Annotated in this window: 57 protein-coding genes and 1 tRNA gene (1 of these 58 cut by a window edge); 10 read left to right on the forward strand and 48 right to left on the reverse strand. The window is 69.1% G+C overall.

Going from position 1 to position 55,569, the window contains the following annotated elements; all coding sequences use genetic code 11:
* Positions 1-6, reverse strand: partial view of a 3-hydroxyacyl-CoA dehydrogenase family protein gene (locus ACIF8T_RS30935; RefSeq protein ID WP_400039521.1) — the start only. Its footprint begins 843 nt before the window's first position; the window shows 6 of its 849 coding nt (coding positions 1-6); it begins with the start codon at positions 4-6; its stop codon lies off the left edge, out of view.
* A gap of 123 nt (positions 7-129) precedes the next feature.
* The gene (locus ACIF8T_RS30940; protein WP_400039523.1) at positions 130-771 is read right to left on the reverse strand and encodes a TetR/AcrR family transcriptional regulator; all 642 of its coding nucleotides are present in this window, start codon (positions 769-771) and stop codon (positions 130-132) included.
* A 79-nt stretch (positions 772-850) separates the two neighbouring features.
* On the opposite strand from ACIF8T_RS30940, the gene ACIF8T_RS30945 reads away from it, so the two are divergent.
* From ACIF8T_RS30945 to ACIF8T_RS30955, 3 genes are read left to right on the forward strand one after another with little or no spacing between them, the layout of a single operon-like run.
* Positions 851-1,642 (forward strand): ABC transporter ATP-binding protein, encoded by a 792-nt coding sequence (locus tag ACIF8T_RS30945; RefSeq protein WP_400039524.1) that lies wholly within the window; start codon positions 851-853, stop codon positions 1,640-1,642.
* A complete protein-coding gene (locus tag ACIF8T_RS30950) occupies positions 1,642-2,391 on the forward strand; it encodes an ABC transporter permease (RefSeq protein ID WP_400039526.1) in 750 nt (249 codons plus the stop codon). The genes ACIF8T_RS30945 and ACIF8T_RS30950 overlap by 1 nt, the downstream gene beginning before the upstream one ends.
* Positions 2,392-2,404: 13 nt before the next feature.
* Positions 2,405-2,977, forward strand: coding sequence for a cob(I)yrinic acid a,c-diamide adenosyltransferase (locus tag ACIF8T_RS30955; protein WP_400039528.1), 573 nt, complete (start codon positions 2,405-2,407; stop codon positions 2,975-2,977).
* 22 nt (positions 2,978-2,999) lie between these two features.
* Here the strand turns inward: ACIF8T_RS30955 and ACIF8T_RS30960 are convergent, their stop codons facing one another.
* Positions 3,000-3,578: a hypothetical protein gene (locus ACIF8T_RS30960; protein ID WP_400039529.1), complete on the reverse strand. Its 579-nt coding sequence runs from the start codon at positions 3,576-3,578 to the stop codon at positions 3,000-3,002.
* A gap of 152 nt (positions 3,579-3,730) precedes the next feature.
* Here ACIF8T_RS30960 and ACIF8T_RS30965 point away from each other — a divergent pair, with 152 nt between their 5' ends.
* The 3 genes from ACIF8T_RS30965 (at position 3,731) to ACIF8T_RS30975 (ending at position 7,506) form a co-directional block, all read left to right on the forward strand.
* Positions 3,731-4,918 carry a sensor histidine kinase gene (locus tag ACIF8T_RS30965; RefSeq protein ID WP_400039531.1) on the forward strand — a complete coding sequence of 396 codons (1,188 nt, stop codon included), beginning with the start codon at positions 3,731-3,733 and terminating at the stop codon, positions 4,916-4,918.
* Entirely contained in the window at positions 4,915-5,556 is a 642-nt protein-coding gene (locus ACIF8T_RS30970; RefSeq protein WP_400039533.1) for a response regulator, read from the forward strand. The genes ACIF8T_RS30965 and ACIF8T_RS30970 overlap by 4 nt, the downstream gene beginning before the upstream one ends.
* A gap of 120 nt (positions 5,557-5,676) precedes the next feature.
* Complete coding sequence (locus tag ACIF8T_RS30975) at positions 5,677-7,506, forward strand: glycosyl hydrolase family 18 protein (protein ID WP_400039535.1); 1,830 nt, start codon at positions 5,677-5,679, stop codon at positions 7,504-7,506.
* Between the two features lie 196 nt (positions 7,507-7,702).
* Here the strand turns inward: ACIF8T_RS30975 and ACIF8T_RS30980 are convergent, their stop codons facing one another.
* From ACIF8T_RS30980 to ACIF8T_RS31105, 26 genes are all read right to left on the reverse strand, one after another.
* Positions 7,703-8,149 carry a DUF2550 domain-containing protein gene (locus ACIF8T_RS30980; RefSeq protein WP_400039536.1) on the reverse strand — a complete coding sequence of 149 codons (447 nt, stop codon included), beginning with the start codon at positions 8,147-8,149 and terminating at the stop codon, positions 7,703-7,705.
* Between the two features lie 129 nt (positions 8,150-8,278).
* Entirely contained in the window at positions 8,279-8,656 is a 378-nt protein-coding gene (locus tag ACIF8T_RS30985; RefSeq protein WP_400039537.1) for a F0F1 ATP synthase subunit epsilon, read from the reverse strand.
* Positions 8,657-8,787: 131 nt separating this feature from the next.
* The gene (atpD, locus tag ACIF8T_RS30990) at positions 8,788-10,224 is read right to left on the reverse strand and encodes a F0F1 ATP synthase subunit beta (protein WP_400039538.1); all 1,437 of its coding nucleotides are present in this window, start codon (positions 10,222-10,224) and stop codon (positions 8,788-8,790) included.
* Positions 10,224-11,141, reverse strand: coding sequence for a F0F1 ATP synthase subunit gamma (locus ACIF8T_RS30995; protein WP_400039540.1), 918 nt, complete (start codon positions 11,139-11,141; stop codon positions 10,224-10,226). Before ACIF8T_RS30995 ends, atpD begins: the two co-directional genes overlap by 1 nt.
* 21 nt (positions 11,142-11,162) lie before the next feature.
* A complete protein-coding gene (gene atpA, locus ACIF8T_RS31000) occupies positions 11,163-12,752 on the reverse strand; it encodes a F0F1 ATP synthase subunit alpha (RefSeq protein WP_400039541.1) in 1,590 nt (529 codons plus the stop codon).
* A gap of 130 nt (positions 12,753-12,882) precedes the next feature.
* The gene (locus tag ACIF8T_RS31005) at positions 12,883-13,698 is read right to left on the reverse strand and encodes a F0F1 ATP synthase subunit delta (protein ID WP_400039543.1); all 816 of its coding nucleotides are present in this window, start codon (positions 13,696-13,698) and stop codon (positions 12,883-12,885) included.
* Positions 13,695-14,243 (reverse strand): F0F1 ATP synthase subunit B, encoded by a 549-nt coding sequence (locus ACIF8T_RS31010; protein WP_400039545.1) that lies wholly within the window; start codon positions 14,241-14,243, stop codon positions 13,695-13,697. Before ACIF8T_RS31010 ends, ACIF8T_RS31005 begins: the two co-directional genes overlap by 4 nt.
* 40 nt (positions 14,244-14,283) lie before the next feature.
* Positions 14,284-14,520, reverse strand: a complete 237-nt coding sequence (atpE, locus tag ACIF8T_RS31015) for an ATP synthase F0 subunit C (protein ID WP_159535807.1) — start codon at positions 14,518-14,520, stop codon at positions 14,284-14,286.
* Positions 14,521-14,598: 78 nt separating this feature from the next.
* Complete coding sequence (gene atpB, locus ACIF8T_RS31020; protein ID WP_400039663.1) at positions 14,599-15,369, reverse strand: F0F1 ATP synthase subunit A; 771 nt, start codon at positions 15,367-15,369, stop codon at positions 14,599-14,601.
* Between the two features lie 273 nt (positions 15,370-15,642).
* Complete coding sequence (locus tag ACIF8T_RS31025; protein WP_400039547.1) at positions 15,643-16,080, reverse strand: hypothetical protein; 438 nt, start codon at positions 16,078-16,080, stop codon at positions 15,643-15,645.
* Between the two features lie 312 nt (positions 16,081-16,392).
* A complete protein-coding gene (locus ACIF8T_RS31030) occupies positions 16,393-17,721 on the reverse strand; it encodes an MraY family glycosyltransferase (protein WP_400039549.1) in 1,329 nt (442 codons plus the stop codon).
* Between the two features lie 128 nt (positions 17,722-17,849).
* Positions 17,850-19,088, reverse strand: coding sequence for a serine hydroxymethyltransferase (gene glyA / locus ACIF8T_RS31035; protein WP_400039551.1), 1,239 nt, complete (start codon positions 19,086-19,088; stop codon positions 17,850-17,852).
* Between the two features lie 71 nt (positions 19,089-19,159).
* Positions 19,160-19,819: a protein-tyrosine-phosphatase gene (locus tag ACIF8T_RS31040; protein ID WP_400039553.1), complete on the reverse strand. Its 660-nt coding sequence runs from the start codon at positions 19,817-19,819 to the stop codon at positions 19,160-19,162.
* Positions 19,820-19,871: 52 nt separating this feature from the next.
* On the reverse strand, positions 19,872-20,519 hold the full coding sequence (locus ACIF8T_RS31045; protein ID WP_400039555.1) for an L-threonylcarbamoyladenylate synthase: 648 nt from the start codon (positions 20,517-20,519) through the stop codon (positions 19,872-19,874).
* A gap of 52 nt (positions 20,520-20,571) precedes the next feature.
* Positions 20,572-21,411, reverse strand: a complete 840-nt coding sequence (gene prmC, locus ACIF8T_RS31050; protein ID WP_400039557.1) for a peptide chain release factor N(5)-glutamine methyltransferase — start codon at positions 21,409-21,411, stop codon at positions 20,572-20,574.
* A 96-nt stretch (positions 21,412-21,507) separates the two neighbouring features.
* The gene (gene prfA, locus ACIF8T_RS31055; RefSeq protein ID WP_400039559.1) at positions 21,508-22,575 is read right to left on the reverse strand and encodes a peptide chain release factor 1; all 1,068 of its coding nucleotides are present in this window, start codon (positions 22,573-22,575) and stop codon (positions 21,508-21,510) included.
* Positions 22,576-22,686: 111 nt separating this feature from the next.
* A complete protein-coding gene (rpmE, locus tag ACIF8T_RS31060) occupies positions 22,687-22,911 on the reverse strand; it encodes a 50S ribosomal protein L31 (RefSeq protein ID WP_019326867.1) in 225 nt (74 codons plus the stop codon).
* A gap of 158 nt (positions 22,912-23,069) precedes the next feature.
* Positions 23,070-24,182, reverse strand: a complete 1,113-nt coding sequence (locus ACIF8T_RS31065) for an LCP family protein (protein WP_400039560.1) — start codon at positions 24,180-24,182, stop codon at positions 23,070-23,072.
* Between the two features lie 194 nt (positions 24,183-24,376).
* Positions 24,377-26,182, reverse strand: coding sequence for a trypsin-like serine protease (locus ACIF8T_RS31070; RefSeq protein ID WP_400039665.1), 1,806 nt, complete (start codon positions 26,180-26,182; stop codon positions 24,377-24,379).
* Positions 26,183-26,333: 151 nt separating this feature from the next.
* On the reverse strand, positions 26,334-28,349 hold the full coding sequence (gene rho / locus ACIF8T_RS31075) for a transcription termination factor Rho (RefSeq protein ID WP_400039562.1): 2,016 nt from the start codon (positions 28,347-28,349) through the stop codon (positions 26,334-26,336).
* A gap of 414 nt (positions 28,350-28,763) precedes the next feature.
* Positions 28,764-29,681, reverse strand: coding sequence for a homoserine kinase (gene thrB, locus ACIF8T_RS31080; protein ID WP_400039563.1), 918 nt, complete (start codon positions 29,679-29,681; stop codon positions 28,764-28,766).
* A 453-nt stretch (positions 29,682-30,134) separates the two neighbouring features.
* Positions 30,135-31,193 (reverse strand): threonine synthase, encoded by a 1,059-nt coding sequence (gene thrC / locus ACIF8T_RS31085; protein ID WP_400039565.1) that lies wholly within the window; start codon positions 31,191-31,193, stop codon positions 30,135-30,137.
* A 6-nt stretch (positions 31,194-31,199) separates the two neighbouring features.
* Positions 31,200-32,492, reverse strand: coding sequence for a homoserine dehydrogenase (locus ACIF8T_RS31090; RefSeq protein WP_400039567.1), 1,293 nt, complete (start codon positions 32,490-32,492; stop codon positions 31,200-31,202).
* A gap of 150 nt (positions 32,493-32,642) precedes the next feature.
* Positions 32,643-34,034, reverse strand: coding sequence for a diaminopimelate decarboxylase (gene lysA / locus ACIF8T_RS31095; protein ID WP_400039569.1), 1,392 nt, complete (start codon positions 34,032-34,034; stop codon positions 32,643-32,645).
* 18 nt (positions 34,035-34,052) lie between these two features.
* Complete coding sequence (gene nrtL / locus ACIF8T_RS31100; RefSeq protein WP_400039571.1) at positions 34,053-35,108, reverse strand: ArgS-related anticodon-binding protein NrtL; 1,056 nt, start codon at positions 35,106-35,108, stop codon at positions 34,053-34,055.
* Between the two features lie 97 nt (positions 35,109-35,205).
* Positions 35,206-35,688: a response regulator gene (locus ACIF8T_RS31105; protein WP_400039573.1), complete on the reverse strand. Its 483-nt coding sequence runs from the start codon at positions 35,686-35,688 to the stop codon at positions 35,206-35,208.
* Between the two features lie 419 nt (positions 35,689-36,107).
* On the opposite strand from ACIF8T_RS31105, the gene ACIF8T_RS31110 reads away from it, so the two are divergent.
* Positions 36,108-36,179 (forward strand) — tRNA-Arg (locus tag ACIF8T_RS31110).
* Between the two features lie 213 nt (positions 36,180-36,392).
* On the opposite strand, the gene ACIF8T_RS31115 is transcribed toward ACIF8T_RS31110, so the two are convergent.
* From ACIF8T_RS31115 to ACIF8T_RS31185, 15 genes are all read right to left on the reverse strand, one after another.
* Positions 36,393-37,766, reverse strand: coding sequence for a tyrosine-type recombinase/integrase (locus ACIF8T_RS31115; protein WP_400039574.1), 1,374 nt, complete (start codon positions 37,764-37,766; stop codon positions 36,393-36,395).
* Complete coding sequence (locus ACIF8T_RS31120) at positions 37,763-37,933, reverse strand: helix-turn-helix transcriptional regulator (protein ID WP_400039666.1); 171 nt, start codon at positions 37,931-37,933, stop codon at positions 37,763-37,765. The genes ACIF8T_RS31115 and ACIF8T_RS31120 overlap by 4 nt, the downstream gene beginning before the upstream one ends.
* 16 nt (positions 37,934-37,949) lie before the next feature.
* On the reverse strand, positions 37,950-39,326 hold the full coding sequence (gene repSA, locus ACIF8T_RS31125; protein ID WP_400039576.1) for a replication initiator protein RepSA: 1,377 nt from the start codon (positions 39,324-39,326) through the stop codon (positions 37,950-37,952).
* Positions 39,323-39,964 (reverse strand): DNA methylase, encoded by a 642-nt coding sequence (locus ACIF8T_RS31130; RefSeq protein ID WP_400039668.1) that lies wholly within the window; start codon positions 39,962-39,964, stop codon positions 39,323-39,325. Before ACIF8T_RS31130 ends, repSA begins: the two co-directional genes overlap by 4 nt.
* A 56-nt stretch (positions 39,965-40,020) precedes the next feature.
* Positions 40,021-40,191 (reverse strand): hypothetical protein, encoded by a 171-nt coding sequence (locus ACIF8T_RS31135; RefSeq protein ID WP_400039578.1) that lies wholly within the window; start codon positions 40,189-40,191, stop codon positions 40,021-40,023.
* 5 nt (positions 40,192-40,196) lie between these two features.
* Entirely contained in the window at positions 40,197-40,379 is a 183-nt protein-coding gene (locus tag ACIF8T_RS31140) for a hypothetical protein (protein ID WP_400039580.1), read from the reverse strand.
* Between the two features lie 94 nt (positions 40,380-40,473).
* Positions 40,474-41,019, reverse strand: coding sequence for a GGDEF domain-containing protein (locus ACIF8T_RS31145; RefSeq protein WP_400039582.1), 546 nt, complete (start codon positions 41,017-41,019; stop codon positions 40,474-40,476).
* A gap of 3 nt (positions 41,020-41,022) precedes the next feature.
* Positions 41,023-41,328 (reverse strand): SpdD protein, encoded by a 306-nt coding sequence (locus ACIF8T_RS31150; RefSeq protein ID WP_400039583.1) that lies wholly within the window; start codon positions 41,326-41,328, stop codon positions 41,023-41,025.
* 23 nt (positions 41,329-41,351) lie between these two features.
* Positions 41,352-41,507, reverse strand: a complete 156-nt coding sequence (locus ACIF8T_RS31155) for a hypothetical protein (protein ID WP_400039585.1) — start codon at positions 41,505-41,507, stop codon at positions 41,352-41,354.
* A 13-nt stretch (positions 41,508-41,520) separates the two neighbouring features.
* A complete protein-coding gene (locus tag ACIF8T_RS31160) occupies positions 41,521-41,709 on the reverse strand; it encodes a mobile element transfer protein (RefSeq protein ID WP_400039586.1) in 189 nt (62 codons plus the stop codon).
* 4 nt (positions 41,710-41,713) lie between these two features.
* Positions 41,714-41,896 (reverse strand): hypothetical protein, encoded by a 183-nt coding sequence (locus ACIF8T_RS31165; protein ID WP_400039588.1) that lies wholly within the window; start codon positions 41,894-41,896, stop codon positions 41,714-41,716.
* 19 nt (positions 41,897-41,915) lie between these two features.
* The gene (locus tag ACIF8T_RS31170; protein WP_400039589.1) at positions 41,916-42,584 is read right to left on the reverse strand and encodes a DUF2637 domain-containing protein; all 669 of its coding nucleotides are present in this window, start codon (positions 42,582-42,584) and stop codon (positions 41,916-41,918) included.
* A 77-nt stretch (positions 42,585-42,661) separates the two neighbouring features.
* Positions 42,662-42,841: a hypothetical protein gene (locus ACIF8T_RS31175; protein ID WP_400039591.1), complete on the reverse strand. Its 180-nt coding sequence runs from the start codon at positions 42,839-42,841 to the stop codon at positions 42,662-42,664.
* Between the two features lie 76 nt (positions 42,842-42,917).
* The gene (locus ACIF8T_RS31180) at positions 42,918-44,258 is read right to left on the reverse strand and encodes an FtsK/SpoIIIE domain-containing protein (RefSeq protein ID WP_400039592.1); all 1,341 of its coding nucleotides are present in this window, start codon (positions 44,256-44,258) and stop codon (positions 42,918-42,920) included.
* A gap of 2 nt (positions 44,259-44,260) precedes the next feature.
* Positions 44,261-44,590, reverse strand: a complete 330-nt coding sequence (locus ACIF8T_RS31185) for a hypothetical protein (protein WP_400039594.1) — start codon at positions 44,588-44,590, stop codon at positions 44,261-44,263.
* Positions 44,591-44,749: 159 nt separating this feature from the next.
* On the opposite strand from ACIF8T_RS31185, the gene ACIF8T_RS31190 reads away from it, so the two are divergent.
* Positions 44,750-45,544: a GntR family transcriptional regulator gene (locus ACIF8T_RS31190; protein WP_381231846.1), complete on the forward strand. Its 795-nt coding sequence runs from the start codon at positions 44,750-44,752 to the stop codon at positions 45,542-45,544.
* Positions 45,541-46,206: a YdcF family protein gene (locus tag ACIF8T_RS31195; protein WP_400039596.1), complete on the forward strand. Its 666-nt coding sequence runs from the start codon at positions 45,541-45,543 to the stop codon at positions 46,204-46,206. The genes ACIF8T_RS31190 and ACIF8T_RS31195 overlap by 4 nt, the downstream gene beginning before the upstream one ends.
* Positions 46,207-47,022: 816 nt before the next feature.
* Here ACIF8T_RS31195 and ACIF8T_RS31200 read toward each other — a convergent pair.
* The 4 genes from ACIF8T_RS31200 to ACIF8T_RS31215 all read right to left on the reverse strand — a co-directional run bounded on the left by ACIF8T_RS31200 (position 47,023) and on the right by ACIF8T_RS31215 (position 54,115).
* Entirely contained in the window at positions 47,023-48,720 is a 1,698-nt protein-coding gene (locus tag ACIF8T_RS31200) for a response regulator receiver domain (RefSeq protein WP_400039597.1), read from the reverse strand.
* A gap of 53 nt (positions 48,721-48,773) precedes the next feature.
* Positions 48,774-51,803, reverse strand: coding sequence for an ATP-binding protein (locus ACIF8T_RS31205; RefSeq protein WP_400039599.1), 3,030 nt, complete (start codon positions 51,801-51,803; stop codon positions 48,774-48,776).
* Positions 51,804-52,043: 240 nt separating this feature from the next.
* Positions 52,044-52,502, reverse strand: coding sequence for a very short patch repair endonuclease (locus ACIF8T_RS31210; protein WP_400039670.1), 459 nt, complete (start codon positions 52,500-52,502; stop codon positions 52,044-52,046).
* Positions 52,503-52,819: 317 nt separating this feature from the next.
* Positions 52,820-54,115 (reverse strand): DNA cytosine methyltransferase, encoded by a 1,296-nt coding sequence (locus ACIF8T_RS31215; RefSeq protein WP_400039601.1) that lies wholly within the window; start codon positions 54,113-54,115, stop codon positions 52,820-52,822.
* Positions 54,116-54,234: 119 nt separating this feature from the next.
* Between ACIF8T_RS31215 and ACIF8T_RS31220 the strand changes: the two genes are divergently transcribed.
* Positions 54,235-54,963, forward strand: coding sequence for an Eco29kI family restriction endonuclease (locus ACIF8T_RS31220; RefSeq protein ID WP_400039602.1), 729 nt, complete (start codon positions 54,235-54,237; stop codon positions 54,961-54,963).
* Positions 54,964-55,569 lie beyond the last annotated feature (606 nt).

The following is a 55,569-nucleotide window of genomic DNA, read 5'->3' on the forward strand; positions in this document are numbered from 1 at the left end:
TGCCACTGTGCGACTCCCCTGATACGCGCTGTCGTTTCTCTCCGGCGGACATTAGCGGGCGTGAGGGCCCGTGTGACCGGGAAGTAATGCGCGTCACGTCTCACATGACGGACATCACACCGGGGTGGGTCACGGCGCGCCCCGTACGGCGTAGTTGAGGACCTTCTCGCCGAGCAGCTCCTCCATCTCGTCGAGCAGCGCGAGCACCGTGCGGGACACCTCGGCGGGTGTGCCGCCGGCCATCATGTGCCGGCCGACGGCGGACATGACCGTCTGGTGCAGCCAGTTGACCTGGCCGGCGATCAGGCCCGGCACCGGGTCGTCGGGGCCGGCGCCGGTCTCCTCGCGCAGGGTGCGCTCCAGGTCGTCGACGACCTCCTGGCCGATGGCCCAGAGCCGCGAACGCAGGGCGGGCGACTCGTGAATCACCGTCATGAAACGGGCGTATCCCTCCATCAGGCCCATCCGCGGCGAGACCGACTCGACCTCGTCGCGCAGTTCCCGCAGGACCGCCTCGGCGGCGGACTCGCCGTCGCGCCGGCCGCGCACCCACCGGGAGAGCCGGTCGACGACCTCCCTGGACCGGTCGAGGAACAGGTCCTCCTTGGCCGGGAAGTAGTTGTAGACCGTGTTGACCGAGACGTTCGCGGCCTCGGCGACCTCCGCGACGGTCACCGCGTCGAAGCCGCGCTCGACGAACAGCCCCGTGGCGACATCGGAGATGTGCTGCCGGGTCTGCCGCTTCTTCCGTTCCCTGAGTCCCTCGGCCATGCCCGCATCCTAACTTCGCTGGGGTTCCTCGAATCTTGGGGACATTGCAAAATTTAAGTGACTCTGTTTTTCTGGGGTCATGACCCTCATCAGTACGGCCGGTCTGGCCCGTACCTTCCTGACGAAGAGCGGCCCCGTGGAGGCCGTGCGCGGCATCGACCTCACCGTCCGCGCGGGCGAGATCCTCGGCTTCCTCGGCCCGAACGGCGCCGGCAAGACGACCACGCTCCGCATGCTCACCACGCTGCTGGCGCCCACCGGCGGCACGGCCACCGTCGCCGGCCACGACCTGGCGGCCGACCCCGCGGCGGTCCGGCGGGCCTGCGGCTACGTGGCGCAGTCCGGCGGCGTCGACCCGCAGCTCACCGTGCGGGAGGAACTGGTCACCCAAGGGCGCCTGTACCGCCTGACGAAGACGCGAGCGGTCGAGCGCGCCGGGGAGCTGGCGCGCGACCTCGGCCTGCACGGCCTGCTGGAGCGCAGGTGCGCCGCGCTCTCCGGCGGCCAGCGCCGCCGCCTCGACATCGCCATGGCCCTCACCCACCGCCCGAAGGTGCTCTTCCTCGACGAACCGACCACCGGCCTCGACCCCGGCAGCCGCGCCGACCTGTGGGACCTGGTGCGCCGGCTGCGCGACGAGCACGGCACCACCGTCTTCCTGACCACCCACTACCTCGACGAGGCAGACGCCCTCTCCGACCGCCTGGTGATCGTCGACCGGGGCGTGGTGGCGGCCGAGGGCACGCCGAGCGCGCTGAAACTGCGGTACGGCGGCTCGCTCGACGCCTCGCTGCAGGACACGTTCCTCGCCGTCACCGGCCGCAGCACCACTCCCGCCGACGCCGCCCCCACAGCCGTACAGGACTTCTGATGCTGTTGCACGACACCGCGCTCATCTACGGCCGCTACCTGCGCCAGTCCCTCCGTTCCCGGTTCGCCCTGCTCTTCGGCGTCCTGATGCCGCTGCTCTACCTGGTGTTCTTCGGGCCGCTGCTCACCGAGCTGCCGCTCGGCGGCCAGGGCAGCTCCTGGCAGGTGCTCGTCCCCGGGCTGCTGCTCCAACTGGGTCTCTTCGGAGCCTCGTTCGCCGGCTTCGCGATCATCATCGAGAAGGGGCACGGGGTGGTGGAACGCATGCTGGTCACACCCGTCAGCCGTCTCGCCCTGCTGCTCGGCCGGGCCCTGCGGGAGGCCACCGTCCTCGTCTTCCAGGCGGTGCTGCTGGTGCTGGCGGCGGTCGCCATGGGCCTGCGCGCCCCCCTGCCCGGCGTGCTGATCGGCTTCGCGTTCGTCGCCCTGCTCACGCTCTCGCTGGCGTCGCTGTCGTACGCGCTCGCGATGCGGATGAGCACCCCGCAGGGGTTCGGCCCGGCGGTCAACGCGCTGACCCTGCCGGCCATGCTGCTGTCGGGCCTGATGCTCCCGATGAGCCTCGGCCCGGCCTGGCTGGACGTCCTCTCCCGCCTGATGCCGTTCCGCCATCTGGTCGACGCGGTGCGGGACGCCTACCTCGGCTCCTACACGACGGCGCACATGCTGTACGGCACCCTGGTGGCCGTCGGCCTCACGGTGGTCGCCGTGACAGTGGGCACACGAGTGTTCCGGAGGGCCGGAGCGTAACTACGCTGGCCGCATGGTCAATCTGACGCGCATCTACACGAGGACCGGCGACCGGGGCACCACCGCCCTCGGCGACATGAGCCGGGTCCCGAAGACCGACCTGCGCATCGCCGCGTACGCCGACGCCAACGAGGCCAACGCGGTGATCGGCACGGCGATCGCGCTGGGCGGTCTGGAGGAGGAGATCGTCACGGTCCTCACCCGCGTCCAGAACGACCTGTTCGACGTGGGCGCGGACCTGTCGACGCCGGTGGTGGAGAACCCGGAGTTCCCGCCGCTGCGGGTGGAGCAGTTCTACGTCGACAAGCTGGAGGCGGACTGCGACCGCTTCCTCGAACGGCTGGAGAAGCTGCGCTCCTTCATCCTGCCGGGCGGCACCCCGGGCGCGGCCCTGCTGCACCAGGCGTGCACGGTCGTGCGCCGGGCCGAGCGCTCGACGTGGGCCGCGCTGGAGGCGCACGGCGAGACGATGAACCCGCTGACGGCGACCTACCTCAACCGTCTGTCGGACCTGCTGTTCATCCTGGCGCGCACGGCCAACAAGGAGAACGGCGACGTGCTGTGGGTGCCGGGCGGCGAGCGCTGAGGGGCCGGGCGCCCGGCCCCGTTCACCGGCCCGCCCGCTCCTTCTCCCGGAGCGCCCCGGCGCCGTCCGCCGGGGCCTTCTTCGGCCAGACCGCGTACGACAGCGCGATCAGGCCGTGGATGCCGGCCGCGCGCCAGGCGAGGTGCATCCAGTCGGTCAGGGAGCCCGTGCGGCCCGGGTCGTCGACGTACCAGACGGCGATCTGGAGCAGCGCGGTCGCCACCGCGGCGGCCGTCAGCGTGCCCAGCCACACCCTGCCCTCGTGCCGGGCGCGGGCCGTGCCGTGGCGCGGCGGCCGGGGCGGGGGCGGGCCGCCCCCGAGGCGGTGGGCGGCGTGGCCGTCGAGCCACCGGACCGTGCGGTGGCCGTGGCCGACCGTGTACCCGATGTAGAGCGCGGCCAGGCCGTGCGCCCAGTCCGGCTCGGCGCCGTGCTTCAGGTCGAGCGCGGTGACGACCAGCAGGACGACCTCCAGCAGCGGCTCGCACAGCAGCAGCGCCAGGCCCGTACGCGGCATCCGCAGCAGGTAGCGGAAGGCCAGGCCGGCCACCAGCAGCACCCAGAAGCCGATCTCGCAGGCGGCGATCAAGGCGACGATCACGGTTCGCTCCTCTCGGTCACCCCTCCAGGCTCCCGGCGGGATCCGCCGCACGCGTCGTCGCCGGTGACGAAACGCCGCTACATCGAAGGATGCAGTCCCGGACCCTCCGCACGGACCAGGCGGACGGCGGGACGGCCGTGTTGGATGGTGCCATGGCCGTACCGCTCCCCCGCCCGCACCGCTTCGACGTGTACGTCGCGGCGGGCGGGCTGCTCGGCGGGCTGCTGCTGTGGGGCATCGGCCTGGGCACCCGGCCCCGCGACGAGCCGATCGTGCTCCTCCCCGGGCCGTGGCCGCTCCTCGTGCCGCTCGCCGTGACGGCCGGCTGCGAACTGCTGCGCCGGACCGCCCCGCGCACCGCCCTGGCCACCGGCACGGCCGCCCTGGTGCTGGACACCGTGACGCAGGGCAACCTGGTCACGCTGCTGATGTACACCGACCTCATGTACGCGGCCGTCCTGTACGGCACGCCCGCCTCGGCGCGCCGCATCCCCTGGATCACCGGCCTGCTCAGCGTGGCCGCGTCGGTGGTGCCGTACGCGGTGTGGCGGGTGCCGGAGGCGCTGCTGATCGGGGTGGCCGTCGGCATCCTGGCGTTCGCGCCCGCCTCCACCGGCCTGATCGTGCGCTACCACCGCGACGCCGCCGAGACGGCCCGGCTGCGCGCCGAGCAGACCGCGCTGCTCGCCGAGATGGACCGCACCCAGGCGGTCACCGCCGAGCGCGCCCGGATGGCCCGCGAGCTGCACGACATGGTCGCCAACCACCTCTCCGCGATCGCCATCCACTCCACCGCCGCGCTCTCCCTGGACGATCCGGCGACCTCCCGGGAGGCGCTCGGCGTCATCCGGGAGAACAGCGTCGAGGGGCTGGCCGAGATGCGGCGGCTGATCGGGATCCTGCGGGACTCCAGCGGGGACAGCGCGCCCGCCGCCGCCCCCACCCTCGACGGCCTCGGCAGCCTCGTGGACAGCGCCCGCGCCAACGGGCTGGACGTCGATCTGACGGCCGACCACGGCGGCTCCCTGCCGGCGCCGGTGGAGCTGGCGGCGTACCGCATCGTGCAGGAGTCCCTGACCAACGCCCTCAAGCACGCCGGCCCCGGCCGGGTCGCGGTCGCGCTCGGCCGCCGGGACGGCTGCCTGCGCATCACCGTCACCAGCCCGTACGGCGACCGCGACGGCCCGCGCGCCCCGGGCTCCGGCGCGGGGCTGGTCGGCATGCGGGAGCGGGCCGCGCTGCTGGACGGCAGCTTCACGGCGGGCCCGGAGACCTCGCCGCGCGGCACCGTCTGGGCCGTGCGCGCCACCCTCCCCGTCACCGAAGGAGAACCCGAATGATCCGCGTCCTGGTCGCCGAGGACCAGTCCGCCGTCCGCGCGGGGCTGGTGCTGATCCTGCGCAGCGCGCCCGACATCGAGGTGGTCGGCGAGGCGGCGGACGGGGAGCGGGCGGTGGCGCTGGCCCGCGAGCTGCGGCCCGACCTGGTGCTCATGGACGTGCAGATGCCGCGCCTGGACGGGGTGTCGGCGACCCGGCAGGTGGTCGCCGAGGGCCTCTCCGACGTCCTGGTGCTGACCACCTTCGACCTGGACGCGTACGTCTTCGGGGCGCTGCGCGCGGGCGCGTCCGGCTTCCTGCTGAAGGACGCCGACGCCAGGGACCTGCTGGAGGCGGTCCGGACGGTGGCGCGCGGCGAGGGGCTGATCGCGCCGGCCGTGACCCGGCGGCTGATCGCGGAGTTCGCGGCGAGGCCGGTCCGGGAACCGGCGGCCGACCCGGCGGTCCTCGACCAGCTCACCCGGCGTGAGCGCGAGGTGCTGTCCTGCCTCGGCGAGGGCCTGTCCAACGCGGGGATCGCGGCCCGGCTGGACATGGCCGAGGCGACGGTGAAGACGCACGTCAGCCGTCTGTTGGGGAAGCTGGGGCTGCGCAGCCGGGTGCAAGCGGCCGTCCTCGCCCAGGAGTTGGGGGTCTGACCACCCCGTGCGACGAGTGGTCCAGACCTATTGACCTATGGTCCAGACCTTTCTATTCTCGCCGCACTGTGGGCATGAGGCTCAGTCATGCCCCCGACACCCCCGACGAGGAGGCGCACCATGCGCTTCAGACACAGAGCCGCGGCAGGGTTCGCGACCCTGTTGCTCCCCTTCGCCGGCCTGGTCGGCCTGGCGAGCCCCGCCCAGGCCGCCACGTCCGCCACCGCGACCTACGCCAAGACCCAGGACTGGGGCTCCGGCTTCGAGGGCAAGTGGACGGTGAAGAACACCGGCACCACGACCCTCAGCTCCTGGACCGTCGAGTGGGACTTCCCCTCCGGCACCTCCGTCACCTCCTCCTGGGACGCCGACGTCACCTCCTCCGGCACCCACTGGACCGCCAAGAACAAGGCCTGGAACGGCACCCTCGCCCCCGGCGCCTCCGTCACCTTCGGCTTCAACGGCTCCGGCACCGGCTCCCCCGCCAACTGCAAGCTCAACGGCGGCAGCTGTGACGGCGGCGGCACCGTCCCCGGCGACGCGGCCCCCTCGGCGCCCGGCACCCCCACCGCCTCCGGCGTCACCGACACCTCGGTGAAGCTCTCCTGGCCGGCCGCCACCGACGACAAGGGCGTCAAGAACTACGACGTCCTGCGCGACGGCGCCAAGGTCGCCACCGTGACGGCCACCTCGTACACGGACACCGGCCTGAAGGCCGGCACCGACTACTCCTACAGCGTCCAGGCCCGCGACACCGCCGACCAGACCGGTCCGGTCAGCGGCTCGGTGAAGGTGCGCACCACGGGCGGCACCGAGGAGCCGCCGCCCACCGGCGGCGACAAGGTCAAGCTCGGCTACTTCACCGAGTGGGGCGTCTACGGCCGCAACTACCACGTCAAGAACCTGGTGACGTCCGGCTCGGCCGCCAAGATCACCCACATCAACTACGCGTTCGGCAACGTCAAGAACGGTCAGTGCACCGTCGACGACACCTTCGCCGCGTACGAGAAGGCCTACACCGCCGACCAGTCCGTCAGCGGCACCGCCGACACCTGGGACCAGCCGCTGCGCGGCAACTTCAACCAGCTGCGCCAGCTCAAGGCGAAGTACCCGCACATCAAGGTGCTGTACTCCTTCGGCGGCTGGACCTACTCCGGCGGCTTCGGCCAGGCCGCGCAGAACGCCGCCGCGTTCGCCAAGTCCTGCAAGGCCGTCGTGGAGGACCCGCGCTGGGCCGACGTCTTCGACGGCATCGACATCGACTGGGAGTACCCGAACGCCTGCGGCCTGACCTGCGACACCTCCGGTCCCGCCGCGTTCAGGACCCTCTCCCAGGCGCTGCGCGCCGAGTTCGGCAAGGACTACCTGATCACCGCCGCCATCACCGCGGACGGCACGGACGGCGGCAAGATCGACGCGGCCGACTACGGCGGCGCCGCGCAGTACCTCGACTGGTACAACGTGATGACGTACGACTACTTCGGCGCCTGGGACAAGACCGGCCCGACCGCCCCGCACTCGCCGCTCACGTCGTACAGCGGCATCCCGAAGGAGGGCTTCACCTCCGCCGCCGCCATCGCCAAGCTGAAGGCCAAGGGCGTCCCGGCGAGCAAGCTGCTGCTCGGCATCGGCTTCTACGGCCGCGGCTGGACCGGCGTCACCCAGTCCGCCCCCGGCGGCACGGCGACCGGCCCGGCGGCCGGCACCTACGAGGCGGGCATCGAGGACTACAAGGTCCTCAAGACCTCCTGCCCCGCCACCGGCACGATCGCCGGCACGGCCTACGCCCACTGCGGCAGCAACTGGTGGTCCTACGACACCCCCGCCACCATCGGCACCAAGATGACCTGGGCCAAGAACCAGGGCCTGGGCGGCGCCTTCTTCTGGGAGTTCAGCGGCGACACCGGCAACGGTGAGCTCGTCTCCGCGATCGACTCCGGCCTGAAGTAGGCACCCGGACCGTCGCATGACGGAAGGGGCGGCACCGTACGGTGCCGCCCCTTTCGACGTGCGGGAGGGTGTCCCGCGGCCGGGCCACGTTCGCCGTCCCCCGGCGGGACCCCGCGAACGCCGCTACGCGACGTTCACCCTCCCCCAGCAGCTCCGCTGCCGGGGGCACCCCCATCCAGCGGGATCCCGAACGCCGCTACGCGACGTTCACCCGCTGGCCGGGCGGCGCCGCCTCCAGCCAGGCGAGGAAACCGGTCAGCGCGTCCTCGCTCATCGCCAGTTCCAGGCGCGTGCCCCGGTGCAGGCAGGCCAGGATCACCGAGTCGGACAGCAGCGCCAGCTCCTCCTCGCCCTCGGGGACCCGGCGGCCGGCCACCTCGATGGCGGAGCGCTCCAGGACGCGGCGCGGGCGCGGGGCGTAGGAGAAGACGCGGTACCACTCCACGCGGTCGCCGTTGTACCGGGCCACCCCGTAGGCCCAGCCCTTGCCGCCGGCGTCGCCCTGTTCGGGGGCGTCCCAGCGCAGGCTGCAGTCGAAGGTGCCGCCCGAGCGCTGGATCAGCCGGCGGCGCAGTCCGAAGACGAACAGGCCCACGATCACGAGGGCCACGACGATTCCGCACACAGTCAGAGCGAGGACCATCGGCACCGACCTCCTCGTCTCCTAGGTAACGGAACGGAAAAAACACCCAGATCTGCCTCAGCCGCGGTCGGCTCCGGATTGTTCCGGTGCCGACCGCGGCTGAGTGACGTCATAACACGACGGGCAGGGTCAACGCGCCGCCGTGGCCGCTCGCAGGCGAACGTCCGCGCGACGCTGGGCGGCGGTGTCGTCCTCCGCCTTCGCGCGCTCCAGCTCCCGCTCCGCGCTCTGGACGTCGATCTCGTCCGCGAGCTCGGCGGTCTCCGCCAGCAGCGAGAGCTTGTTGTCCGCGAACGAGATGAAACCGCCGTGCACCGCGGCGACGACCGTCCCGCCCTCACGCGTACGGATGGTCACCGGGCCCGACTCCAGCACACCGAGCAGCGGCTGGTGACCGGGCATGACGCCGATGTCGCCGGACGTGGTGCGCGCGACGACCAGGGTGGCCTCGCCGGACCAGACCTCTCGGTCGGCCGCGACCAGCGCGACGTGCAGCTCAGCAGCCAAGGTGGCTCCTCGGGTCACCACCCGGCGGGACTGCCGGGTGTTGGTTACAAGTCTAGTGGGCGTGACCGAGGGGGCGGGACGGGCCCGCCCCCTCGGGTGTGAGCCCCCGGGGGCTCACGGTGAGCTCGGGGTCAGGAGACGCCCAGCTCCTTCGCGTTCTTCTTCAGGTCCTCGATACCACCGCACATGAAGAACGCCTGCTCAGGGAAGTGGTCGTACTCGCCGTCGCAGATCGCGTTGAAGGCCGCGATCGACTCGTCCAGCGGGACGTCCGACCCGTCGACGCCGGTGAACTGCTTGGCGACGTGGGTGTTCTGGGACAGGAAGCGCTCCACGCGACGGGCACGGTGGACGACGAGCTTGTCCTCCTCGCCGAGCTCGTCGATACCGAGGATCGCGATGATGTCCTGCAGGTCCTTGTACTTCTGCAGGATGTTCTTCACGCGCATGGCCGCGTCGTAGTGGTCCTGCGCGATGTAGCGCGGGTCCAGGATGCGGGACGTGGAGTCCAGCGGGTCGACGGCCGGGTAGATGCCCTTCTCCGAGATCGGACGGGACAGCACCGTCGTCGCGTCGAGGTGGGCGAAGGTGGTGGCCGGGGCCGGGTCGGTCAGGTCGTCCGCGGGGACGTAGATCGCCTGCATCGAGGTGATCGAGTGACCGCGGGTCGAGGTGATGCGCTCCTGGAGGAGACCCATCTCGTCGGCCAGGTTCGGCTGGTAGCCCACCGCGGAGGGCATGCGGCCGAGCAGGGTCGACACCTCGGAACCGGCCTGGGTGAAGCGGAAGATGTTGTCGATGAAGAACAGCACGTCCTGCTTCTGGACGTCGCGGAAGTACTCCGCCATCGTCAGACCGGCCAGCGCCACGCGCAGACGGGTGCCCGGGGGCTCGTCCATCTGACCGAAGACCAGTGCGGTCTTGTCGATGACGCCCGACTCGCTCATCTCGTCGATGAGGTCGTTGCCCTCACGGGTGCGCTCACCGACACCGGCGAACACCGACACACCGTCGTGGTTGTTGGCGACGCGGTAGATCATCTCCTGGATGAGCACCGTCTTGCCGACGCCGGCGCCGCCGAACAGACCGATCTTGCCGCCCTTGACGTACGGGGTCAGCAGGTCGATGACCTTGACGCCGGTCTCGAACATCTCGGTCTTCGACTCGAGCTCGTCGAAGTTCGGCGCCTTGCGGTGGATCGGCCAGCGCTCACCGTCGTAGGACTCGTTGACGTTCAGCACCTCACCGAGGGTGTTGAACACCTTGCCCTTGGTGAAGTCGCCGACCGGCACCGAGATGGAGGCGCCCGTGTCGGTCACCGGGGCCTGGCGGACCAGACCGTCGGTGGGCTGCATGGAGATGGTGCGGACCAGGCCGTCACCCAGGTGCTGGGCGACCTCCAGGGTCAGCGTCTTGAGTTCGCCCTCGTTCGCCGGGTCGGCGACCTGGACGTGCAGGGCGTTGTAGATCTCCGGCATCGCGTCGACGGGGAACTCCACGTCGACGACCGGGCCGATGACCCGGGCGACGCGGCCCGTAGCCGTCGCGGTCTCAACAGTGGTGGTCATTAGCTGTCACTCCCCGCGGTCGCGTCGGCCAGGGCGCTGGCGCCACCGACGATCTCGCTGATTTCCTGGGTGATTTCGGCCTGGCGGGCCGCGTTGGCAAGACGGGAGAGCGTGTTGATCAGCTCGCCCGCGTTGTCGGTGGCCGACTTCATCGCGCGCCGCGTGGCGGCGTGCTTCGAAGCGGCCGACTGGAGCAGCGCGTTGTAGATGCGGCTCTCCACGTAGCGCGGCAGCAGGGCGTCGAGGACGTCCTCCGCCGAGGGCTCGAAGTCGTACAGCGGAAGGATCTCGCCCTTGGCGGACGTCTCCTCCGCGACCTCTTCGAGGCGCAGCGGAAGCAGCCGGGAGTCGACCGCCGTCTGCGTCATCATCGACACGAACTCGGTGTAGACGATGTGGAGTTCGTCCACGCCGCCGTCCGCCGTCTCCTTCTCGATGGCCTCGATCAGCGGGGCCGCGACCTTCTTGGCGTCCGCGTACGAGGGCTCGTCGGTGAAGCCGGTGAACGTCGCCGCGATGGTGCGCTCACGGAAGTTGTAGTGCGCGACACCACGACGGCCGACGATGTACGTCTCGACCTGCTTGCCCTCGCGCTCCAGGCGCTCGGTCAGCTGCTCCGCCGTCTTGATGGCGTTGGAGTTGAAGGCGCCGGCCAGACCGCGGTCGCTCGTCAGGAGCAGGACCGCGGCACGGGTCGGGTTCTCCGCCTCCGTGGTCAGCGGGTGCTTGGTGTTCGAACCGGTACCGACCGCCGTGACCGCGCGGGTCAGTTCCCGCGCGTACGGCGTGGAGGCCGCCACCTTGCGCTGCGCCTTGACGACGCGCGAGGCGGCGATCATCTCCATCGCCTTGGTGATCTTCTTGGTCGCGGTGACGGATCGGATGCGACGCTTGTAGACCCGGAGCTGAGCTCCCATGAGTCAGGTCCCTTCCTTACGTCACTTGGCGGCGGACGGGGCGTCCTCGCCGAGCAGCTTGCCGTCGCTCGTCTCGAACTGCTTCTTGAAGGCCGTGATCGCCTCGGCCACCGCCTGCAGGGTGTCGTCGGACATCTTGCCGCCCTCGCGGATGGAGGTCATGAGGCCCTGCTCCTTGCGGTGCAGGTACTCCAGGAGCTCCCTCTCGAAGCGGCGGATGTCGGCGACGGGCACGTCGTCCATCTTGCCGGTGGTGCCGGCCCAGACGGAGACGACCTGGTCCTCGGTGGACATCGGCTGGTACTGGTCCTGCTTCAGCAGCTCGACCATGCGCTGACCGCGCTCCAGCTGCGCCTTCGACGCGGCGTCCAGGTCGGAACCGAAGGCGGCGAACGCCTCCAGCTCACGGAACTGGGCGAGGTCCACGCGCAGACGGCCGGAGACCTGCTTCATCGCCTTGTGCTGGGCGGAGCCACCGACGCGGGAGACCGAGATACCGACGTTCAGGGCCGGGCGCTGGCCGGCGTTGAACAGGTCGGACTCCAGGAAGCACTGGCCGTCGGTGATGGAGATGACGTTGGTCGGGATGAACGCCGAGACGTCGTTGGCCTTGGTCTCGACGATCGGCAGACCGGTCATCGAACCCGCGCCCATGTCGTCGGAGAGCTTGGCGCAGCGCTCCAGCAGGCGGGAGTGCAGGTAGAAGACGTCACCCGGGTAGGCCTCGCGGCCCGGCGGGCGGCGCAGCAGCAGCGACACGGCGCGGTAGGCGTCGGCCTGCTTCGACAGGTCGTCGAAGATGATCAGGACGTGCTTGCCCTGGTACATCCAGTGCTGGCCGATGGCCGAGCCGGTGTACGGCGCCAGGTACTTGAAGCCGGCCGGGTCGGACGCCGGGGCGGCGACGATGGTCGTGTACTCCAGCGCGCCGTTCTCCTCCAGCGCGCGGCGGACCGACGCGATGGTCGAGCCCTTCTGGCCGATGGCGACGTAGATGCAGCGGACCTGCTTCTTCGGGTCGCCGGAGCGCCAGTTGTCGCGCTGGTTGATGATCGTGTCGACGGCCAGGGCGGTCTTGCCGGTCTGCCGGTCGCCGATGATCAGCTGGCGCTGACCGCGGCCGATCGGGGTCATGGCGTCGACGGCCTTGTAGCCGGTCTCCATGGGCTCGTGCACCGACTTGCGCTGCATGACCGTGGGGGCCTGCAGTTCGAGGGCGCGGCGGCCCTCGGTCTCGATCTCGCCGAGGCCGTCGATCGGGTTGCCGAGGGGGTCGACCACACGGCCGAGGTAGCCCTCGCCCACGGCGACGGACAGCACCTCGCCGGTACGGGTGACCGGCTGGCCCTCCTCGATGCCGCTGAACTCACCGAGGACGATGGCACCGATCTCGCGCTCCTCGAGGTTGAGGGCGAGGCCGAGGGTGCCGTCCTCGAACTTCAGCAGCTCGTTGGCCATGGCCGAGGGCAGGCCCTCGACCTTCGCGATGCCGTCGCCGGCAAGGGTGACCGTACCGACTTCCTCGCGCGAGGCCGCGTCCGGCTTGTACGACTGGACGAAGTTCTCCAGCGCGTCCCGGATCTCCTCCGGCCGGATCGTGAGCTCCGCCATCTGAGTTCCCTGCTCTCCTTGTTGGGCCCGAAGTTTCACTTTGGGGGGATGGGGACTCCCCCCAACAGGAGGTGAATCCTCTGCACGGCCCAACCAGGGCCGTAAGTACGTACTGCGTGTTGTGTTGCTGCTAGCCCGCCAGCCGGCGGCTTGCGTCTTCCAGGCGGTCCGCGAGGGAGCCGTTGATGACCTCGTCGCCGACCTGCACGCGGATGCCACCGAGGACCTCGGGGTCGACGTCCAGGTTGAGGTGCATCTTCCGGCCGTAGAGCTTCGCGAGGGCGGCGCCCAGGCGCTGCTTCTGCGCGTCGCTCAGCGGCACCGCGGAGGTGACCGTGGCCACCATGCGGTCCCGGCGGTCGGCGGCCAGCTTGGACAGGGACTCCAGTCCCGACTCCAGGCTACGTCCCCGCGGCGCGGTCACGAGACGCGTCACCAGACGCTCCGTGGTCGCGCGGGCCCGTCCGCCGAGCAGGCTGCGCAGCAGCTCGCCCTTGGCCGAGGTGGTGGCCGAGCGGTTGGTCAGCGCGGCGCGCAGCTCGGTGCTGGAGGACACGATCCGGCCGAACCGGAACAGCTCGTCCTCGACGTCGTCGAGCGTGCCCGTCCGCTGGGCGGCGGTGAGGTCGGCGGTGTTCGCCAGTTCCTCCAGCGCGTCCACCAGGTCGCGCGACTGCGACCAGCGGGCGCGCACCAGGCCGGACACCAGGTCGGCGGTGGTCCCGCTGACCTGCGCGCCGAGCAGTCGCTGGACCAGGTCGGCCTTGGCCTCACCGGCCTGCGCCGGGTCGGTGAGGACCCGACGCAGCGACACCTCGCGGTCGAGCAGCGCGGTGACGGCGGCCAGCTCGTCGGCGAGCCGCGCCGCGTCCACGGACGTGGAGTCCGTCAGCGCGTCGAGACGCTCGCGTGCGGCTGCCAGGGCCTCGCGGCTCGCTCCGTTCATCGGCCGGCCTCGGCCTTCTCCTCGAGCTCGTCGAGGAAGCGGTCGATGACGCGGCTCTGCCGGGCGTGGTCCTGGAGGGACTCGCCGACGAGCTTGCCGGCCAGGTCGGTGGCGAGCTTGCCGACGTCCTGGCGCAGCGCGGACGCGGCGACCTTGCGGTCGGCCTCGATCTGCGCGTGGCCGGCGGCGATGATCTCCTCGCGCTGGCGCTGGCCCTCGGCCCGCATCTCGGCGATGAGCGCGGCACCCTGCTCCTGCGCCTCCTGGCGCAGACGCGCGGCCTCGTGCCGGGCCTCGGCGAGCTGGGCCTTGTACTGCTCCAGGACGCTCTGGGCCTCGACCTTCATGGCCTCGGCCTCTTCGATACCGCCTTCGATCGCCGTGCGGCGCTCCTCCAGAACCTTGTTGATGTTCGGAAGCAGCTTCTTCCAGAAGAAGAAGAACACGATGGCGAAGGCGATGGTGCCGACGAGCAGCTCGGGGCCCGGAGGCAGGAGCGGGTTCTGCTCCTCCTCGGCCGCCAGCTGTACCAGGTTGGCGATCACATCAGTGCCTTTCGTCGAAACGTGTCGGTGACCAGCGTGATTACTGACCGAACACGAACGGCATAACGATGCCGATGAGGGCGAGCGCCTCACAGAAGGCGAAGCCGAGGATCTGGTTGGCGCGGATCAGGCCGGCCGCCTCGGGCTGGCGGGCGAGGGCCTGGGTGCCGTTGCCGAAGATGATGCCGATGCCGATGCCAGGGCCGATGGCGGCGAGGCCGTAGCCGATGGAGCCGAGGGAGCCGGAGACAGCGGCGAGGGTCTCAGTGGCAGCCATGCTGGATCTTCCTTCTCTTTACATGGACCGGTGGGGGTTGGCCACCGGACGATCGGAGGTGCGGGGCGGTGGAGTGGCTCAGTGGTGCTCGGCGAGAGCGCCCTGAACGTAGGAGCAGGCCAGCAGTACGAAGACGTACGCCTGGACGGCCTGGACGAAGAGCTCGAAGAGGATCATGACGACGGTCATGAGGAACGAGACGCCGGCGGCCGGGATCATGTAGCTGTTCAGCAGGTACCAGCTGGCGACGGTGAACATCACGAGCAGCAGGTGGCCGGCGAACATGTTGGCGAAGAGCCGGACCGCGTGGGTGAAGGGCCGGACGAGGACGTTCGAGAAGAACTCGATGACCACGACCAGCGGCAGCACCGGGCCGAGCGACTTGTCGTAGCCGGTGAGGTTCTTGAACCCGCCGACGAAGCCGTGCCTCTTGAACGTGAGACCGAGCCAGACCACGTAGACGATCGCGGCGAGCACCGCCGGGAAGGCGATGATCGAGGCCACCGGGAACTGGGCCAGCGGGATCACGGACCAGATGTTCATGATCCAGATGAAGAAGAACAGCGAGACCATGAGCGGGACGTACTTCTCGCCCTCACGCTTGCCGAGGGTCTCGTAGACGATGCCGCGGCGCACGAAGTCGTAGCCGGCCTCGCCGACCATCTGCAGCTTGCCCGGCACCACCTTGGCCTTGCCGAAGGCCGCCCAGAAGAAGCCGATGACGAGGACGGTGGTGATGAGGGAGAGCAGCATCACCTTGTTGAACTCGAACCCGCCGAAATCAGCGATCGGCTTGAAGAGGAACGAGTGCAGGCCCGGAGCCGGGAAGCCACAGCCGTTGTCGGACATGATCCGACAGCTCCAGTCAAAGGCGAGCTGGGTCTGGTCAGCACTCACCGCGGGCTCCTTCGGCGTGACGCATGGGTTCGGCAACCTCGTTGTGTCGGCGCGGCGCGCAGCCGCGGGTCGGCACCGGACTGGTGTTACGAATGTGGGGGCGGCTGGGGGGCATCGAGCCTCGCGATTGAGCAGGCGTCAGCTCAGATGCCCGCGCCCGCGATGCCGCAGTTGGCACCGGACGATAGCAGGAGTTCACACTGGCCTTTATCCCGCCCCTACTCCTCACGACGGAGGCCCTGTCTTCTCGGGCTTCTCGCTCTTCGCGGAGTCGGGGTCGACGTAGAAGATCTTGGCCTTCATATGCGCACGCGCCTGCGCCGCCATCCACACGACGGTGGCCACGACGAGCGAGATCGCGAACGCCTTCGCATTGAAGAGAGAGGTGTCCCTGAAGAGAGCCACGAAGATCATGAGCAGCAGGAGCTGAGCCACGTAGAGCATCAGCCCCATGGCCTGGAACAGCTGCGGGAGCGTTTTTGCCGTCCACTGCAGGACGTAGAGACCGATCCCCATGAACAGGATCGCCAGCACCGCGCCGACGGCGGCTCCCAGCGCACCCTTGCCACCGGCCACCCCACCGCTGACGGCGACGGCGACCACACCGGCAACGGCCGTGGGCACGGCACACTGCACAAGGATCCGGACGTCGTTGGACGGCATGGCGGCAACTCCGCTTTTCACAGGGGGCAAGGGGTGTCGTCATGGACGAGCGTAGTCCCCGGCCGAGAGTGGAGACCTCACACCAATGGACCGTCGCACTGCGGTCCTTCGGCTCTATCCGGGGTTCTCGTGAACCGTATCACAAACTATTTGATGCAGTCTTTACCTGAGAGTGTGCTTGCTGTCACACCTGAGAGTGAATCTGCGCGTCTGAGCGAAATCAAGACCGGCTTGCCTGGTATTGGGGCGCTTTGTACCCCCATCCAACTGCCACGCTTTGGCAATGCTCTAGTCAGATTCTTACCTTGCGCGTCAGCGCGACGTTCCGGCCTTCCGCCGGTCCGGGAGACCGGAACGGTGGCCCACGGCGGTCGCGCCGTTGGCCCCGGAGACGCCGCTGACGACGGGGGTGCGGGGTTCCGCCTCCCGCAGGGCGGGCTCCTGGAGCACGGGCGCGGGCCCGGCCACGGTCCGGCGCCGCCGGTAGCGCGGCGGCACGAAGCGCTCGGCCCAACGCGGGGCGCGCGGCGTGAAGCGCGGCAGCAGGAGCAGGACCAGCCCGATCGCGCTGAGCGCGACCACGCTCAGGACGATCCACATCGACGCCGAGTTCACCGAGTAGGCGAGCGCCCCGAACGCGATCAGCGCGGACCAGAAGTACATGATCAGCACCGCGCGGCTGTGCGAGTGGCCGATCTCCAGCAGCCGGTGGTGCAGGTGCCCGCGGTCCGCGGCGAACGGCGACTGGCCGCGCCAGGTGCGCCGCACGATGGCCAGGATCAGGTCGGCGGCCGGCACCGCGATGATGGTCAGCGGCAGCAGCAGCGGGATGTAGACCGGCACCGTCTGGTGCACGGCCTCCTTCTCGGAGCCGACGTACAGGTTCAGCGCGTCCGGGTCGACCTGGCCGGTGACGGAGATGGCGCCCGCGGCCAGCACCAGGCCGATGAGCATGGAGCCCGAGTCGCCCATGAAGATCCGCGCCGGGTGCATGTTGTGCGGCAGGAAGCCCACGCACATGCCCATCAGGATCGCCGAGAACAGCGTGGCGGGGGCGGCGGCCTCGATGCCGTACGAGTACCAGATCCGGTAGGCGTACAGGAAGAACGCGGTCGAGGCGATGCACACCATGCCCGCCGCGAGGCCGTCGAGGCCGTCGACGAAGTTGACCGCGTTGATGGTGATGACGACCAGCGCGACCGTCAGCAGGGTGCCCTGCCACTGGGTGAGCGCGACCGAGCCGACGCCCGGGACGGGCAGCCACAGGATCGTCAGGCCCTGCACGACCATCACGCCGGCGGCGATCATCTGGGCGCCCAGCTTGATCAGGGCGTCGATCTCGAACTTGTCGTCCAGGACGCCGATCAGCCAGATCAGGGCCGCTCCAGACAGCAGCGCCCGCGGCTCGTTGGACCGCTCGAAGACCTGGGTGAGGTTGGTCAGGTGGTCGGCGGTCAGCAGGCCGGCGCACAGACCGAAGAACATCGCGATGCCGCCGAGGCGCGGGGTGGGCTCCCGGTGCACGTCACGCGCCCGGATCTCCGGCATCGCCCCGGCCACGATCGCGAACTTCCGTACCGGCCCTGTCAGCAGATACGTCACCGCGGCCGTGACGCAGAGCGTCAGCAGGTATTCACGCACGGGCTTCCCCACAGATCTCGCTGGCCATCTCAGCCCCACACCCTAGCGAGGCGTGCATAGGGGTAGGGACTTCCGGGTAGCGACGATGGTTGCACGGACGGCTGTGCACCCGGGTGCGCCTACCCCGCTCAGCGCGGATACGGCGGAAAGGAACCGGCCAGTTCCCGGACGTCCTCCCGGGCCTGCGCGGGCTCGGTGCCGCCCCGCAGCACCCCCGCGAGCAGCGCGGCGATCTTCCGCATCTCGCCCTCCCCCATGCCCTGCGTGGTCACCGCGGCCGTGCCCAGCCGCAGTCCGCGCACGTCGGCGTGCGGCAGCGCGCAGCAGTCCAGCACCAGTCCCGCGGCGGCCAGCCGGCCGCGCGCGGTGCGGCCGTCGACGCCGAGCGGGGCCGGGTCGGCGGTGATCAGGTGGGTGTCCGTGCCGCCCGTCGTGACGACCAGCCCCTCCGTGGCCAGCGCGGCCGCCAGGACCCTCGCGTTGGCGACCACCTGATGGGCGTACGCGGCGAACGCCGGTGTTGCCGCCTCGCCGAACGCGACGGCCTTCGCGGCGATGGTGTGCATCTGCGCCCCGCCCTGCGTGAACGGGAACACCGCCCGGTCCACCCGCTCGGCCAGCTCCGCCGCGCACAGGATCATCCCGCCGCGCGGGCCGCGCAGCACCTTGTGGGTGGTGGCGCAGACGACGTCCGCGTACGGCACCGGCGAGGGCGCCGCTCCCCCGGCCACCAGCCCCATGGGGTGCGCGGCGTCCGCGATCAGGTAGGCGCCCACCTCGTCGGCGACCTCGCGGAAGAACGCGTAGTCGATGTGCCGGGGGTAGGCGATCGAGCCGCACACGATCGCCTTGGGGCGGCGGGCGCGGGCCAGGGCGCGGACCTGGTCGTGGTCGATGAGCCCGGACTCGGCGTCCACCCCGTACCCGACGAAGTCGAACCAGCGGCCGGAGAAGTTGGCGGGCGAGCCGTGCGTGAGGTGGCCGCCGTGCGGCAGGCCGAGGGCGAGGACGGTGTCGCCGGGGCGCAGCAGGGCGGCGTACGCGGCCAGCACCGCCGAGGAGCCCGAGTGGGACTGGACGTTGGCGTGGTCGGCGCCGAACAGCGCCCGGGCGCGGTCCACCGCGACGCGCTCGGCGACGTCGACGATCTCGCAGCCGCCGTGGTGCCGTGCGCCCGGGTAGCCCTCGGCGTACTTGTTGGCGAGCGGCGAGCCGAGGGCCTCCAGCACGGCCGGCGAGCAGAAGTTCTCGGCGGCGATCAGCTGGAGCGTGGTCGACTGCCGCTCCCGCTCGCCGAGCAGGATGCCGGCGAGCTCGGGGTCCTGGCGGCGCAGGACATCGGCATCCAGGGCAGGGCTGACCGTCATGGTGGACTCCGGGCCTCGTCGACGGTGGCGTACGTCCAATGTAGGCCCGGGACGGCGGGGACGCGCGGTCGCTACGTCCGGGCGGGGACGCCCGTCAGGGCGGTGACGACCGGGTCCAGCGCCTGGTGTATCTCGTCGCCGATGGAGCGGAAGAACGTCAGCGGCGCCCCGTACGGGTCGTACACCTCGTCCGCCTCCGCCGTCGGGGCGAGCAGCCACCCGCGGAGCGCGGCGGCCGCCCGGACCAGGGCGCGCGCCCGCATGACCACGCCCTCCTCCAGCGGCGGCAGCGTCGCGGGGTCGATCGCCTTGACCAGGCGGGTGAACTCCTTGAGCGTGAAGGTGCGCAGGCCCGCCGAGTGGCCCATGGAGATGACCTGGGCGCGGTGGTCGCGGGTCGCCGTCAGCACCAGGTCGGCGCGGATGACGTGCTCGTCGAGGAGCTCCCGGCCGGTGAAGCCGGAGGCGTCGGCGCCGAAGTCGGCCAGCACGGTCTCCGCGTGGGCCTCCATGGGCGCCCCCTCGTGCCCCCAGGTGCCCGCGCTCTCCACGATCAGCCCGCCGCCCAGGATGCCGAGCCGCTCCTGCACGAAGTGACGGGTCAGCCGCTCGGTGATGGGCGAGCGGCACACGTTGCCGGTGCTGACGTGGAGGATGCGGAAGGTGTCGCGCGGAAAGCCGAAGGTGGTCGTCTCCTCGGCGACGCGCCCCCCGTTGCCTATGCCACGCATGGGGGTCCCCCCTGCTCGAACGCGGCCGAGAGCCCGGGGGAGGTCGGGGCCGTCAATTCGCCACCTCGAGGTCGGGTACGACCTTGCGCAGCTCGTCCGGGGAGAGCGCTCCCTGGCGCAGCAGCACGGGCACCGGTCCGGTGACGTCAACGATCGACGACGGGACGTTGCCGGGGGTCGGGCCGCCGTCCAGGTACACGGAGACGGAGTCGCCGAGCATCTGCTGCGCGGCGTCGCAGTTCTCCGGCGCCGGGTGGCCGGTGAGGTTGGCGGAGGAGACGGCCATGGGGCCGACCTCGGTGAGCAGCTCGATGGCGACCGGGTGCAGCGGCATGCGCACGGCGACCGTGCCGCGGGTGTCCCCGAGGTCCCACTGCAGGGACGGCTGGTGCTTGGCGACCAGCGTCAGGGCGCCCGGCCAGAAGGCGTCGACCAGCTCCCAGGCCAGCTCGGAGAAGTCCGTGACGAGGCCGTGCAGGGTGTTCGGGGAGCCGATGAGCACGGGGGTGGGCATGGTGCGGCCCCGGCCCTTGGCCTGGAGCAGGTCGGCGACGGCCTCCGGGGAGAACGCGTCGGCGCCGATGCCGTACACCGTGTCCGTCGGCAGCACCACGAGCTCGCCACGGCGGACGGCGGACGCGGCCTCGCGCAGACCGGTCACGCGGTCGGTCACGTCGTTGGTGTCGTATCGCCGTGCCATGTCTAGCGGGCCTCCTCGTACACGTGCTGCGAAGTCGAAGTCGTCGGGGTGCTCACGGCAGGGCCTTGCGGGCCGTGGCGAACCGCGGGCGGTTGTTGAGGTCGGGGTGGTCGGCGGCGTCGGTCCAGCCGCGGTCCTCGGCGAAGATCCACGGCACCTGGCCGCCCTGGGTGTCGGCGTGCTCCACGACGACGACGCCGCCGGGGCGCAGCAGCCGGTGCGCGGTGCGCTCCAGGCCGCGGATCAGGTCGAGGCCGTCCTCGCCGGAGAAGAGTGCCATCTCCGGGTCGTGGTCGCGCGCCTCGGGGGCGACGTACTCCCACTCGGTGAGCGGGATGTACGGCGGGTTGGAGATGACCAGGTCGACCTGGCCGTCGAGGTCCGGGAAGGCGGTCAGGGCGTCGCCCTGGCGCAGTTCGACCCGGGACCCCTCCATGTTCTTGCGGGTCCACCGCAGGGCGTCCTCGGACAGCTCCACGGCGTACACCCGCGAGCGCGGCACCTCCTGGGCGAGGGCGAGCGCGATGGCGCCCGACCCGGTGCACAGGTCGACGATGCACGGCTCGACGACGTCCATGGCCCGTACGGCGTCTATCGCCCAGCCGACCACGGACTCGGTCTCGGGCCGGGGGACGAACACCCCGGGCCCGACCTGGAGTTCCAGGTACCGGAAGTAGGCGCGCCCGGTGATGTGCTGGAGCGGCTCGCGGGCCTCGCGGCGGGCGATGACCTCCCAGTAGCGGGCGTCGAAGTCGGAGTCCTTCACGGTGTGCAGCTGGCCCCGCTTCACCCCGTGCACGAACGCGGCGAGCTCCTCCGCGTCGGTGCGCGGCGAGGGCACGCCGGCGTCGGCCAGCCGCTGGGTGGCCTGGGCCACCTCCGCGAGCAGCACGCTGCGGGGGCTCGGGGGTCGCCCCCCGGGATCTTGCTGCACGCTCGTCCTCCGGTGCTGAGTGCTCTGTCCTACGTACCGCGCCGCGGCGGCGCCTTACGCGGCGGCGAGCTTGGCCGCCGAGTCCGCGTCGACGCAGGCCTGGATCACCGCGTCCAGGTCGCCGTCCAGGACCTGGTCCAGGTTGTACGCCTTGAAGCCGACGCGGTGGTCCGAGATCCGGTTCTCCGGGTAGTTGTAGGTGCGGATCTTCTCGGAGCGGTCGACCGTGCGGACCTGGCTGCGGCGGGCGTCGGCGGCCTCCCTCTCCGCCTCCTCCTGCGCCATGGCGAGCAGCCTGGAGCGCAGGATACGCAGTGCCTGCTCCTTGTTCTGCAGCTGGCTCTTCTCGTTCTGGCAGGAGGCGACGACTCCGGTCGGGATGTGCGTGATGCGCACGGCGGAGTCGGTGGTGTTGACCGACTGGCCGCCCGGGCCGGAGGAGCGGTAGACGTCGATGCGCAGGTCGTTGGGGTTGATCTCCACGTCGACCTCCTCGGCCTCCGGGGTGACCAGCACACCGGCGGCGGAGGTGTGGATGCGGCCCTGCGACTCGGTGGCCGGCACGCGCTGCACGCGGTGCACGCCGCCCTCGTACTTCAGGCGCGCCCACACGCCCTGGCCGGGCTCGATCTGCCCGCGGGCCTTCACGGCGACCTGGACGTCCTTGTAGCCGCCCAGCTCGGACTCGGTGGCGTCGATGATCTCGGTCTTCCAGCCGACGCGCTCGGCGTAGCGCAGGTACATGCGCAGCAGGTCGCCGGCGAACAGGGCCGACTCGTCGCCGCCCGCGCCCGCCTTGATCTCCAGGATGACGTCCTTGTCGTCGCTGGGGTCGCGCGGGACGAGCAGCAGGCGCAGCTTCTCGGTGAGCTCCTCGCGCTGCTTCTCCAGCTCCTTGACCTCGGCGGCGAAGTCGGGGTCGTCGGCGCCCAGCTCGCGCGCGGTCTCGATGTCGTCGCCGGTCTGCTTCCAGGAGCGGTACGTGGCGACGATCGGGGTGAGCTCGGCGTAGCGCTTGTTCAGCTTGCGCGCGTTGGCCTGGTCGGCGTGGACCGACGGGTCGGCGAGCTTGGTCTCCAGGTCGGCGTGCTCGCTGACGAGTTCCTCGACGGCCTCGAACATCTTGGGCTCCTGATACTGCGGGGGAGAGGGAAGGGCGGGCGACCAAAAACGCCGGTCCCGGCGCACGCCTCGTACGGGGCGTGCGGCCGTGGACCGGCGATTGGGGGCTCGCTACTTCTTGGAGCCGGCGGCAGCCTTGCCGAAGCGGGCCTCGAAGCGGGCCACACGGCCACCGGTGTCGAGGATCTTCTGCTTGCCCGTGTAGAACGGGTGGCACTCGGAGCAGACCTCGGCCCGGATGGTGCCGGACTCGATGGTGCTGCGGGTGGTGAACGACGCGCCACAGGTGCAGCTGACCTGCGTCTCGACGTACTCGGGGTGGATGTCGCGCTTCAAGGTGTCTCCTAGGTTTCGGGAGGGCGCCGGGTCGCCGCCACGGGATGCGGGAGCGTGAACCGGAGCCGACGTACCAGTCTGCCAGGACTGGTGCCATCACCCCAAACCGGGGGCCGCCGTCGTTTGTTCCCGCGGGCCGCCCGGGGCCGCCGGCGCCCCTACGGGGCGCTCACCACGCCGTCGGCCTCGCCCGCCGCCGTGCCGTGCGTGGCGGCGGCGGGGATCGGCCGGTCCTCGCGCAGGGCGTCCCAGACCAGCTCCGCCTTGGCCTCCTGCACGACCACGCGGTTGTGGTCGGCCGGGTCGTACCGCACCGGCACGGTCACCAGGTGCAGGTTCGAGGCGCCGATGTCCTTCAGGCCGCTCGCGAACGAGACCAGCTTGTTCACCGAGCCCAGGCCGGAGTCGGTGGTCACGGCCCTGGTCGCGGTGTCGGCAAGGTCGTAGAGCTTCTTCGGGCTGGTGAAGACGCCGATCTCCTCGACCCGCTCGGCCAGGGCCCGGACGAAGGCCTGCTGGAGCTGGATGCGGCCGAGGTCGGAGCCGTCGCCGACGCCGTGCCGGGTGCGGACCAGGCCGAGGGCCCGCTCGCCGTCGAGCCGGTGCGTGCCGGCCTCCAGCTCCAGGTGGCTGTCCGGGTCGTCGATGTCCTCGGTGGTGGTGACCTCGACGCCGCCGAGTGCGTCGACGAGCCGGCGGAAGCCGCTGAAGTCGACCTCCAGGTAGTGGTCCATGCGGACGCCGGTGAGGGACTCGACGGTCTTGACGGCGCAGGCGGCGCCCCCGGTGGCGTAGGCCGAGTTGAACATCACGCCGTCCGCGGCGGGGTGCTCACGGCCCCGGGGGTCGGTGCAGGCGGGGCGGTCGACGACGGTGTCGCGCGGCAGGGAGACGACGCTGGCCTTCTCGCGGCCCCGGTGGACGTGCACGATCATCGCCGTGTCGGAGCGGGCGGGGCCGTCGTCGGCGCCGCCGCCGAGCTTCCGGTTGCCGCCGGAGCGGGTGTCGGAGCCGAGGACCAGGATGTTCTCGGAGCCGTCGTCGGTCTTCTCGGGCCGGTCGCTGCCGAGGACGTGGTCGATGTCGATGCTGCGCAGGTTGCCGTTGAGCTTGAAGTACAGGCAGCCGGCCCCGGCGCCGCCCAGGACGACGATGCCCGCGGCGGTCCAGGCCATGACCCGCAGGCCCCTGTGGCGCGGGCCACGGACCTTGCGGCGGCTGGTCCCGGACTCCCCCGGTGTGCCGGGTCCCGGTGTGCTCTCGGCGGACATGTGCTCCTCGGCTCGTCGGAGGTCGTCTACCCCCTGCGCTCGGTGCCAGGCCTGGTCCGTACCACACCATGGTCCCTCCGCCCGGCCGGACGGGACAACCGGCGGCGGGGTGCGCGACGCGGTGTGCCCACCGCGCGGGGCGGTGGGCACACGACGTGTTCGTTCAACGGGCAAGCACGTGGTCCTCCGCGGCGTCAGCCCCAGAGGTCGTACTGCTGGTAGCCCGTGCCGAGCGAGACCCGGGCGGCGAAGATCTCGGTCGTCGCCTTGCCGGTGCCCTTGTACAGGTACAGCGTGCCGCCGGGCGTGCGGGCCAGGAAGTCGGCCTTGCCGTCGCCGCTGATGTCGCCGACCGCGTCGAAGGCGTTGTAGCCGGTCCAGGCGCTGCGCACCTTGATCCGGGAGGAGAAGGCCTCGGAGCCGGTCCTGCCGGTGCCCTTGTACAGGTACAGGTCCCCGGTGCTCTTGCTGCGGGCGAGCAGGTCGGTCTTGCCGTCGCCGGTGAAGTCGCCGTGGCCGCGCACGGAGTTGTACTGGTTCCAGCCGGTGCGGACCGAGAAGCGGGAGCCGAAGGTGCCGTTGCCCTTGCCCGGGTAGACCCACAGGGTTCCGCCGGAGTCCACCGACAGCAGGTCGGGCAGGTAGTCGCCGGTGACGTCGCCCGGGGTGACGATCCGGGTGCGGGTCTTCCAGTTGTCGGCGAGCTGCTTGGTGGCCCAGGTGCCGCTCGCGGGCACGTAGTGCGTCCAGTAGAGGTCGCCGGTGGCGCTGACCCGGTAGACCAGGTCCTCGTAGCCGTCCCGGTCCAGGTCGGTCTGCAGGACGACGTTCACGCCGTCCCAGTCGCCCCAGGACTCGCGGGTGGCCAGCGAGGTGCCCGTGGAGTTCTTGGAGTAGCCGGTCTTCGTGGAGGCGTTGCGCACCCACAGGTCGGCCCGGTGGTCGCCGTTGATGTTGGTGTCGTCGATGCGCGGGTAGGCGGCGCCGACGTACGTGCTCGCCTTGGCGAAGACGCTGTAGGCGCCCTTCTCGACGCAGTCCCGCACGCCCCAGGACACCACGCCGCCGATCCGGTTGCCGACGACCAGCGGGCCGCCGGAGTCGCCGTTGCAGGCCGAGGTGGTGCCGGTGTCGCTGCCGCTGGCGGGCTTGCCCGCGCAGACCATGTGGCCCTTGACGAAGTCCGCGCCGTAGTAGCCCGCGCAGGTCGCGTCGGACTGGACGGGCAGCGTGGCGGTCTTCAGCGTCTCGGAGATGTCCTGGCTGGTGGAGCTGGTCCGGCCCCAGCCGTAGACCTTGGCGCTGGTGCCGGGCGCGTACGAGGCGGTGTCGCCGGACGTCGTCATCCGGATCGGCGTGACCCTGACGGGGTTCGGCAGGGTCAGGACCGCGATGTCGTTGTCGATGGTCGTCGCGTTGTACGACGGGTGGTTCCACTGGCGCCAGACGCCGGAGACGGTGCCGCCGTGCAGGTCGGTGTCGCCCGCCTCGTCGGTGGTGGGCAGCTGGGCGGTGCCGGTGAGCACGGCGCCGTTGGCGTGCCAGTCGTAGCCCTTGAGGCAGTGCGCGGCGGTGAGGATCTTCGTCGGCGCGACGACGGCGCCGCCGCAGAAGAAGCCGATGTCGTCGGTCTCCGCGGCCGTGCCCCGGTCGTCGTAGTACCAGAGCTGGGCCATCCACGGCGCGGAGGTGATGGTGGTGGTCGTACCGCCGATGACCTTGGCGTCGACCGTGCCGTCGCCGGTGGCCGTGCTCGCGCTCAGCGACGACTTGTCCGTCCGGCCCGCGGTGTCGTCGCCGGCGAGGGCGCCCGCGACGCGCTGCTCCAGCTCGGCGAGGGACGGCGAGCTGGTGGCCGGCTTGACGGCCGGCTGCGGGAGCGGGGTGGCGGCGTCCGCGGACGACGTCAGCAGGACGGCGGTCAGGGCGGCGGCGACACCGGCGGCGGAGGCGGGCAGGACGAGGCGTATCCGGCGTCTGTGACGGCCGGCACCGGACATGGACGTGGGCAAGGAGGTCCCCCCAGAGATGCACGAGATGGAAGGGGCGTGTGAGAACACCCCTCTCCTCTCTGCGCCGAAGGGCCGTTTCCCGTCACCGTGGTGAGGGAAACGGCCCTTCGGGGGCGCGGGGGCGTGCCGCCCCGGACTGCTAGTCGCCGTTGCCGGGCGCCGGCGTCGTCTTCTGGATCTGCAGCAGGAACTCGGCGTTCGACTTCGTCTGCTTCATCTTGTCCAGGAGCAGCTCGATCGCCTGCTGGGAGTCGAGCGCGTGCAGCACCCGGCGCAGCTTCCAGACGATGCCCAGCTCCTCGCTCCCGAGCAGGATCTCCTCCTTGCGGGTGCCGGACGCGTCGACGTCCACCGCCGGGAAGATGCGCTTGTCGGCGAGCTTCCGGTCGAGCTTGAGCTCCATGTTGCCGGTGCCCTTGAACTCCTCGAAGATCACCTCGTCCATGCGGGACCCGGTGTCCACCAGGGCGGTGGCGAGGATGGTCAGCGAGCCGCCGTCCTCGATGTTGCGGGCCGCGCCGAAGAAGCGCTTCGGCGGGTACAGGGCGGTCGAGTCGACACCACCGGACAGGATGCGGCCGGAGGCCGGGGCCGCGAGGTTGTACGCACGGCCCAGACGCGTGATCGAGTCGAGCAGCACGACGACGTCGTGGCCCAGCTCCACCAGGCGCTTGGCGCGCTCGATGGCGAGCTCGGCGACCGTGGTGTGGTCCTCGGCGGGGCGGTCGAAGGTCGAGGAGATGACCTCGCCCTTGACCGACCGCTGCATGTCGGTGACCTCTTCCGGACGCTCGTCGACGAGGACGACCATCAGGTGGCACTCGGGGTTGTTGTGCGTGATCGCGTTGGCGACCGCCTGCATGATCATGGTCTTGCCGGTCTTCGGCGGGGCCACGATCAGACCGCGCTGGCCCTTGCCGATGGGCGAGACGAGGTCGATGATGCGGGTCGTCAGCACGCCCGGGTCCGTCTCCAGGCGGAGGCGGTCCTGCGGGTACAGCGGCGTCAGCTTGTTGAACTCCGGCCGCCCGCGGCCGTGTTCGGGCGCCATGCCGTTGACGGAGTCCAGGCGCACCAGCGCGTTGAACTTCTCGCGGCGCTCGCCCTCCTTGGGCTGGCGCACGGCACCGGTGATGTGGTCGCCCTTGCGCAGGCCGTTCTTGCGGACCTGGGCGAGGGAGACGTACACGTCGTTCGGACCGGGCAGGTAGCCCGAGGTGCGGATGAACGCGTAGTTGTCGAGGATGTCGAGGATGCCCGCGACGGGGATCAGGACGTCGTCCTCGGCGAGCTGCGGCTCGGAGGCGATCTCGTCGCGGCCCCGGCGGCCACGGCGGTCGCGGTAGCGGCCGCGACGGCCCCGGCGGCCGCCCTCGAAGTCGTCGTCGTCCTGCGGACCGGCGTTGCGGTCCTGGCGGCCGCCGCCCTGCTGCTGGCTCTGCTGCTGGCGCTGGCCGCCCTGGCCCTGCTGGTCGTCCTTGCCCCGGCGGTCGCGGTCGCGGTCCCGGTCGCGGTCGCGGTCCCGGCCGCGCTCGCGGCGGTCGCGGTCGCGGCGGCGGCCCTCGCCGCCCTCACCGGCGTCGGAGCGGGCGTCGCCCTGCTGCGCCTGCTGCGGGGCCGGCGTCTCGGCCTTCGGCTCGTTCTTCGCCTCGGCGGCGACCGTCTCGGGGGCCGCGGCGGGGGCGCCGGCCTCGGCGGTGACGCGACGGCGGCGGCGCTCCGCGGGGGCGTCGTCGCTCGCGGCGGGCTGGCCCGGGATCTCGATCTGCTGCTGGGCGACGGCCTTCTCGGCCGGGGCCTCCGTCTTGGCGTCCGCCTGCTTCTCGGCCTTGTCGGCGCTGTCACCCGTGCGGGTCCGCGAGGTGGCGCGGCGCTTGGGCTTGGTCTCGGCGGGGGCCTCGGCCTTCGCCGAGGCACCGCCTCCCGCCTGCGCCTCCTTGATGACCTCGATCAGCTGGCTCTTGCGCATGCGCGCGGTGCCCCTGATGCCGAGGCCGGATGCGACCTGCTGCAGCTCGGCCAGCACCATGCCCTCGAGGCCGGTACCGCGGCGCCGCCGGGAGCCGGCACCGGTGGCAGGCGCGGAGGCGTCCGTGGCGGGCGCGGCAGCGGTCTCCTCGACACGTGCGCCCATCAGATCGGTGGTGTCGCTCACGAAGGGTCCTTCCCTGGAGCGGACGTCGGCCTGTCTGGCTCGGCGACCGGTTGTGCTGTCCGGCTTCGGTCCTTGCTGTGTGGACCGTGCCGGGGCGGTGGTCCGCCTAAGCGGCGGAGGAATCTGGTGATGGCGCTTCCTTGAGCCGTGGCACCCAGTGTCTGTGTCACGCGGCGTGGTCGCACCGGTTCCGGAGCGTGCCCGTCGTACCGCTCAGTGCCCGTGTACGACGTACGGTCCGTCGACGACGTACGGAACACAGTGCGGCTTGGGGGGCTCCCGGAAGAATGTCTGTCCCGGACGGGGACACGAGGCACCTCGCCATGGTGGGGTCGGGTGCAGACTTGAGATTAACACTACCGGATCCAACAAACATTCCCCCTCTCCAAATCCGGCAACCGTGTCAGGCGGTGTCTAGGTGGCGAGCGGCAGCACGCTCGCGCCGTGCGCGTCGAGACTGAGGCGGTTCGCGGCCCAGTCCTCGCCGGCCAGCGCCTCGACCTTGTCGGCGGTGCCCGCGTCGGCCAGCGCCATGACGGTGGGTCCGGCGCCGGAGATCACCGCGGGGATGCCGTCGCCCCGCAGCCGCTCCACCAGTGCCGCGCTCTCGGGCATGGCGGGGGCCCGGTACTCCTGGTGGAGCCGGTCCTCGGTGGCGGGCAGCAGCAGCTCGGGCCGCCTGGTCAGGGCCTCCACGAGCAGGGCGGCCCGGCCCGCGTTGGCGGCGGCGTCGACGTGCGGCACGGTGCGCGGCAGCAGGCCGCGCGCGGTCTCGGTCAGGACCGGCTTCCCGGGCACGAAAACCACCGGAACGATGGAATCGGAGGGCTCCATCCTGATCGCACGGGCCGCGCCGCCCTCCATCCAGGACAGGGTGAAGCCGCCCAGCAGGCACGCCGCGACGTTGTCGGGGTGGCCCTCGATCTCGGTGGCGAGCTCCAGCAGCGCGGTGTCGTCGAGCTTGGCCTCGGCGCCTATGGTCACGGCGCGGGCGGCGACGATGCCGGCGCAGATGGCGGCCGAGGAGGAGCCGAGGCCCCGGCCGTGCGGGATGCGGTTGGCGCAGACGATCTCCAGGCCGCGCGGCTGTCCGCCCAGCAGGTCGAAGGCGGTGCGCAGGGAACGCACCAGCAGGTGGCGCTCGTCGCGCGGCAGCGTCTCGCTGCCCTCCCCCGCGATGTCGATGTGCAGCCCGGAGTCGGCCACCCGGACGACGACGTCGTCGTACAGCCCCAGCGCGAGGCCGAGGGCGTCGAAGCCCGGGCCGAGGTTGGCGCTGGTGGCGGGGACGCGCACCCGGACGGCGGCGGCGCGGAACGCTGGACCGGCCATCGCTCGATGACTCTCCTTGAGCTGCGTGACTGTCGAATGACATTCGATGACGTACGAGAACCCTGGGGCCGCTGCCGGCCGGGGCCGGCCGCTGCCGGGCCGCGGGGACGGCGCGGCACCGGGCATATGCCGGGGCATATGCGGCGGGCGGGTTCGGTACAGCCTATCGAAGGAAGGTTCTGTGGCGACATAGGGCGCACAGGAGGCGCACGATGCGTGTCGCAAGCCCCCTATGCACCCGCCTTAGGGAACTTCCCCAGGTGAGCGCCGTCTTACTCCCGGCCGTGGCACTCGTTGCTCCGGCGCGGGAGGCCCCCTGTGCCGGGCGCACCCGCGCCGGGGCCGATCACCCGGCCCGGGCGGCCCCGGCCCGGCCCCCGGACCGGAACCGCGCGCCCGGCCCGGGCCGACGGCTCGGCCCGGGCCCGCGTCGCCCGCGGGGAAGGCGCTCGCTTACGCCAGGCCGAGCCGCTCGGCCGCCGTGGCCGCGTCGACGGGCACGGTGACCGGCTGCGGGGCACCGGCGACGGCCCAGTCGGGGTCCTTCAGGCCGTTGCCGGTGACGGTGCACACGATGCGCTGGCCCGGGTCGACCTTGCCCTGCTCGGCGGCCTTCAGCAGACCGGCGACGGAGGCGGCGGACGCCGGCTCGACGAAGACGCCCTCCTGGGCGGCCAACAGGCGGTAGGCGCGCAGGATCTCACGGTCCGTCACCTCGTCGATGAGGCCGCCGGACTCGTCCCGGGCGGCCAGCGCGTACTGCCACGAGGCCGGGTTGCCGATGCGGATCGCGGTGGCGACGGTGGAGGGGTCCTTGACGACCTCGCCGCGCACGATCGGGGCGCTGCCGGAGGCCTGGAAGCCCCACATGCGCGGGGTGCGGGTGGCCGGCCCGTCGGCGGCGTACTCGCGGTAGCCCTTCCAATAGGCCGTGATGTTGCCCGCGTTGCCGACCGGCAGGACGTGGATGTCGGGCGCGTCGCCGAGCATGTCGACGATCTCGAACGCGGCCGTCTTCTGGCCCTCGATGCGCACCGGGTTGACCGAATTGACCAGCGCCACGGGGTAGTTCTCGCTCAGGCCGCGCGCCAGGGTGAGGCAGTCGTCGAAGTTGCCGTCGACCTGGAGGATCTTCGCGCCGTGCACGAGGGCCTGGCCCATCTTGCCGAGCGCGATCTTGCCCTGCGGCACGAGGACCGCGGACACCATGCCCGCGCGCACCGCGTAGGCGGCGGCGGAGGCGGAGGTGTTGCCGGTGGAGGCGCAGATGACCGCCTGGGCCCCCTCCTCCTTGGCCCTGGTGATGGCCATGGTCATGCCGCGGTCCTTGAAGGACCCCGTCGGGTTCGCGCCCTCGACCTTGAGGTGGACCTCGCAGCCCGTGCGCTCGGAGAGCACCTGCGCGGGCACGAGCGGCGTACCGCCCTCGCGGAGCGTCACGACCGGCGTGGTGTCGGATACCGGCAGCCGGTCCCGGTACTCCTCGATGATTCCGCGCCACTGGTGGGTCATTGCTGGTTACTCTCCTTCAACCCGCATGATGCTGGCGACACCGCGCACGGTGTCGAGCTTGCGCAACGCCTCGACGGTCCCGCCGAGGGCCGCGTCGGACGCACGGTGAGTGACGACGACGAGGGAGGCCTCGCCGTCCTTGCCCTGCTGGCGGACGGTGTCGATCGAGACACCGTGCTCGGCGAAGACGGTCGCGACCTGGGCGAGCACGCCCGGCTTGTCGGCCACGTCGAGGCTGATGTGGTAGCGCGTGACGACCTCGCCCATCGGCGAGACGGGCAGCGCGGCGTACGCGGACTCGCCCGGTCCGGTCGTGCCGTCGAGCCGGTTGCGGCAGACGGCGACGAGGTCGCCGAGCACGGCGGAGGCGGTCGGGGCGCCGCCCGCGCCGGGGCCGTAGAACATGAGCTGTCCGGAGGCGTCGGACTCGACGAACACGGCGTTGTACGCGCCCCGCACGGAGGCCAGCGGGTGGCTCAGCGGGATCATCGCCGGGTGCACGCGCGCGGTGACGGAACCGCCGTCCTGGGCCCGCTCGCAGATGGCGAGCAGCTTGATGGTGCAGCCCATCTCCTTCGCCGAGGCGAAGTCGGCGGCGGTGACCTCGGTCATGCCCTCGCGGTAGACGTCGTCGAGGCGCACGCGCGTGTGGAAGGCGATCCCGGCGAGGATGGCGGCCTTGGCGGCGGCGTCGAAGCCCTCCACGTCGGCGGTCGGGTCGGCCTCGGCGTACCCGAGGGCGGTGGCCTCGTCGAGGGCCTCCTGGTAGCCCGCGCCCGTGGAGTCCATCTTGTCGAGGATGAAGTTGGTGGTGCCGTTGACGATGCCGAGCACGCGGTTGACCTTGTCGCCGGCGAGGGACTCGCGCAGCGGCCGGATCAGCGGGATGGCGCCGGCGACGGCGGCCTCGTAGTAGAGGTCCCGGCCCTGCTCCTCGGCGGCGGCGTGCAGGGCCGCGCCGTCCTGGGCGAGCAGCGCCTTGTTGGCGGAGACCACGGACGCCCCGTGCTCGAAGGCGGTGGTGATGAGGGTCCGGGCGGGCTCGATGCCGCCGATGACCTCGACCACGACGTCGATGTCGCCGCGTTTGACGAGGGCGGTGGCGTCGGTGGTGACGAGGTCGGGGTCGATGCCCTCGCGGACCCGGTCGGGCCGCCGCACGGCGACTCCCGCGAGCTCCACCGGGGCGCCGATCCGCGCGGCGAGGTCGTCGGCGTGCGTCGTCATGATGCGCGCCACCTCTGAGCCGACCACTCCACAGCCCAGCAGCGCCACCTTCAGCGGACGCGTACGCATCATCCGACCTCGTTTCCTCAATACCTTCTACGGTGCAACCAGTCTCACGCACCGGACCGGAGTTTCTGTCCTTCGTCCGGATCGTGAGACATTTATTTCATTTGTACCGGGGCGGAAGACAGAAGATCTTCCGCCCCGGTGACCAGCGGCCGGTCAGCCGACGTCGAGGCGCAGCAGGTCCTCCTCGGTCTCCCGCCGCACGATGACCCGGGCCTCGCCGTCCCTGACGGCGACGACCGGCGGGCGGAGCACGTGGTTGTAGTTGCTGGCCATGGACCGGCAGTACGCCCCGGTCGCCGGTACGGCGATCAGGTCGCCGGGGGCGAGGTCGCCGGGCAGGAACGCGTCCCGCACCACGATGTCGCCGCTCTCGCAGTGCTTGCCGACGACGCGGCAGAGCATCGGCTCGGCGTCGGAGGCGCGGGAGACCAGGGAGACGCTGTACTCGGCGTCGTACAGCGCGGTGCGGATGTTGTCCGACATGCCGCCGTCGACGGAGACGTAGGTCCGCAGCCCGTCGAGGGGCTTGATGGTGCCCACCTCGTACAGCGTGAACGCGGTCGGCCCGACGATGGCCCGCCCCGGCTCGACGGAGATCCGCGGGGTGCGCAGCTTCGCCGCCTCGCACTCGCGGCTCACGATCTCGCCGAGCGCCTTCGCGATCTCGTGCGGCTCGCGCGGGTCGTCGTCGGCGGTGTACGCGATGCCGAGCCCGCCGCCGAGGTCGATCTCGGGGAGCTCGACGCCGTGCTCGTCGCGGATGTCCTTCAGCAGCCCGACCACCCGGTGCGCGGCGACCTCGAACCCGGACATGTCGAAGATCTGCGACCCGATGTGGCTGTGGATGCCGACGAGTTCGAGGCTGTCGAGCTGGAGCGCCCGCCGCACGGCCTCGGCGGCCTGCCCGCCGGCGAGCGGGATGCCGAACTTCTGGTCCTCGTGGGCGGTGGCGATGAACTCGTGCGTATGCGCCTCGACGCCGACCGTGATCCGGATGAGGACCTTCTGCCGCCTGCCGAGCTCCCGCGCGATGTGGGCGACGCGGACGATCTCCTGGAAGGAGTCCAGGACGATGTGCCCGACGCCGGCCCGCACGGCCCGGGTGATCTCCGCTTCGGACTTGTTGTTGCCGTGGAAGGCGATGCGGTCGGCCGGCATCCCGGCGGACAGCGCGGTGGCGAGCTCGCCGCCGGAGCAGACGTCGAGGTTCAGCCCCTCCTCGTGCAGCCACCGCACGACGGCGCGGGACAGGAAGGCCTTGCCGGCGTAGAACACGTCGGCGCCGGTCCCGAACGCGGTGCGCCAGGCGCGCGCACGGGCCCGGAAGTCGGCCTCGTCCAGGATGTAGGCGGGCGTGCCGAACTCCTCGGCGAGCTGCTTGACGTCGATCCCGCCGACGGTGAGGACGCCGTCGGCGTCACGGGTGACGGTCTGCGCCCAGACCTTGTCGTCGAGGGCGTTGAGGTCGGTGGGCGGAGCGGTGTAGTGCCCCTCGGGGAGGACGTCGGCGTGACGGGGCCCGGCGGGGTGCGCGGAACGGCTCATGATCGGTTCGCTGCTCTCTCAGAGGTGGTCGGGTGCGTCGATGCCGAGCAGGGACAGGCCGCCGGCCAGCACCGTCCCGGCGGCTTCGGCGAGGGCGAGCCGGGCACGGTGGGCGGCCGAGGGTTTCTCCTCGCCGAGCGGCAGCACGGCGGGCAGCAGCGGGAGCGCGGCGTCGGCGACGGCGACGAGGTGCCGGGCGAGCCGGTCGGGGGCCCGGTGGGCGGCGGCCGCGGCGAGGACACGCGGGTGGTCGCCGAGCACGGGGAGGAGCGCGGCCGTGCCGCCCGGGGTGTCCGGGGAGCCGGGCTCGGAGTGGAACCCGAGGTCGGCGGCGTTGCGCACGAGGGCCCGGACCCGGGCGTGGGCGTACCGCACCCGGAAGAGCGGGTTGCCCTCGCGCTGCACCAGGTGCTCGCCGGTGATCCGCGGCCGGTCGTGCGCGGCGGGCCGGAGCAGGGCCCAGCGGCCGGCGTCACGTCCGAGGGGCAGGGGGTCGGCGGGCGCCGGGACGGGCCGTACGAGCGTGTCGGCCGGCTCGTCGGCACCCGGCCGGCCGAAGGCGTCGACGCCCACCCCGAGCACCCTCTCCCACTCCGGCTCGGGCCGGGCGTCACAGCTCGTCCGCACGACGGCGCCCTGGGAGCGGAGGATGCGGGCGAGGGCGTCGGTGAGGACGAGGGCGCGGACGTCGTGAGGGCTGTGCAGCCGGACGGGGTGGCCGGCCGGGGCGGCGAGGTGCCCGTACCGGACCCCTTCCGCCAGGATCCGCCGGACGAGTGCGGCGGCCCCGGCGTCCCGCAGCCTGATGTTCAGGAACCCCGGGCCGGTGACGACGACGTCGGCGATGCCGTCGACGTCCACGAGCCGCGGCCGGAGGATCTCGGCGACGCACCGGGGCGGCCGTCCGGCGGGCCGGGAGAGCTGGAGGGCGATGTTGGTCGCGTAGTCCCCGCACCCCCCGGGCCCCGGCGGACCGACCACGGCCCGCTCCGGGACGACGACGCTCAGCTCCCCGTCATCGACAGCACGACGCACGGCGTGCAGCACGGTGCGCGAGAGCTCGACGGGGGTCACGGGACAAGCGTAGGGGAGGAGGGGGGTGGGTGGGCGAGCCCGTTTCGGCGTGGTCCCGGGATGTGGACGGACGGCCGGCGAACGGCTCCCCTACCCCTCAGCCACCGGCCCGCCCGGCCCGCTCGGCCTCCCCGACACCGAGCGCGGACGCACCGCCCTCAGCACCGGAAGCAAGCCCGCGCTCCCGCTCCTTCTCCCTGTCCTTCTCCCTCCCGAGCAACTGCCGTACGAGCGTCACGAGCTCCCCGGGCTCGAAGGGCTTGGCGAGGAACGCGTCGACGCCGACATCCAGCCCGGCCTCGACCTCGTACTGCGTACACGCACTGATGACGGCGAGGGGCAGGTCCCGGGTACGGGGATCCGCACGCAGCCGGGCGGCGGTCCGCAGCCCGTCCAGCCGGGGCATGACGACGTCGAGCGTCACGAGGTCGGGCCGCACCTGATGCACGACTTCCAGACACTCGGCACCATCGGCCGCGGTCACGACCTCGATGCCCTCAAGCTCGAGGTTGACCCTGATCAACTGCCGGATGACCTTGTTGTCGTCCACAACAAGCACCCGGCCCGACGCGCCTGGCACAACTCGAGAGTAGGTCCGGACCGGCCACCGCGTCCGGGTTTTGACTACTTCCGCCTCGGGTGGGGGTGGGGGTGGGGCCGTCCGGGTGGGGCGCGAGGGCGCTGGGGCTGTCCGATGCGGGTGGGTGACGGGGATCGCGCCTGGCGCAGGTCGGGAGGGGCCGAGGAGTGCCCGGCGCGGCCCACAAGGGGGCCGGGAGCCGCCCGGCGCGGGCCGCGAGGGCGCTGGGACCGTCCGATGCGGGTGGATGCCGGGAGCCGCCCGGCGCGGGCGGGGGACGGCGCATCGGACCACCCGGGCCGGGCGGAGGACGCCCGGCCCGGCCCGCGGACCGAGCCGACCTGCCGGAAACCCGTTCATGACCACCCCGCCGGAGCTGGTAGTGTTCTACCCGTCGCCGCGAGCAACGCGACCGACACGCCCCCGTAGCTCAGGGGATAGAGCAACGGCCTCCGGAGCCGTGTGCGCAGGTTCGAATCCTGCCGGGGGCACCTTGGATTAGGTGCCCAAAGACCCCGTCACCAGCGGAAACGCTGAGGTCGGGGTCTTCGCGTATGTGCAGGCGTGTGCCGCCCGCAGCGGGCGTATGTCGGGGTCTGTGGACGAGGCGTGGACGGGATCTTGGAGCGTTGTCCCAGGTGAGCCTCTGAAAACGACGAGGCCCCTGGACAGATGCCAGGGGCCTCGGATGCGGTCAGGCGATGTCAGTCGTACTCGCGGAGCAGATCCTCGATGCGCCGGTTGGCGACGTCCTGTCGCCCATCGAGGCACTTCGCGTAGCAGGTCAGTAGGACCTCAACGCTGTTGCCGGCGCGCTCGGCTACCTCGGTCGGGTCGACACCGGCGTTAAGCCACGTCGACAGCGCCGAGTGCCGGAGGTCGTACGGCCGACTCGCGAGCGGCGAGGCCGCGACGGCCGGTGGAAGCGCGAGGAGCCGGGCCTCCTGCCACACGCGGTAGTAGGTCGAGGACGGGACGACCGAGCCCTTCTCACTGAAGAACAGCCGCCCGTCGTCCGCCGTGCCGAAGGTGGCTAGGTGCTCACGGAGCACGGCAACGAGGTGTGGCGGGATGGGCACCCGCCTCACATCCTCGGTCGGCCGGTTCTTCAGCCCGCGGTCGTCATGGGTCTCCCCCGAGTCGGTCCACTGCTTGCCGACGGACGGACGAGTCCGGTGGAGCAGCGCCAAGCCCCAGCCCTGCCCGGGAAGGCTCAGGTCCGTCTCGACGAGGCCGACCGCCTCCGCCGGCCGGAGACCGCCGAAGTACATGGCAGCGAACAGACCCACGAGGCGACGACCACGAGCACGCCGGTACCCGCCCACGTAGGAGACCGCCGCCAGGAGGTTCCGCGCCTGCTCCGGGTTGGCGACGACCCGCGGATCGACCTGGTTGGACACCTTCGGCTTCTGCCAGCGGACAGCCGTGATGGGGTTCTCACGCAGCTCCCCCAGGTCGACAGCGTAGTTCGCGGCGTTGACGAGCGTCCGACGCTTACGCCGCACCGTTTCCGCCGCTGCTGCCCTGCCGTCGAGCTTGAGCTTCAGCGAGTCGAGGACCGCGCGGGCCGTGGCCGGTTCATCGAGGTCGGCGAGCGGCCGAGACGCCTTGGACACCCAATGAAGAACGTTCCGCATATCGTCCGGGACTTCCCGATCATCGGGCGTCGGCAATACGAAAGCCCAGTTGCGCAGTGCTTTGCGAATCGTATCGTCAGACGGCCGCCCAGGGCGCTCACCGAGTAGCTCCATGGTCACGCTCGTGAGCGATTCATTGATGCCGTCTCGTGTATTCGGTGCGGCATGGGGCCACTTCATCGCAAGATACCTAAGCGCGAAATCGTACCAAGAGAGGGCTGATTTCGCCTCCTCCATCGAGGTCGGAAGACCTGTCCCTGTATCGAACTCCTCGCCGTCACGCATGGCACGCATGAGCTTCGTGCGATAGTGGTCGGCGAGCGCCTTGGCGCGAAAGGTTTCAGAGAACACGTGACCTGCTACGGACCAACGCACACCGTAGGAGGGCGTCTTGGTGTCGCGCTTACGAACACCCCAGACCTTGATGTCGAGGGACTTCATGCTGCAGCCTCCAACTCTCGCAACCACGTGGTGAAGTCACTTCGCCAAACACGTAGTTCTCCATTCGGCAGCTTGAAAGCCACAGGACCCACACCAAGTTCACGCCAGCGGTAGAACGTACGGCGAGAGATTCCACCCAGCTCATCGAGGATCTGCGGGACGGTCATCAACTCATCTTTCACGTCAATTTCCTTCCATGGCAGCAAGCTTTTCGCGGGCGATCTCGCGGTTGTGCTGGATGTCGCGGCGGGTGTTGGCGGCGAGCCAGGATTCACCGGGTGTGTAGCCGTGGCCGGCGTAGGCCCAATGGGCGAGGGTCAGCGTGGTTGCCTCCTCATCGTCGGGGTCGGGCAGACCGAGGGCGGCGCGTTGCTGTGCGGCGCGGTAGTCGGCGCGGACCTGGCGCAGGACGCCGAGGGTGGTGGAGTAGTGGCGGGATTTGGTGGAGAAGTGGCCGCGGAAACCGAGCATGTGGGCCCAGTCGCGCAGCTTGCGGTCCGGGTAGAGCGCGTGGAGGTCGAGGCATGCGGCTATGAGCCGGGCCGGGTGGTCGGGGACGCCGAGCAGGGCCAGGGCTTCTTTGCTGCCGATGCGGCGGTCGACGGTGCCGGTGGTCTCAGCGGCTTTGGTGGCGTACTTGGCGACGTAGGAGGCGACGGCCTGTTCGGTGATCTCCTCGCCGTCGCCGAAGGCCCGGATGGTGCGGACGTCGAGCTGGGTGCCCCAGCGCAGGGTGCGGGCGGGTTGGTCGCCGGCGGCGGGCACGTCAACTTCCACGCGGGCGGCGGCGGACCGGATGGCGTCGGTGAGCAGGTCGACGGTGGCCCAGGCCGGGGGCGGATCGTCGGGCCCACCGGGGCCGTCGAAGCGGATCACGGCATGGAAGTGCACCGCCCCGCGCTTCTGGTACTCGGCGACCTTACCGAAGGAAACGCGGGAGGCTTCGCGGGCAGCCTTCTGGGTAAGTCCGGCCCGCTTGGCGATCTCGCGGCGGAGGTAGATCGTGAAGTAGCGCCACAGCTCAGAGGCGTGGTTGTTCCACAGCACCGCGCCCGCGTAGTTGTACGTCTCCGGGTCGAGCGGGGTGCCCAGCTCCGGGGCATCCTCGGGGTGGTGGATGCCGCAGCGGCAGGGCCGGTTGCCGGGCCGGTTGTGGACCGGGCCGAACGAAGGCGCGGTGAGGGTGGCGAACACCCGCGGGTGATCCCGGATCGTCTCGGGGGTGCCCTTGGCGGGGTCGCCGACGAGGCCGGCGCGGATGAGGTGGTAGGTGTCGCCGGCGTAGGTCCAGGCGCAGGCCGGGCAGCGGGAGGCCCGGCGGTTGCCGCAGGCCACGCGCAGGACGCCGCCGGGCTCGGTGTCCGTCGAGTACGAGTGCAGCACCTGCCCTGTAGCGGCGTCACGGGTGACGGTCGAGCCCGTCAGGCGGATCGGGTCGGAGCAGCCGCCGGTGCGCTTGATCTGTTCCTGGATGCGGTCGAAGCCGGGAGACCCGGCCAGCCTCAGCACGTCGGCGAGGGTGGCCGGGTTCAGGCCCGCCATGGTGGCGGCGTCGGTCACGCGAACACCTCCTGGCGGGCGGTCAGGAAGGCACGGCCGATGAAGTGGGTGTAGGCAGGCGGGATCGCCTCGGTGAGTTCCTCACGCACGTCGGTCCAGGTGATGCCCATGGCGCGCTGTATCTCGAGCACGGTGGCCTTGCCGCCGCCCTTGCCGTACGCGGCGACATACGGGCCGTCGCGGCGGACGCCGTGGCGGTGGCCTCGCACGTAGCCTCGGTGCTTCGGGTGGGCCGGCGACGGGGTGGCCCACCGGCCGAGTTCAAAGTTGCGGTGCCGCAGCACCCCAAGGCCGAACATTTCCCCGCACAGGGTGAGGTCTTTGCGGATCTCCGCCCGTCCGTTGGGTTGCTCGATCACGTACGGCAGCCCGGAGGCGTCGAGGAGTTCACGAACTGGTGCCACGAGGTCGGTGTGCGAGCCGCCCCAACCCTGGGAGTGATTGGTGCCCACGGTGAGGGCGCAGCCAGCCTGGCAGGGCGGGGAGGTGTGCACCAGGGCGTACCGCTCGATGGCGCCCGAGTCGATCAGGTGGGCGAGGTAGGTGAGGGCGTCGCCGCGGTGGTATGCGAAGGGATAGCGGGGGCGGTCGGCGATGTCGCAGCCGTCGACCGCGAACCCCGCCCGGTGGTAGCCCATGGCGGCCCCACCGGCGCAGCAGAACAGGTCGAGCACGCGGGGCCGGCGTGCGGTGGTCACTGGTCGTCCTCCTTGAGGGTGTGGCGGTCGGTCCAGTCCTCCGCGCAGACCTTGTGCACGGGCTTGCCGCGGTCGGAGCGCAGCGGAGTGGGCTTGGTGCAGATCACGCACGGCTCGTCGCCGGTCGGGTCGAAGTGGTCCGACGAGCGCCAGTCGAGGAGCGCCACGGCGATCACTCCCCCGCGCGGGCCAGGTCGGCGACGAGGGTGGCATAGCCGGTGCCCTGGCAGGCCGGGCAGGTGACGCGGAGGGTGGCGCGGGTGCCGTCGCGGTGGCGGGTGCCGGTGGTGATGGCGACGACGGGGAAGCCGTCACAGTCGCGGCAGACGCGCGCGCTCAGGGCGTGCTGGGGCATGATGAGTTCTCCCTTTCGGGTCCGTTGGATCTGGAATGGGTCCAGGCGCCCGGAGCGGCGGAAGTTTGGCGACCGAGGCCGCTCCGGGGGCCGTTCAGTTGTGGACGTTGCGCCTTCCGTGGCCCTTGGCCGCGTACATGCCGGCGTCGGCGTGAGACAGGGCGTCGGTGAGGGTCGTCACCGGCAGGTCGGTGCGGTGGCAGAAGCCGACCGAGGCGGAGACCGGAAGCAGGTGCCCGTCATGGGAGACGGGCCGGGCGAGGGCCGTTTGCAGCGCGGCCGTGCCGGGGGTGTGGGCGGGGTCGGTGACGATGGCGGCGAACTCGTCTCCGCCGAGGCGGGCGGCGATGCCGTGGCGTCCGCACCAGTCGCGCAATCGGCGGGCGGTCGCGGTGAGGACAGCGTCACCGGCAGCGTGGCCGTGGGTGTCATTGATGGCCTTGAAGTCGTCCATGTCGATCAGGGCGACCAGCGCGGCCGGGTGCCGGGTGAGCAGGTGTTCGGCGCGGGCAGTCCATCCGGCGCGGGTGTGCAGGCCGGTCAGCGGGTCGCGGCGGGCGGTGGCCAGACGGCGCAGGAGCAGTCCGCCGTGGACGGCCCAGCCGAGCGCCGGTAACGCGGCAGCGATCACGGTTTCCACGGCTCACCGTCCCTTGTGCAGGTCGTTGACGAGCAGGCGCAGGACGACGGCGACCAGGGCGACGGAGACGCCGGTGATGGCGACCGCGAGGAGCATGGAGACCAGGACCGCGCCGACGACCAGAACCACGGCGCCTCCGCCGGCGGCGAGAGCGAGCGCGCTGCCCGGGGTGAGCTGCACGGTCGGCCGGTTGGCCACCGGCGCCGACACGACCGGAGCCGGGGTAGCGGGGACGGGGACGGGCGCGGTGGTCTGCTCGGTGGTCGGTGGCGGTGCGGTGTCCTGCTGCGGGTACTTCGGGGTGAACACGGCGGTTGTCCCTTCGGGTCGGGTTACTTGACGACGGTGGAGAGGGCGGGGGCGAGGATGCTGTCGGCGAGGAGGTAGCCGCCCAGGAGGAGCACGGCCACCAGCCACCAGGGCGGGCGGATGAGCTTGACGCCGAGCCAGCCGACGGCGAGCAGGGCGAGCCAGAGCGGAACGTCCATGGCGCGGGGTCTCCTATGCCTTGCAGCGGTGGGTGCGGGCGGCGAGTTCGGCGCCGGCGCGGTCGTGGTAGTCGGCGGAGAAGCCGCAGCCGGAGGCGGTGCAGGCGGCGGTGTGCCGGTCACGGCCCCGGCCGTCGTAGTAGGTGGCGACCTGCACGGGGCCGATGCGGACGCGGTCGCGAAAGCGGCGGTACACGGCCACGGGGTCAGCCCTCCTGCCGGAGGCTGGGGCCGGGGAACTCGGCGAGGATGCGGGCGACCGCGTCCGGGTCCGAGGTACGGTCGGCGGCCTCCTCGGCGAAGATGCGGGCCAGGGCGGGGCGGCCGGCGGCGGCCATCTCACGGGCCGCGTCCAGGTAGTCGGCGGGGCGGTCGAAGGACCGGGGCATGAGGCGAACTCCTTTCCGATCAGGTGAGTTGGAGTTGGGCGGCGATGGCGTCGGCCATCGGGGCGGGCAGGCCGAGCCGGGCCGACAGGGCGTCGGCGGGCATCGGCGTGCCGGTCGTGGCGCGGTGGGCGTCGGCGATCTTCCGGGCGTGGTCGAGCAGCGCGGCCGGGACGACCGGCGCGGCGGGCTGTGGTGGGGCCGGTGCGAGTTCCGGCGCGGGTGCCGCGGGCGGGGCGGGTTCGGGTTCGGGTTCGTCGGTGCGGTACATCTCGACTTCCGGCGCGGCCGGTTCGTCGTCCACGGGCTGTGTAGGGGTGGCCGGTTCGGCGGCGGGGGTGTGGACCAGGAGGGTTCCGCCGAGGAAGGCCAGCGCGGGCCAGCCGGCGACGAGGATGCGCAGCCAAGCCGGGACGTCGTTCAGGTCGAGGAGTCCGGCGGTCGCTACGTTCGCACCGAGGGATGCGGCCAGGGCGATGACGAACCAGGTCCAGGCGGAACGGTCACGGCGGGCGGTGCGCAGTCGGCGCCAGGCGGCGACCAGCAGCAGGTCAACGCTGATCGGGTAGGCCCAGGCTTTCCAGCCGTCCTGTCCGGCGGCGGCGGCCAGGTCGTGCAGGTGGGCGAAGGACAGCGCACCGGCGATGACGGCCTGAATCAGCACAGCGTCCACGCGGATCGAGCGGGGCATGTGGGGCACCTCCCTTCACGAGGTCGGGCCAGGGGCGGGCGGCCAGCGGTGTCCGGTCGCCCGACCCTCGGGCGGTGTCAGTCGGTGAGGGCTTCGCCGGTGCCCAGGCAGGTCAGGCAGAGGGCTTCCTGCCGGTCGTCGCTGAGACGCTTGCGGCGACCGCCGACCTGGAAGGACTCCGAGGTCTGGCCGGCCCGGCAGTCCGGGCACGGCTTCGGGGCGGGCTTGCGGCGGCGGGCGGTCTTCCGTTCGGCCATGACGTCCTCTCTTCGGGCATGGCTCGGGTAGGGACCCGGCGCGAGGCGGTCGCGCCGACCGGTAGGGCAGGGGGTGTCAGTCGGTGACCGGGCGGGGCTTGACCAGCGACGGACCGGCCGCCGGTACCTCGGCGGGCACGTAAGGGCGGAAGGGTTCCAGGGCGGGGAAGTCCGGGACCAGGTGGGCGAACTTCCGGCAGGCCGCCACGACGTCCGCGCGGGAGGTGTGCGGGGTGCGGATCTTCGACCAGCCGCCCGTGGAGTCCGCCGCGACCGCGGTGCCGGGGCGGTCCATCGGGATCAGGCTCGCGACCGGCACCGCGTCCGGGGCGACGTCGGCCAGCCCCATTTCGGCGGTCTGCTTGTCGTTGACGCGGTGCACGACGCGGCCGGTGAGCTGGGCGCGGAGCATGGTGGCGCCCTTGCCCAGGTCGGAGCCGAAGCGCTGCCCGCAGATCTCCAGGTAGATTCCGACCGCGCGGGCCATCTGCGCCAGCCGGATCAACGCGGTCACGATCCTCTCGCGGCGTTCCTCGTCCTTGCGGGAGGAGATCAGGAACAGCTCCGCCACCTCGTCCACCAGGACCACGATCGGCACCGGCCGCGAGTCCGCGGGCAGCTCCCAGATGTCGGAGACGCCATGCGCGCTGAGCAGGTCGAAGCGGTCTTCCATCTCCGCGACCAGCACCGCGAGCAGCGAGGCGGCGTCGTCCGGGGTGGTGACCAGCGCCGACAGCCGGGGCGCGAACGCCCGCTGCTCGACACCGCGCTTGCAGTCGATGCCGACCAGCGCCACCGGCAACTGCGCCAGGCCCTTGATCAGGTTGCGCTGATACATCGACTTGCCCGAGTGGTTCGCGCCCAGGGTGAGCGCCATGGGGGCCTTGCGGTAGTCCCGCTCGAAGGCGGTCCCGTCCTCCCGCAGCGCCACCGGCACCACCAGATCATGCGGAGCGGCATGACGCGGCATCCGCACCCGGCGCAGCACGTCATAGCCGGTCATCCGCAGTTCCACGAACCCGGGCCTGGTCTCCACCACGGTCACCGAGTGCACGCCCCAGGCGTGCCGCAGCCGCTCCGAGGAGGCGATCACGTCGGCGGGCTCCAGCCCGGCCGGCAGGCGCAGGGTGACCCGCAGGCCGGTCGAGGTGGGACGGACCCGGCGGATCTTCGGCGGGACCGGTTGCACCTCACGGCGGGCGACGTTGCGGGTCATGAACGCCCGCAGGCCCGACGGCTGCACCGTCAACCCGCACACATCCATCGTCGACCGGTAGGAGAAGGCGAACCGGCCCCAGGTCACCGGCATCCCCACCAGCGACCAGTACACCCGCGGGGCCCGGACCTTGGCGTAGCCGAGCCCACCGGCGCCCGCTAAGGCTCCCGTGGCCTCCAGCCACATCGTCAGGTCGGCCATGGTCAGGCCCCCAGCGGGGTGATCGCGACCGCGCTGAACGAGATACCCGAGCGCTTCTCGCCCTTGATCACGTTCTCCCAGTCCCTGGCCTTGAGACCGATGACCTGCACCGGCATCCCCGGCACCAGGCCCTCCGGGTAGCCGTTCTCGGGAACCACGACCTTGAGGAGGTTGCCCTCCCCCTCGTCCGAGACCAGCAGGCCCACGGTGGACAACGGCCGGCCCTCCTGGTTCACGGCTCGCTCGCCGGTCGCGAAGTTCTTCACCTTCGGTTCCGGCGCGGTCGCCACGAACACCATGGCGGTCGAAGTGTCGATCTTGAAGGACGGCATCAGTACTCCCAGCGTTGATGTCGGAGCAGCCCGATAGGGCCGCGAGATGCCCGCTGTCCTAGGACTGCGAGCCGACGGGAGAGATACTGCATCGTAGTCCTAGGACTGTCAACAGTCCTGGGACTATGTTTCACTGGACCTCGTCGAGAGGGGTTCTAGATGGCGCCCAAGTGGCGAGAGCTGGCAGACAAGCTGGCCGAGCAGATCAGAAGGGGTGAATACGCCCCTGGCCAGCAGCTTCCGCACATCAGGACACTTGTCGAGGCAGGCGAAGGCTCCAAATCCACCGTGCATGCCGCCTACAAGGCGCTGGAAGCCGAAGGTCTGGTCACCTCGTCGCGCGGCCACGGCACTGTCGTGCGCCAGCAAGTTCCCCTTAAGCGCTTGGGTATCGCCCGCTACGACAAGGCCAAGTGGCGGGACGGCGACGAGGTCGCCTTCATCGCGGACCGCGTGGCCTCCGGACGGGGGTACCGCCGGAACGAGCAGACCCAGACGGTCAGTCGCGTCGTAGCGCCACCGGAAGTGGCAGCCGCGCATGGACTCCCCGAAGGCGCCGAGGTCTACGCCCGCGCGCGGCTGGTGAAGGAAGGCGACCAGCCGACGCACACGCTGACCAGCTACTACCGGCCCGAGCACGTGGAAGGTACGCGACTGGTGGACCCCACGCCGGGACCCGCCGGCCGAGGCGGCGGATTTCGCGTGCTGTACGACGCGGGCTACGAGATCGATCACATGAGGGAGCGACTGTTCGCCCGTGCCGCCACGCCGGATGAGGTGAAGCAGCTCCAGCTACCGCCGGGCGAACCGGTCGTCGAGCTGCATCGGACGACCTACACGGCCGACGGCACCGTCGTGGAGTTCGCCATCGGGGTACACGCGGCATCGCGCTTCGCGTGGGAGTACGACTTCAAGGTGCCCGACTCGGCGAAGGACAGGGAAGGTCAGCAGTGATCTCGACACAGGATTGGGCAGACGCCCGGCGCGTGTGGGACTACCACCAGATGGGGCACTCACCCCGGCCGTGCTCGGTTGCCATCGGACTCGGCAGCCACGACCTGGGCGTGGCCGACACCGCAGTGGACCTGTACAAGCGCCGCATGGCCCCCCTGCTCCTATTCACCGGCGCCACCAGCCCCACGACACGGGAACGCATGCCCCGCGGCGAAGCCGTCCACTATCAGGAACGAGCACTGGAACTCGGTGTCCCCAGCACTGCCGTTCTCGTCGAGCCGCGCGCCCGCAATACAGGCGAGAACATCCGCTTTTCACGCGAGGTGTTGGAAGAGGCCGGCATCGAGGTGTCCTCGGTGCTCCTGATCAGCAAGCCCTACGAGGAGCGCCGAGCGTACGCCACCGCACGCAAGCTCTGGCCTGAAGTCGAGATCGTCAGCGCTTCCACTCCGATGACGCTCGACCAGTACGTTGACTCCATCGGCGACGCCCGACTGGTGATCGACATGCTGGTCGGTGCGCTCCAGCGGCTGATGATCTACCCAGAGCAGGGATTCATGATCAGCCAATCGGTACCCGCCGACGTAGCCGAGGCGTACGAGCGCCTATGCCAAGCCGGATTCACGAGCCGACTCCTGACCACCGACGTGCCTTCGGCTTGACCCGGCAAGAGCGGGAGCTGTTACAGGTTTCTCTACCTCATCAAGGCTCGCTGCGCTCGCTCATCCTGCGGCCACCGGCGCTCATCGATCACCGCCAACCCGACCGCCGCACACTCCGTCTCAGCCCATCAACGGCCGGATTCGACCCACACACCACCGCCATCACGATCCGGCCTCAGAGGTGGAAAGGCACAACAGCAACTCGACCCCAACGCCCCACTACAGGGCCACCGCGCGCCCCTTTCCACCCGGTTGCCTACTTCAAGTAGGTCGGATCAAGACCCGAGGGCCGCGCCAAGGGCGGCGGCGCCGGTCGGTCGCCGCCGCGCTGCCTCATCTGTCTTCGCCACCGGCCGCACGTCGCCGCCCGCCCGTCGCCGCACGCAGCGGCCATATTCCAACACGGCACGGGGGGTGAACGGTGATCCCAACAGAGCAGGTCAAAGACGCTTTGTGTTACCGCGAGAGGCCGGATCGCGGTGACGGTGGCATCCAGGCCCAACACTGCCAGATACGCGGGCGCTCCTACGGCCCGCTGATCCCGCACCAAGCGCCGGCCGGAGGTCCGGGCGCGGCCATGAGGGGAAGAACCCGCCTGTGGTTGGGGCGGTCGGCTCCACGGCTTTAGGCAGCCACTTTGGCGCGAGCCTCGAAGATCATGGCCCCAACGTCGTGCTTTAACGGGCAGGTCAACAGACTGCCCGACGCGCCGGAAGCTTACGGGGCCATGATCACTCGCGCCAAAGCAGCTCCAGCCCAAACCCGCTCCGCCGACCTTGTGAGCGTGTATCAGGATGCGCTGCCGGCACCGGCAAATCAGCGGTTCAGGCCGTCATTTCTGAGCCACTCTGATTCATCAAGGCCTACTCGACTAATCAACCTGCCCAATTCATGGGATACGCGCAGCGCGTGTTCTGGACGCAGCTCACCTATCCACAAAAATTCTTCACCGTCATCGCTAGTGAAGCGCGGGATGTCATCTCTCTTGACAGCCCGCACCACACCCTCACTACCCGTTGGCCGGAAGGGAATTATAATCATTTCGTGCGGCTTCGCCGTACCCGCTAGAGCCCGCTTCTCCTTACAATGATCAAGAGCAAGGAAGTGAAATTCCTTTCCAAGCTCTACCTCAGAGAGAGGAATCATAGGGAAGCCGCGCCGCTCGTCCGACTCCAACCTCTCAGAGTCGCAAAGCGGCTGCAGGCAAAGAAGGAACTCTCTCTTAGATTCGTCCTGCTCCGACTCACGCAACGGATCGGGAGCAAGCTCTCCCACCGACGTTCCCGCATCCCTGATCAAGATAGTTCCAAGCTGAAGGGTAGGTTCGCGTTCGAAGGTGTATCCGCTATGCAAATCTCTCGCGAAGCAAGACAGTCTGCCCAGCTCCTCCTCAGAGGCCCGCGCTCGATCGGCAGTCGTGAAGAGCGAGGCGACAGTGGCCATTTTACTGACCCCCAACTGACCGCCCCTGCTGTCGCGCAGAGTGTCGATTTTGACCTTCTCCTGCGCCAGCAGCTCCAAGACGCTATCAGGAGATACGTCCTTAAGGGCACGCTTTTTTCCTTGAACCTGTGGAACAAACTCACCGCTGGCCAGACGGTCCTTTGCCCACGACTCAATGCGTTTGCGGGAAATCATGTCTCCCGCGCCGGTCGATTCCAAGAGAGACTGAATTTCCCGCGCAATCAGCTGGATCGCGAACCTCCTTCCCTCACCGGTGAGAAGGTCATGACTGACGAATGCGGGGTCCAGGTCACTCTGGAACCGCTGCAAAAGCGTTGGTGCGTTGTCTCGTAGAAGGCTAAGGCTCTTCAACGCAAATCCTGGAAGAATGCCATGAGAGGCTTGAGCGAATTCTCTCACAATTCTCTCGGGAAGCTCTGCTTCGGAGACCGCAGAGAACCCTGGAATGGCAGGGCGACTCACTCCAGACTTGCCCAGGACGGAGATACGAAAGTCCCGCGCTACGATGCCCAGCCCATCACCGTTTTCGGAAACTTCCAACTCATGACCTTCGTCCTTCAGCTTGCGCTGGAGGGTGTCCCTGACACCATAAAGATCCGGGTCGTTTGTATAGATACAAATAAGTCGCAGTCGCCCAAGCTTTCCTTGCTTGGTATGCACTAGTCGAGAAACAAGCTGCGAAGTTGTCTGTCCCGTGTCACCGTTCAGTGTCCAGTCCAGCACAAGGACATCGGATCGCATGAACAGGCGGTCGTAGCTACCTTCGACCAAAGCGTTTCGCTGGTCGCCATTTTTCGGACGCACGTATCCACAGACTAGCCCGTAACCTGCAAATGCTTCAGAGAGGACAGCGCCATCCAGATCTTCATTGCCTGCTGATCTCTCTTCAGCGCGGTGGATTTCTGTCGAGCTCTGCTTACCGGCCAGCCCTCCCTCTGGTTCAGGCTCTACAGACAATGGGTCGAAGTCCTCAACGACATCCTCGGGCGCCGGGCCGTTATCGGAACCTTCCGCTGGTTCAATCGCCACCTGGTCGTCAACGACAACCACGGTTTGTAGGTAGTGCCTAGCAACATCTACAGACCAGTGCTCGAGCTCAGTACTCATTCCGTTCCCCCCAACCCCTTCTCATCAACCCCGCTCGGCGGATCGATCGAGAAGCACGCACCTACACCCTGTCCGCCAGAACCTGCCATCGAGGCTGCTTCCGCCGGCCACGGCAAACCTCCCTCGGGTACGACTGTAAGAGACCAGCCGCTTCTCTGCAGCACGTCTTTGCTGATCTTCAGCCCAAGTCCCCTCCCCCCCGGCTTCCGCGAAAAGCCGTGCTCAAAAATAGCGTTGTGATCGCGCAACGAGATGCCAGGACCGTTGTCGGCGACGATCAACGATCCGTTTCGCTGTCCTAGCTGCACCACCCGTGGAACCGGCCGATCCGACAGCCAAAAGATCGCATTGTCCACCAAGTTCACAAAGACGGGGTAGAACGTAGAGGGATAGCCCACGAATGAGTAGCTCTCGAACGACGGGCTCACCCGCAAATCTACGTCGTGGCGCCGAAGCCTGTCACCGAATAGATCACGGATGAATTGCGCCACTTGAGCGCCCCGAATGTTGGCCGGTTTTCGGTACAGCCTTCTCTGGAGTGGAGTAAACAGCGTCAAATAGTTATCCAGATGCTCGAATGCCGTTGCAAGCTCACGCTCAATGCTGCCAAGCTTTTCATTCCGCTGTCCCCAAGGTCGCAGGGCGCGCAAGTTCCTCCTCACCGTCTTAATACTCGACGAAAATTCATGGTTAATCAGCTCAACGGCTCTTCCCAGCTGAGTCAGTTCGAGATCAGTGTCAACCTGCTCTCGAAGGGCAATAACCTCCTCCTCCACGGCCTCAAGCTGCTCTTCCAGGCCAAAGCCCCGCGAGATGTGCTCGAAGCTGCCCAAAAAGCGTCGGACTGGCTCAAGTGAATCCTTCTGACGCTGCAGTTCTTTTTCAAGCTCCTCCATAAGCTGCCGTCGGAGCCTAAAGAGGTCGTCTTCGGTAGCGGAGGGCGGTACGTCTGTGATACGTCGGGTCATGCCCCGTGCAAAATCTGAGGCACTTTGGACCGCAGACCGAACTCTACCTGAGATATCCAGAGCAACACGCTCAGACCTCGTACGGATCTCTTGAATATCCCGCGACCAGTCGTCGAACTCCCGGCGTGCTGATTCGGCGAAATCTTCCTGCAGACGCTCCCGCAATTCCGTGGTCGATACCAAATGACTGGCTCTGACTGCGGCCATCGAGCTAATTTTGTCAGTCGCCGTAGTGACGACGTTGCTTACAAGTTCGTCCCGTAGCCTCTCATATACTGCCCAATCTCGACTCGTCTCTCTATCAAGGCCGATACCTACAGGCTTAGGTACCGTGTATCGGCTTATCAAGCTCTCAAGGTCGCGTCGAGCGCCCTCCTCCAGTTCCAGAGTCGCTTCTAGGGCATCCGGTGCCGTGTCGCTGATGACAGATAGCTCGCGCTCGACTCGTGCCACCGTCCGCTCCACGAGTGCGACCGGACGTGACTCCGCAAACTCGCCGATGACGAGTTGCAGTCGATTGCGCAGTTTGTTGCGCTCCGCATTTGCGGTTTCGGCGCGTGCACGGCGAATCTGCTCAGTGCGTTCGAGTTCGTCGCGCTTTGCTAGAAACTCCTGCCCCCGCTGACTGCTGCCCCTGAAAAAGTCCGCAGCCAGTTGCACCATGAAGTTCTCAAGAATGGCCTTCATTTGCTTGAAAGCAATATTCTCGCGGAATCCTTCTCGCCCGGCCTTTTCCTGCAATGCAGGATTGACCTTCGAGGACAGCTCGATAGCCCCGAACATTTGCCGATATGAGAAGAAGTAGTAACCTAGATTTCTGGTCCTCCGCTCTTCGATCTGCAGATAATCAACGTCGCTCTGTCCGTACGGCAGGATCCTGATGCCATCCTTGTAAACGTACAGGCCAGCAACCTTCTGAAGTTTCAGAGAAATCTCTGTGTGCTCTTGCGGCGCTAGGCTGCTCTGGGCAAGTTTATGGTGCACATACCCAAAACGAATGTTGAACGGGCCGCATTGAGTTGGCGCTCCCCTTCCCGCACGCCAAGGAATGACGTGCTGCACAGGCTCCGCTCTATAGATAGACACTGCCCCATGGAACGTGCCGTACTCGTCAAAGGTCCCAGAGAACTCGTGATCGGCCCTCGCGAAGTCAGCCTCATTGAAGAACTCGTCGTCGTCCAAGATATCCGTAGCCAGGCCATCATCGGTACGAACCACGAATGATGTCTGCATCTCGGGCTCTCGGGAACCTGTGGTCATGGTGTTCGAGAAGCCGGCGAGCAATTTGAAGAGGTTGGTTGCTTGACCTTTCTTAGTGCTGTCGCCCTCGACTTCTCCGGGCAGGGACTCATCAACAGGCGTGACCACAAATGCCGTCCCATAGCCGGCGCTACCAGTGATATGGGGCCCTGGAAGTCTCTCAAGGAGACGCGGGTCGATCTGCTCGAGTCTCGTCAGATGGTCACGGATCGTCGCCGTCGTCGAATCGTCCAGCCGGTTCGAGAGCCGCAGCAAGTTTGCACGTACCTCATCTGCCAGGTGCTCGATCACCGATCGATCAAGAGTCCCGTCAACCGATAGCACCGGAACGTCGATGTCTTCCAATGTCACACCCGGGGCACTGAACAATGTCCACGGCAGCAGGGCAACGATTACGGGAGCCGCGTTCTCCTCACCCGCATTCTGAGGACGCTGCCGCGTGAGAACGAGAGTTTGAGGACCCAGAGCAGCGATAGCAAGGCGTCCAATGCCCTTCTCCCCCATTACAGGTCGAACGGTGAAACCTTGAGGAATTGGTGGTGGGCTTAGCCTGCCACCTGCGGCCTTACTGTCCGTTCCGATCGTGAGCCATCGGTCGAGGAAGTCCCTCTCGCTCATGCCCACACCGTCGTCACGAAGGATCAGAGCATTGCGATCCTTCAGCCAGTCGACGACAACCGTTTTCGCGTATGCGTCATAGGAATTCTTGAAGAGTTCGTTGATTGCCGTGGGGATACCAGCAATCTGCTGCCGGCCGAGCATGTCAACGGTACGGGCCGAAGTACGAAAGTTGGCCACGCTAGCGCACTCCTGTGTGAGTATCGAGTCAGGGACGTGTCCCCAGGCTCGATCATGCTAGCGGCGCACGGGCCCCAGGTGGAGGCGTTTGGCGGAAGTCATCAAGGCCTCGGCGCTCCGGCGTGGATCATGGTCCTTCGCTGACTGACCAGCTCCTACCGCTGTATGAGGGACGCGCACCTGTGCGCTGACACAGCCAGGCGCAGGCGCAGACAGCAGACGCTGAGTGAGCATGACGGGCTAGTCAACGCAGGACCGAACAAGCTCGATGATTCGGCTCGCTGCCAGGGCGGGGTCTTCGTGCTCCCAGACTCGTATCACGTTCCACCCGGCATCTCGAAGCATCCGATCGGTTTCAGAATCTCGGTTGCGATTAGCTGCGATCTTTGCCGACCAGAACTCCCTATTTGCATCGGAAGGTCTGTAATGGTCAGGACAACCATGCCAATAGCAACCGTCCACAAAGACAGCCAAGCGGAGCTTAGGAAAAACAATGTCCGCGGTCCGGCGGAGCTCGGGAAGGGGGCGAGTTGCTACGCGGTATCGAAGGCCTTCACGATGCAGGATGCTCCGAAGTCGCTTTTCAGGCTTTGTGTCTCGGGATTTATTCCCTTTCATTACAGACCGAACAGCCGTGGAAGTCGCCCAGGATGTATCTGGCAGGGGTTCCTCGGCGAGAAATCCTGCCGCCCTTGCCATCTCCCACGCCTGAGCAAGGTTGGCAGAGCGGGTGTCGTGATTCACCTCGCCAACGTATCGAGATGGTGAACGTCCTTTGTCTGACCAACGCAGGTAAGCACGGATGCGTCGAGTTTTCGGAAGGACCTTGAGTTCGATAGAGGCCCGTGCAAATCGACCGTCATCCAACGCGACAGTGCGACGATTGCGACCGCCAGCTGCTCGGTCTTGCTCAGCGGCCCGAGCGGCTGCCGTTCTTCCTGGACGTCCTTTCCATGCCTTGGCTGGCGGCGATGTCCCTTTCCAACGCCCTGAGTCAGGTGTCGTAGGAGGAACGATCACCGTGCGCACTCCACATCGTCCAGCGCCTTGGCCACGGCTTTTGCAAAAACTTGCCCGAGAAGGACCGGTACGGCGTTGCCCAGTTGGCGCATTTTCTCACCACGGGGGCCTTCCAGCTTCCAGTCATCTGGGAAGGTCATAACTCGTGCGGTCTCGCGCACCGTCATGTACCGATACTTGGGGTCGTCAGTAGGGTGCTTACTGTCCAGAAGCATGACCGACTCGCCCCCAGGCACCCCGTGCACACCAGCTTTTACAGTCTTTGCTGGTCGATCCAGCTCGTTCGGAGTGTGTCCCTGGTAGATACGAGCGCCTGGCCATCCGATATGGTCAGTGAAGCCACCAAGTTTATGTTCTTGGCGGTCAAGCAACTCGTCCGGAATGGGAGGGAGCGGTGTGGCGCCATCGATTCCCGCGATGGCGTCACGAAGAGTGCGCCATGGCCTCTTTCCGTCATCCAACGGAATCGTACCTGGTAGACGATTCAGCACCGCTTCACGGATATGAGGTGCCACCGAGTGGCGCTGCCAGTAGGAATCTGGACCATCGATCAGCATGGATCGGATGAGCGCGCTCTCTGAAAACTGCGGTTCAACGGCCTTCTTGAAAGCATCGACGTCAACATTCAAGTCGGATCGAAAGGCCACCATGATGACACGGTTGCGAATTTGAGGCACGCCGTAGTCTGCCGCGTTCACTGGCGTCATTACGACACGATAGTGTTCCGACGGATCCCCGACCTTTTGGTCATCGAGACCACTCAAGATGGCATCGTGTTCTTGCCAACTCGCCCCAGTGCGACGTTCGACGAAGGGGAAAGCTAGTTCCCTCTGAATGTAGTCGAAGTATGGCTTAAAAGAGGGACGCAGCAGACCCCGTACGTTTTCACAGATAACCGCTTTGGGTCGAATTTCCCGAATAGCGCGGAACATCTGGGGAAACATGTTGCGTTCGTCTTCGTCGCCTTTGTGGACTCCTCCAAGACTGAAGGGCTGACAGGGGGGGCCTCCGGCCAGCACGTCAACCTTTCCCTCAAGGTGTCGGAAGCGAACCTCGCGGACGTCACCAGCTACCAGAGGCCATGGATCACCTGGCTGCGGGATGGTCTCGTCGTCCTTCGCCCGAGGCTTCGCACCGTTTGCCTCCAGCGTCTGACAGGCTCGCGGGGCGTACTCGTTGACCAGGAGCGGGCGGAAGCCGGCGCGATGCACAGCCATAGCCAGTCCACCACCGCCTGCGAAGAGTTCTACACCGGTGCGGCCGTGCTTGGGTTCTTGTTCCTGATCAGACATGGTGGAAGCATACCGCGGAGTTAGCGATCTTCGACTCGATTCCCCAAAGCGCCGCAGGCACCGCACGTAGCTCTAGCTAGGATGATCGTCACGAACGAGCTGAGGGGGTGGGCCAGTCCGTGTCCGATGCGGGTCAGGCAGGCAGGCAGCGTAAGAAGTCCAGCAAGCCGCGTAACTGGAAGTCACAGGCGGAACGGCCCAAGCCGTACGATCCCCTAGCCCTGCTCAATCTTGGGCGCAGTATCGAGTTGACTCTCCTCGAACAGGCCCCAGTTCCGATCACAGACGTGCCACTCATGATAGGTGCGGGCGTCTACGCGATCTACTACACCGGCGAACACGAGCTCTATCAACCTATCGTGTGGGACTACTGTCGCACTCCTATCTACGTGGGCAAGGCAGTCCCCGCTGGTGGCAGGAAGGGACTCGTAGATGACACCAAGGACACAACGGCCCTGTGGGACCGCATTCAGGAACACCGGGAGTCTTTGGAGCAGGTATCGGATCTTGATGTCAACGACTTCATGGTTCGTTACCTGGTCGCTGTGGAGGTTTTCGTCTCGCTCGCCGAGCGGGTCATGATTCAACAGTTCAAACCCGTGTGGAACGTCGTCTTGGATGGCTTCGGAAACCACGATCCAGGCGCGCGGCGCCGGCGAGACGGTCAGCGCCCGCCCTGGGACGAATTGCACAGCGGTCGTTGGTGGTCCACTCCTGAGAACATGCCGAACCCGAGCATGATCACTGCAGATGAGTCGCGCCGTAGGATTCGTGAACACTTCAGCTCAGCCGAGACGCTTCTCGATGAGTGCCGGCCTGACCCCAGTACCGTGATCGACCTCGGCTAACCTCACCAACCCCTAGTAGGCCTTGGACCCCGCACGTGGGTCGTCGTGGACCAGACGTGGACGACGCGCTGGTGACTGGCTTTCGATAGCGCGCTGACCGGTATGAACTCCCTTTAGTCAGTCGGCCTCCGGAGCCGTGTGCGCAGGTTCGAATCCTGCCGGGGGCACCTTGTATGAGGTGCCCAAAGACCCCGTCACCAGCGGAAACGCTGAGGTCGGGGTCTTTTTGTGTGCGTAGGTGAGGAGAGTGCTGTGCCGCTCCAGTGGGTCGAGTCGGCTTCGGTGCCGAGGCTCGCGCCGGAGCATGTTTCGCGGATCAAGCCTGGATCCCACGGGGCAGGGTGCCGTCTTCCGCGGAGAGCTCCAGGGAGTACGGCAGTCCGAAGCCGTGAAGGAGGGCGGCGAGGTCGTCGATTCGGTACGGGGTGATGACTCCGTACAGGAGTACGCCCGGTCCGTCGACCGGCTCGATGTCTACTTCGCATCAGCTGGTGCCGACCTCACAGCAGCGCCGAGAGGACGATCCTGACCTCCAGCCGGCGCGAGCACGTCCGGCAGCGAGTGAGGCGTCTCGGCAGTTGTGTGCAGGGTGTCACGAAGGGGGTG

It is taken from the genome of Streptomyces sp. NPDC085946 (genome assembly GCF_044540485.1).
Classification (GTDB): Bacteria; Actinomycetota; Actinomycetes; order Streptomycetales; family Streptomycetaceae; genus Streptomyces.

What these genes read in the sequence shown, in the direction of transcription:
- ACIF8T_RS30940 (WP_400039523.1), bottom strand. Translation starts at nt 771, where the DNA reads ATGGCCGAGGGACTCAGGGAACGGAAGAAGCGGCAGACCCGGCAGCAC.
- ACIF8T_RS30945 (WP_400039524.1), top strand. Translation starts at nt 851, where the DNA reads ATGACCCTCATCAGTACGGCCGGTCTGGCCCGTACCTTCCTGACGAAG.
- ACIF8T_RS30950 (WP_400039526.1), top strand. Translation starts at nt 1,642, where the DNA reads ATGCTGTTGCACGACACCGCGCTCATCTACGGCCGCTACCTGCGCCAG.
- ACIF8T_RS30955 (WP_400039528.1), top strand. Translation starts at nt 2,405, where the DNA reads ATGGTCAATCTGACGCGCATCTACACGAGGACCGGCGACCGGGGCACC.
- ACIF8T_RS30965 (WP_400039531.1), top strand. Translation starts at nt 3,731, where the DNA reads ATGGCCGTACCGCTCCCCCGCCCGCACCGCTTCGACGTGTACGTCGCG.
- ACIF8T_RS30970 (WP_400039533.1), top strand. Translation starts at nt 4,915, where the DNA reads ATGATCCGCGTCCTGGTCGCCGAGGACCAGTCCGCCGTCCGCGCGGGG.
- ACIF8T_RS30975 (WP_400039535.1), top strand. Translation starts at nt 5,677, where the DNA reads ATGCGCTTCAGACACAGAGCCGCGGCAGGGTTCGCGACCCTGTTGCTC.
- ACIF8T_RS30980 (WP_400039536.1), bottom strand. Translation starts at nt 8,149, where the DNA reads ATGGTCCTCGCTCTGACTGTGTGCGGAATCGTCGTGGCCCTCGTGATC.
- atpD (WP_400039538.1), bottom strand. Translation starts at nt 10,224, where the DNA reads ATGACCACCACTGTTGAGACCGCGACGGCTACGGGCCGCGTCGCCCGG.
- ACIF8T_RS30995 (WP_400039540.1), bottom strand. Translation starts at nt 11,141, where the DNA reads ATGGGAGCTCAGCTCCGGGTCTACAAGCGTCGCATCCGATCCGTCACC.
- atpA (WP_400039541.1), bottom strand. Translation starts at nt 12,752, where the DNA reads ATGGCGGAGCTCACGATCCGGCCGGAGGAGATCCGGGACGCGCTGGAG.
- ACIF8T_RS31005 (WP_400039543.1), bottom strand. Translation starts at nt 13,698, where the DNA reads ATGAACGGAGCGAGCCGCGAGGCCCTGGCAGCCGCACGCGAGCGTCTC.
- atpE (WP_159535807.1), bottom strand. Translation starts at nt 14,520, where the DNA reads ATGGCTGCCACTGAGACCCTCGCCGCTGTCTCCGGCTCCCTCGGCTCC.
- atpB (WP_400039663.1), bottom strand. Translation starts at nt 15,369, where the DNA reads ATGTCCGACAACGGCTGTGGCTTCCCGGCTCCGGGCCTGCACTCGTTC.
- ACIF8T_RS31025 (WP_400039547.1), bottom strand. Translation starts at nt 16,080, where the DNA reads ATGCCGTCCAACGACGTCCGGATCCTTGTGCAGTGTGCCGTGCCCACG.
- glyA (WP_400039551.1), bottom strand. Translation starts at nt 19,088, where the DNA reads ATGACGGTCAGCCCTGCCCTGGATGCCGATGTCCTGCGCCGCCAGGAC.
- ACIF8T_RS31040 (WP_400039553.1), bottom strand. Translation starts at nt 19,819, where the DNA reads ATGCGTGGCATAGGCAACGGGGGGCGCGTCGCCGAGGAGACGACCACC.
- ACIF8T_RS31045 (WP_400039555.1), bottom strand. Translation starts at nt 20,519, where the DNA reads ATGGCACGGCGATACGACACCAACGACGTGACCGACCGCGTGACCGGT.
- prfA (WP_400039559.1), bottom strand. Translation starts at nt 22,575, where the DNA reads ATGTTCGAGGCCGTCGAGGAACTCGTCAGCGAGCACGCCGACCTGGAG.
- ACIF8T_RS31065 (WP_400039560.1), bottom strand. Translation starts at nt 24,182, where the DNA reads ATGTCCGCCGAGAGCACACCGGGACCCGGCACACCGGGGGAGTCCGGG.
- ACIF8T_RS31070 (WP_400039665.1), bottom strand. Translation starts at nt 26,182, where the DNA reads ATGTCCGGTGCCGGCCGTCACAGACGCCGGATACGCCTCGTCCTGCCC.
- thrB (WP_400039563.1), bottom strand. Translation starts at nt 29,681, where the DNA reads ATGGCCGGTCCAGCGTTCCGCGCCGCCGCCGTCCGGGTGCGCGTCCCC.
- thrC (WP_400039565.1), bottom strand. Translation starts at nt 31,193, where the DNA reads ATGACCCACCAGTGGCGCGGAATCATCGAGGAGTACCGGGACCGGCTG.
- ACIF8T_RS31090 (WP_400039567.1), bottom strand. Translation starts at nt 32,492, where the DNA reads ATGATGCGTACGCGTCCGCTGAAGGTGGCGCTGCTGGGCTGTGGAGTG.
- lysA (WP_400039569.1), bottom strand. Translation starts at nt 34,034, where the DNA reads ATGAGCCGTTCCGCGCACCCCGCCGGGCCCCGTCACGCCGACGTCCTC.
- ACIF8T_RS31115 (WP_400039574.1), bottom strand. Translation starts at nt 37,766, where the DNA reads ATGAAGTCCCTCGACATCAAGGTCTGGGGTGTTCGTAAGCGCGACACC.
- ACIF8T_RS31120 (WP_400039666.1), bottom strand. Translation starts at nt 37,933, where the DNA reads ATGACCGTCCCGCAGATCCTCGATGAGCTGGGTGGAATCTCTCGCCGT.
- ACIF8T_RS31130 (WP_400039668.1), bottom strand. Translation starts at nt 39,964, where the DNA reads ATGGGCTACCACCGGGCGGGGTTCGCGGTCGACGGCTGCGACATCGCC.
- ACIF8T_RS31140 (WP_400039580.1), bottom strand. Translation starts at nt 40,379, where the DNA reads ATGCCCCAGCACGCCCTGAGCGCGCGCGTCTGCCGCGACTGTGACGGC.
- ACIF8T_RS31155 (WP_400039585.1), bottom strand. Translation starts at nt 41,507, where the DNA reads ATGGACGTTCCGCTCTGGCTCGCCCTGCTCGCCGTCGGCTGGCTCGGC.
- ACIF8T_RS31165 (WP_400039588.1), bottom strand. Translation starts at nt 41,896, where the DNA reads ATGCCCCGGTCCTTCGACCGCCCCGCCGACTACCTGGACGCGGCCCGT.
- ACIF8T_RS31170 (WP_400039589.1), bottom strand. Translation starts at nt 42,584, where the DNA reads ATGCCCCGCTCGATCCGCGTGGACGCTGTGCTGATTCAGGCCGTCATC.
- ACIF8T_RS31175 (WP_400039591.1), bottom strand. Translation starts at nt 42,841, where the DNA reads ATGGCCGAACGGAAGACCGCCCGCCGCCGCAAGCCCGCCCCGAAGCCG.
- ACIF8T_RS31180 (WP_400039592.1), bottom strand. Translation starts at nt 44,258, where the DNA reads ATGGCCGACCTGACGATGTGGCTGGAGGCCACGGGAGCCTTAGCGGGC.
- ACIF8T_RS31185 (WP_400039594.1), bottom strand. Translation starts at nt 44,590, where the DNA reads ATGCCGTCCTTCAAGATCGACACTTCGACCGCCATGGTGTTCGTGGCG.
- ACIF8T_RS31190 (WP_381231846.1), top strand. Translation starts at nt 44,750, where the DNA reads ATGGCGCCCAAGTGGCGAGAGCTGGCAGACAAGCTGGCCGAGCAGATC.
- ACIF8T_RS31210 (WP_400039670.1), bottom strand. Translation starts at nt 52,502, where the DNA reads ATGGCAAGGGCGGCAGGATTTCTCGCCGAGGAACCCCTGCCAGATACA.
- ACIF8T_RS31215 (WP_400039601.1), bottom strand. Translation starts at nt 54,115, where the DNA reads ATGTCTGATCAGGAACAAGAACCCAAGCACGGCCGCACCGGTGTAGAA.